This is a genomic window from Mycobacterium sp. NS-7484 (assembly GCF_001953975.1).
GTDB lineage: Bacteria > Actinomycetota > Actinomycetes > Mycobacteriales > Mycobacteriaceae > Mycobacterium.
Window position 1 is genome coordinate 57672 of the sequence record NZ_MBEJ01000069.1, and the last position, 57671, is coordinate 115342.

Genomic DNA, 57671 nt, shown 5'->3' on the forward strand with positions numbered 1-57671 from the left:
CTTGCAGCATGGCCACGAGTTCGGCCCGCTCAGCGCTGGGGTTCTTGAGGAACGACTTACGTTCCACACTCACCTCAGAATCGACCTGCTCATTGGCCGTGGTCACCGAGGTGTACTCACCGAGCGCCATCGAGAAGGCCCCGGCCAACAGGCCCGCCACACCGCTGAGCACGACCGTCTGGGCCGAGGCGCTGGCCCCGACACCGGCGATCAACGCGGTGTTGCTGACCAGACCATCCATCGCACCGAAGGTCGCCGCACGTAGCCAGCCGCCGGTGACGTCGGCGTGCCGGTGATAGCTCACATGCGGCAAACCCGTGGGAGACAGTGACTTACCGACAGACTCCGGCATGACGCCAATCTTGCGCTGCGGTGTCACCAGTGTCCAGGAAGGTAGACCTTGGTAACAACCGCCGCACAGGAACCGTCGCACACGTTACCGTCGGGTATGACCACCACTGCCGAGCATCTTCGAAACGCGTTGGACGGCCGTTGGCGCGACGTCAAGAACGCCATGCGGACCAGACTGTCGGACGAGGTCTTCCGGCCGCACTACACGCCCAACACCGTCATCGCCCGGGCCAAGGTGGCCGAGCAACTCAAGATCATGGCGGCGGCCGGGGCAGCCGAGGACGGCTTCCGCAAGGAGCACGGCGGCAACGGCGACGTCGGGGCGGCCATCACCCAGATCGAGATGCTGGCCATGAGTGATCTGTCCCTGATGGTCAAGGCCGGGGTGCAGTGGGGCCTGTTCGGCGGCGCCATCGAGAACCTGGGCACCGAACGCCACCACCAGGCCTACGTCCGCCCACTGATCGACCTGGAACTGCCGGGCTGTTTCGCGATGACCGAGACCGGTCACGGCAGCGATGTGCAGTCACTGGAGACCACCGCCACCTACGATCCGGCGACCCAGGAATTCGTCATCCACTCCCCCACCCCGTCGGCCCGCAAGGACTATATCGGGGGTGCGGCCGAGACCGCCCGCGTGGCAGCCGTTTTCGCGCAGCTGATCACCCCGGACGGCGAAGGGCATGGGGTGCACTGCTTCGTCGTGCCGATCCGCGACGACGCAGGCAACGACCTGCCGGGCATCACCACCTCGGATTGTCACTACAAGGGCGGGCTGCCCGGCGTCGACAACGGCCGCATCGTGTTCGACCAAGTGCGTATCCCGCGGGAGAACCTGCTCAACCGCTACGCCGACGTCGCCGAGGACGGCACGTACTCCTCGCCCATCGAGAACCCGGGGCGGCGGTTCTTCACCATGCTGGGCACCCTGATCCGCGGCCGTGTCACCGTGGGCGGAAGCGCGGCGGCGGCCGCCCGGGTGGCCCTCGACATTGCCGTCCGATATGCGTTGGAACGCAGACAATTCGACGCTCCCGACAACGAGGGCGAAGTTTTGATCATGGACTACCTGGTGCACCAGCGCCGGCTGTTGCCGCTGATCGCAAAGTCATACGCGCTGCAGTTCGCCCAGAACGAACTGGTGGCCAAATGCCATGAGCTGCAGACCTCCGACGACCCCGACGCCGAGGAGCAGCGCGAGCTCGAAGCGCGGGCCGCCGGCCTCAAGGCCGCAAACACCTGGCACGCCAGCCGCAGCATCCAGGAGGCCCGCGAAGCCTGCGGTGGCGCAGGTTATCTGGCCGAGAACCGGTTGATCGCGCTGCGCGCCGACACCGACGTGTTCACCACCTTCGAAGGGGACAACCATGTGCTGACCCAGTTGGTGGCCAAGGAACTGCTGACCGCCTACGCCGATGACATCAAGGGCATGAGCCCGGTCGAATGGGTGCGGTTCGCCGCGAACTATGCCGGGGAACGGGTGCTCAAACGCACGGCCGCCCAGACCATCATGCAGACCATCCTCGACACCCGCCAGGACAACGAGGAGGAAGGCAGCCTGTTCAACCGCGGGACCCAGGTCCAGATGTTCGAGGACCGCGAGGAGTACATGTTGGCCTCCGTGGCCAGGCGACTACAGGGCAAGGCCAAGGAGATGTCGGCCTTCGACGCGTTCAACGCCGTGCAGGACCACGTGCTGCACGCCGCGCAGGCTCATATCGACCGCGTGATCCTGGAGGCCTTCGTCGCCGGCATCGACGCCTGTGAGGACGAGACCGCCCGCGGCCTGCTCTCCGATGTCTGCGACCTGTACGCCTTGTCGGTGATCGAGGGCGACAAGGCCTGGTTCATCGAGCACCGCTTCCTGTCCACCGAACGGGCCAAGGCCGTCACCCGTGGCATCAACGAACGCTGCCGCTCACTGCGCCCGCACGTGGAAACCCTCGTCGACGGGTTCGGCGTCCCCGAGCAGCTGCGCTACGCGGCGATGCTCGATCCCGAGGAACTGGTCAACGGTTAGGGCTTCGGAATCGGGTCGACGGCAACCAGTTTGCCGTCGTCCCCGATCCGGAACCGCACCGTGGCGATGCCGGTCGGCGACTTCGGCGAATCCTGGCCCTGCTGCCACTGGTAGTTGACCACCACACTGTCGTCGGCATTGGTGACCACGTTGATGTAGGGCCGCGGCTCCGGGGTGGCGGGGCCCAGTGGGGTCTGCCGGTCGAAGAACAGCAGCTGCCCGACGCTGTTGGGCTCGGGATCGGACTGGCCCACCTGTACCCAGTACAGCCGGCAGTTGGTGGTGTGTCCGGTGTTGACCTGGGTCCACTGCTTACCCGCCTCGGGGGCGGGCAATTTGGCGATCTCGGCGGCGATCGTGTCGGCGCTGGGACCGTCGGACGGCGCGCAGGTATCGGGCTTCGGCGGCGGTGCCGAAGGCGGACTCCAGCCGCACCCGACCGCGAGGAGACCGACGAAGGCGACGATGGCGATCAGCCGTGGATACACATCCCCGAGCGTAGCGAATCCGGCCGGCTCGACGGGCGGGCTGACGGCGGCGCGCCGATAGGTGACACTGTGTGCGGTCTGATCACGGACCGTCCCTACCACCTACCCAAGGAGACACTGATGGCTTGGTTCCTCGCGATGGAAGGCCCCGCCAACAAGGCCGTCCTGTACGAACTGCAGGAATCAGTCAACGTCCACCAGATCGCCGAGGAGATGGCCAGTGCGGCCACCCTCGACCGCCCGGTGCCCGTGCCCGCGGTGCTGCAGAACAACAAGCAACAGGTGACGGTGTACGTGCGGCCGGCAGCCTGGGGGGTGTGGACGTTCTACCAACTGACCGAAGAGGAGCGGAAGGCCCTCGCCTCGGTGTCGAATCCACTGGTGGAAGCGCTTGCGCAGGCGGCCCGCCAGAAGCAGGCCCGGCCTCAGGGCTGAAGCCGGGTCGGGAGAACTGGCTCCCCCGGATGGACTCGAACCATCAACCGCCCGATTAACAGTCGGGAGCTCTGCCAATTGAGCTACAGGGGACTACCTTCCGCGGAAGCTCCGCGGCCGAGCGTTGACTCTAGCGTACGGACCGCCGCCGCCGCCAACTCGCTCCCGGACGGGCGCGCCGGGCCGGTGGTGAGGCAGGATGGAACCCGCACACATCTGTCGTCTGGGATGCCCGTCGCTGTGGGAGGAATGCTGTGATCCGCTATGCCGCCGTGATCGCCGTCGGCTACGTGCTGGGCGCCAAAGCCGGCCGACGCCGCTACGAGCAGATCGCCAGCACCTATCGCGCGGTGACGGCCAACCCGGCCACCAAGGCCGTCCTGGACGCCGGGCGACGCAAGATCGCCAAGCGCGTGTCACCGGATCCGCAGTTTCTCACCTTGACCCCCATCGACGCAGAAACGTCGGTGTTCTCCACGAAGGAGAGCACCGACGCTTCGTCGAAAACTCGCTGGTAGGGCGCCTAGCCTATTCCCTGGCTGATCGTGCTGCCGGGCAGCAGCGGGCCCGTCACCACACCGTTCTGCCCGACGCCGACCCACGGCGTGCCGACCTGGGCGGGCATGCCGTTGGAGTAGGACAGGCACTTGCCGTCCTCTTTGTTTCCGAACCAGGCCAGGCAGGCCGGCCCGGCCGTGACCTCGGCCGGGGTGGTCGCGACGAACGCCGGGGCGGCCGCTGCGGCGCCGGCCGCCAGGACGAATGCGCCGACTGCGACGAACCGCCGCGTCTGTGTGCTGAAAAGTGTCACCGGGATTGCCTCTTTCACATCTGGGTGCCCGACTGCGCTCACCCTATCGCGATGTCGTCGATCACGCAGTCAGGTCGTCCCCGCTGGCCTGTTCCAGCAGGCTGCGCCGGTAGGACTCCATCGCCACCAGGTCGCCGAACAAAGCGTGATATTCGTCTCCCTGCTCCACCGGCGACATCCGCTGCAGCTTGGACTTCACCTCGGCGATCTGCCGCCCCACCCACACTTCCTGCAGGCGGGCCAGCACGCTGCCGATGTAGCGCGGCAGATGCTCGTCGTCCTCGACGTTGATCGCCTCCACGCCCAGTTCGTTGACCAGGCCGGCCGCCGCCGGGGACGACGCCTGTTCCCGGACCGCCTCGATCCACTGCGCACCGGATATGCCCGCCGCGGTGCCGCCGGCGGCCTCGATGGCCGAGCGCACCGCGGCGTAACCGGGGTGGGTGAAGCTTTCGGTGGTCAACGAGTCGAAGACCGGTCCGGCGATCGCCGGGTACTGCAGGCCGGCTTTGAGCGCCTCGCGCTGCGGCCATAGCGTCGGGTCGGACGGATTCGGGCGTTGCACGGCCGGCGCCGCGGGACGGCCCGGCGCCCCTGAGGAACGTCGGCTGTCCTTGCGGCCGCCGGTGGCCTCCTCCCGCACCCGGCCGATCACCTGAGCCACGTTGTCCCAGCCGACCCAGCCGGCCAACTGGCGGGCGTACTCGTCACGCAGCGTGGGGTCTTTGATGCGCGCGGCCATCGGCACGCACCGCCGCAGCGCGGCCACCCGGCCCTCGGCGCTGTCCAAGTCGTACTCACCCAGTGCGCTGCGAATCACGAACTCGAACAACGGAGTTCGTCGCGCCACCAGATCCCGCAACGCGCCGTCACCGGAGCGTAGCCGCAGATCGCACGGATCCATCCCGTCGGGAGCAACCGCCACGAACGACTGTCCGGACAGGTTCTGCTCACCCTCGAACGCCTTGACCGCGGCGGCCTGGCCCGCGGCGTCACCGTCGAACACGTAGATCAATTCGCCGCGGAAGAAATTGTCGTCCATCATCAGCCGGCGCAACATCGACAGGTGTTGCTCGCCGAAGGCGGTGCCGCACGAGGCCACCGCGGTGGTCACCCCGGCCAGGTGCATCGCCATCACGTCGGTGTAGCCCTCGACGACGACCGCCTGGTGCCCCTTGGCGATGTCACGTTTGGCCCGATCCAGCCCGAACAGCACCTGAGACTTCTTGTACAGCACCGTTTCCGGGGTGTTGACGTACTTGGCCTGGTTCTGGTCGTCGTCGAACAACCGGCGCGCGCCGAAGCCGATGGTCTCGCCGGAGGACACCCGGATCGGCCACAGCAGGCGGCGGTGGAACCGGTCCATCGGCCCGCGTTTACCCTCCCGGCTCAGCCCGGCGGCTTCCAGCTCCTTGAACTCGAACCCTTTGCGCAACAGGTGTTTTGTCAGCGTGTCCCAGCCTGAGGGGGCGTACCCGCAGCCGAATTGGGCGGCCGCCGCAGCGTCGAAGTTTCGCTCGGTCAGGTACTTACGCGCCTCGGCCGCGTCCTCCGAGGCCAGCGCCTGGGCGTAGAACTCCTGTGCGGCGGCGTTGGCGGCCAGCAACCGGCTGCGGCTGCCCCGATCCCGCTGGACGTTGGTGGTGGATCCGCCGGTGTAGGTGACGGTGTAACCGACTTTGTCCGCCAGCAGCTCGACGGCTTCGACGAATGTGACGTGCTCGATCTTCTGGATGAAGGCGTAGACGTCCCCACCTTCGCCGCAGCCGAAGCAGTGGAAGTGACCGTGGTTTGGCCGCACGTGGAACGACGGCGACTTCTCGTCATGGAACGGGCACAGCCCCTTCATCGAGTCGGCCCCGGCCCGCCTCAACTGGACGTAGTCGCCGACGACGTCTTCGATGCGGATTTTTTCGCGAATGGCGGCGATGTCGCGATCAGGGATTCTGCCAGCCACCGGCCTAGTGTATGCGGGCGCCGAGGCCCGCAATTCGCGAACATCGATCGTCGGCTTGTGTTCGACGGCTCTCAGCCCAGGGGCCGGGGCGAGCGGGCCTCGTGCACTCGTTCCAACCGGCTCTCGGTGTAGGACGCGATCTGATCGACCACGACGCGCAACCGGGCGCCGTCGTCGTCGGCCCGGTCGAATTCCGGGGCGAACTGCGGGTCCAGACTGCCCGGGGCCTGCGCCCACAGCGCCAGCGCCACCTCGTGGATCAGGGTGCGCTGATCGGCCTGGATCTGCAGGTGCCGGTGGTCGGACATGATGAACTGCAGGGCCAGCATCTTGAGCAACACCACCTCGGCGCGCACCAGTGGCGGCACCGCCAGGTCGGCATCGAACCTCCGCAGCGGCCGGTCGTCGGCGACGGCCCGGGTCTGGGTGATCGCCGCATTGGCAAAGCGGCCGACGAGTTCACTGGTCATGGTCTTGAGCGCAACCGAGGCCGCCAGGGTGCCGTCGTAGCGCCCCACCGCGGCGACCACCGGGATCTGCGACAGCCGCTCGGCGGCGGCCAGCAGATCGTCGTGGCCGACGCTGGGAAACGACCTCGCCCCCAACTCGGCCAGCGAGGCAGCGGCGTCGCGATCGCCGAGTACCCGCAGGTCGATCCGCCCGGAGATCACCCCGTCCTCCACGTCGTGCACCGAGTACGCGACGTCGTCGGCCCAGTCCATCACCTGGGCTTCCAGGCACGGCCGATCGGCCGGGGCCCCGGCCCGCATCCAGGCGGCGGCCTCGGCATCGTCGTCGTAGAAGCCGTACTTCTTGCGGGTGCCGAGGCTGGCCCACGGGTACTTTGCGACGGCATCCAACGCCGCCCGGGTCAGGTTGAGCCCGGCCGAACGTCCCTCGCCATCAAGGACTTTGGGCTCCAGCCGGGTCAGGATGCGGAAGTTCTGCGCATTGCCCTCGAACCCGCCGAACGGTTTGGCGATCTCGTCGAGCGCCCGCTCACCGTTGTGTCCGTAGGGCGGGTGGCCGATGTCGTGGGCCAACCCGGCCAGATCCACCAGGTCGGGATCGCAGCCCAGCCCGATCGCCATCCCGCGCCCGATCTGGGCCACCTCCAGCGAATGGGTGAGCCGGGTGCGTGGGGTGTCCCCGTGCCGCGGACCGACCACTTGCGTCTTGTCGGCCAGTCGCCGCAGCGCCGCGCTGTGCAGTACCCGGGCGCGGTCGCGCGAGAAGTCGGTCCGGTGTTCGGCGTCTGTCCCGGGCAGGGCAGCACCCTTGGGCGCTTCGACCACCAGACGTTCCCGGTCGAAGTCGTCATACACCGACTGCCTATCCGCGTTCACCGACGCACAGTCTGCCAGGAACCGACGCGCCGCCTCTGCAGCGCACTAGATTGGCGGTCATGCGTATCGCTCGTGTGCTGTCCATGCTGCTCGCGATCCTGATGACCGGGCTGCTGGTCGCCCCGGCCGCCGCCGCCGAACCGCCGCTGCGCTTGGCCACCCAGCTCACCGACGACGCCAGGGTGCTGTCGGCCGCACAGACCGGCAACGTGCAGCGCGCCATCGACCGCCTTTACGACGACCGTCACATCAAGCTGTGGGTGGTCTTCGTCGAGACCTTCGACCGGCAGAACCCGATCGGCTGGGCGCAGAACACCATGCAGCTGAGCGATTTCGGCGACGACGACGTGCTGCTGGCGGTGGCGACGGTGGACCGGGCGTTCGCGTTTCAGGTGCCCGACACGGTGAGCACCTCGGCGCGCGCCGACGACCTCCGGCGCAACAGCGTCACCCCCGCCCTGCGTCGCGACGACTGGGCCGGGGCGGCGATCGCCGCAGCCAACGGGCTGAACTCCGAACCGGAATCCCCCGCCACAACCGATATCTCGTGGCCGGCGATGTTGATCGCCCTCGGCGTGGTGCTGGTGCTGGTCGGGTTGTTGTGGTGGTGGTCGCGCCGGCGTCGGGCCAAGCGCCGCCGCGCCGAGTTCGAGGCCGCCAAACGTGTCGACCCCACCGACGCCAATGCGCTGGCCGCGGTCCCGTTGGAGGCGCTCGATGAACTGTCCCGATCGATCGTGGTCGACGTCGACAACGCCGTGCGCACCAGTGCCGCCGAGCTGGAGCTGGCCGTCGAAGAGTTCGGCGACCACCGCACCGAACCGTTCAGCGCGGCCCTGCAGAATGCGAAAAAGGCCTTGGCCCAAGCGTTCAACGTGCGCCAGACCCTCGACGACGACGCACCCGAGACACCGCTGCAACAGCGTCAGCTGTTGACGCAGGTGGTGGTGTCGGCGGCCCGGGCCGACCGTGAGCTGGAGGCCCAGAGCCATGCCTTCGAGCAGTTGCGTGACCTGGTGATCAACGCGCCGGCGCGCCTGGACACCATGACCCAGCAGATGGTCGGCCTGACCGCGCGCATCGAACCGTCGGCGCAGACGTTGCAGAACCTGCACACCCAGTTCGACGCGAGCGCACTGAGTTCGGTGGCGACCAACGTGGACGCCGCCAAGGAGCGGCTCGCGTTCGCCGACCGCAGTATCACCACCGCCCGCGGCCTGGTATCGCGGCCCGCCACCGATCAGACCGCACTGGTCGATGCGGTGCGCTCGGCCGAATCCGCACTCGATCAGACCCGGACGCTGCTCGACGCCGTGGACAGTGCGGCATCCGACATCAACCGGGCCCTGGCCGGGCTGCCCGCAGCCATCACCGATATTCAGGCCGGCATCGACCAGGCGAATTCTCTACTGGCCCAACCTGATACACCACAGGCTGACAAGCTGAGCGTCACCCGGGACGCCGCGGCCAAGGCCGCCGAGGACGCGAAGTCCAACGGCAACGCCGACCCGCTGGGCACGTTCACCCGGCTCACCAAGGCCGACGCCGAACTCGATCAGCTGCTGGCCGGTGTGCACGAACAGCAGGAGGCGGCCGAGCGGCTGGCCCGGGCGCTGGAGCAGGCGGTGTTCACCGCCCAGTCACGGATCAAGGCGGTGTCGGACTTCATCGAGACCCGGCGCGGCAGCATCGGACCGGAAGCCCGCACTCGGTTGGCCGAGGCCCAACGGCAACTCGAGGCGGCGGTGGCCAAGCGGGCCGACAATCCGAACGAGGCCGTCGCGCACGCCAACGGCGCCTCGACACTGGCCGCACAGGCACAAGGTCTGGCCAACGACGACGTCCGCGCCGCACAGCGGTCTTACACCTCCCAGTACGGCGGAGGTGGCGGGTCCGACATGGGCGCGGTGCTCGGCGGGATCCTGATCGGCAATGTGCTGAGGGGCGGCTTTTCCGGTGGCGGCTTCGGAGGTGGATTCGGCGGTGGGTACGGCGGCAGCTGGGGCGGAGGTTTCGGCGGGGGCCGCAGCATGGGCCGGCCGACCTCCTACGGCGGCGCGTCGCACTCGTCGGGCCGCAGCTACAGCGGAGGCAGTGGTCGCTTCTGATCGCGAGAAATAGCTCCTATGTCAAGCCGCCGCTGATTGTGGCGGCTTGACTGTGTTTTGGTGGTCGTTGTGAAGTCCTGCGTCGTGGCGTAGGGCTTGGTAGACGCGGCGGGCGATGCGGCGTTTGACGCAGCGACGGGCCGCGGCTTTGGGTTTGCCGGCATCGCGCAGTTTCTGGAAGTAGATCTGCCCGGCGCTGCCGGTCATCCGGATCTGTGTCACCGCGATGCGATGGATGGCGGCGTTGAGTTGACGGTTACCAGCCCGGCTTAGCCGCATCTGCCCGGCGCTGGCGCCTGACCAGGCCGGGATGGGCGCGACTCCGGTGTGGCAGCCGAACGCGGCCTCGCTTTTGAACCGGCCGATGCCGGCGACCTCACCGAGGATCTTGGCCGCGGTCAGCTCCGCGCACCCGGGGATCTGCAGAAGAGTCGGAGCGTGCTGCTGGGCGCTGGCGGTCAACCGCTTGGCCAAGGCGTTGATCTCACCGGTGAGCCGGATGATGTCGCCCACCTCGGCACGGGCGATTTCAGCGACCACACCCACTCGGTCGGCCAACCAGGCCATCAACGCCTTCTGATGCTTGAGCGCGGTCAGCGAACCCAACGCCGCGGCCCACTCGGGATCCAGGTCATGAACATGCCACAGCACCCGGTTGATCGCTGAGGTGCGCTGGGCGACAAGGACATCGCGGCGATCGGTCAACAACTTCAATTCCCGCGAGGTCTGGTCATGAGAGGCGATCGGCAGGTCAGGTTCGCGCAGTGCTGCTCGGGCCACCGCGGTGGCATCGATCGGATCGGACTTGCCTCGAGTGCGGGCGGACTTGCGGGTGGCGGCCATCAGTTTGGTGGGCACCCGCACCACGTTCTGCCCTGCGCCGAGCAGATCACGTTCCAACCGCGCGGACATGTTGCGGCAGTCCTCGATAGCCCAGAGCAGCTCGGTACCGAACTGCTCGCGGGCCCACTTGATGGCCTTGAGATGCCCGTCGGTGGTGGCCTTGACGGTCTTCTGCCCGAGCGTGCGCCCGACCTCATCGACGGCGACAAAGGTGTGAGTGGACTTGTGCACATCGGCTCCAACAACAACCATGATGGTTGCCTCCTTCAGTCATGAAGAGGGGTGTGTTGAGGTTGGGCCGGTCGGCGGACACTTCTCAGTCGGGGGCGATGCCACGCTCCTATCAAGTCACGCCGGCCGGTCCTTCACATCTGATGCCGGCACTACTGCTCAACGCCAACCCCCACACGAGGACGGCAGACACAAACTGAGCCAGACACCAGATGATCCAGACCCAACCACTGCAACGCGGCAAAATCCAGACTGACACTGAGACACAAACCCGTACCTTTTCGGCCGAAAAAGTACGGGTTTGTGTCTTCTCGGCGAGGAAAGTCAGCAGCCCTTGAGCCGCACCGCCAGGTAGTCCGACACCTTGTCCAGCGCGATGCGCTCCTGGGTCATGGCGTCGCGCTCGCGGATGGTGACCGCGTTGTCCTCCAGGGTGTCGAAATCGACTGTCACGCAATACGGTGTGCCGATCTCGTCCTGACGGCGGTAGCGCCGGCCGATCGCACCGGCGTCGTCGAACTCGACGTTCCAGTTCTTGCGCAGCTCGGCGGCCAGGTCGCGGGCCTTGGGTGACAGGTCGGCATTGCGCGACAACGGCAGCACCGCGGCCTTGACCGGGGCCAGCCGCGGGTCGAGCTTGAGCACCGTGCGTTTGTCCACCCCGCCCTTGGCGTTGGGCGCCTCGTCCTCGGTGTAGGAGTCGACCAGAAACGCCATCAGCGAGCGGGTCAGGCCGGCCGCCGGCTCGATCACGTACGGCACGTACCGGGTGTCGGTGCCCTGATCGTAGAACGACAGCTCCGCGCCGGAATGCTTTGCGTGCGTGGACAAGTCGAAGTTGGTGCGGTTGGCGATACCTTCGAGCTCACCCCACGGGTTGCCGGCGAAGCCGAACTTGTACTCGATGTCGACGGTGCCGTCGGAGTAGTGCGACAGCTTTTCCTTGGGGTGGTCGTACAGCCGCAGGTTGTCGCGGTCGATGCCGAGGTCGACGTACCACTGCAGCCGCGTCTCGATCCAGTACTTGTGCCATTCCGGGGCGGTCGAGGGCTCGACGAAGAACTCCATCTCCATCTGCTCGAACTCGCGGGTGCGGAAGATGAAGTTGCCCGGGGTGATCTCGTTGCGGAAGCTCTTGCCGATCTGGCCGATGCCGAACGGCGGCTTCTTGCGTGCCGTGGTGACCACGTTGGCGAAGTTGACGAAGATGCCCTGCGCGGTCTCCGGGCGCAGATAGTGCAGACCTTCCTCGGACTCGATCGGGCCGAGGTAGGTCTTGAGCATCATGTTGAAGTCACGCGGCTCGGTCCACTGCCCCTTGGTGCCGCAATCCGGGCAGACGATCTCGTCCATCGACACCGAGTCAGGGTCATCGAGCCCCTTCTTCGCCGCGTAGGCCTCCTGCATGTGGTCCTGACGATGACGCTTGTGGCAGTTCAGGCATTCCACCAGCGGGTCGTTGAAGACATCGACGTGACCGGAGGCCACCCAGACCTGCCGCGGCAGGATGATCGCGCTGTCCAGGCCGACGACATCGTCGCGGCCGGTGACCATGGACTTCCACCATTGCCGCTTGATGTTCTCTTTGAGTTCCACACCGAGCGGCCCGTAGTCCCACGCGGACTTGGTGCCGCCGTAGATCTCTCCGGACTGGTAGACCAGGCCACGGCGTTTCGCCAGGTTCGCAACGGTGTCGATGATCGAAGACGGAGCCACGGTGCAACAGCGTAGCCACCGGCACGCTGGCAGCGATAATCCGCCGCGAGGGCCGGACCGGTTGACATGCAATATCGCGCATGTATTGTGAGCGGTAATGAAAACGGTTTCCAATTTGGCGGACATTCAGCACGATGACGCCCGCGAGCACACCACTGCCCCGGCACCGGCGATGCCGCCGCGTGAGGTCCTCGACACCGCAGGCGAACTGCTGCGTGCGCTGGCCGCCCCGTTGCGGATCGCCATCGTGCTGCAGTTGCAACAGTCGGCACGGTGCGTGCACGAACTGGTCGATGCGCTCGACGTGCCACAGCCGCTGGTCAGCCAGCATCTGCGGATTCTCAAACAAGCCGGAGTCGTCTCGAGCGAGCGCGCCGGACGTGAGGTGCTCTACCAACTGGTCGACCACCACTTGGCCCACATCGTCGCCGATGCCGTGGCCCATGCCGGGGAGGAGCACCCGTGACGGGCGCGGTCCGCTCCACCCGGCAGCGGGCGGCCATCGCCGACCTGCTCAACGAGACCGACGGCTTCCGCTCAGCCCAGGAACTGCACGACGAGTTGCGCCGCCGCGGCCAAGGTATCGGCCTGACCACGGTGTACCGCACCCTGCAATCCATGGCCACCACCGGCAGCGTCGACACCCTGCGCACCGACACCGGTGAATCGGTCTACCGACGCTGCTCGGAAGACCATCACCACCACCTGGTGTGCCGGGCCTGCGGCGCGACCGTCGAGATCACCGGAGGCCAGGTCGAGACCTGGGCCGCCGACGTGGCCCGCGAGCACGGCTTCTCCGACGTCAGCCACACCATCGAGATCTTCGGCATGTGCCGCGGTTGCAGCGACGGGGACAGCTGACGCGACTTTCCGCGTATGAAGCGTGGTGGCGGTTTCACGGCCGTTTTTCCGCCCTGGCGCTTCACACGCGGGGACGCTAAGCGCGCTCGCGTACCAGCGTCAGCACCGTGTGCTCGGTGAGCGGCGCCAGCCGAACGCCGCCCGGCTCAAGCGGGTCCACCCACAACATTTCCTCGATCTCGGCCTGCACCTGCGGCGTGCCGCCCAAGCTCACCAGGTAGAGCCACGCGTCGACGAAGTGGCCGGGTTCATTGGCCGCCGGCGCCTGGAAGTGGCCGAGCTCCTCGGCGGTCGCCGGGTCGAATCCGACGCCGAGTTCTTCGCGTACCTCGCGAAGAAGCGCCTCGATCGGCTGCTCCCCCCGCTCGATCTTGCCGCCGGGTTGCATGAAGGCCGTCGTCCCGCGTTTGCGCACCACCAACAGCCGGCCGCTCGCGTCGAGCACGACCGCCGCCACGATCCGAATGACCGGGGCGCTCACGTCATCAGGTCGCGGCGCACGTCGGCACCGGTGGCCAGCACCATCAGGATCAACGTGCGCAGCGCGTCGTCGGTCAGTCCGGCGGCCGGGAAGTTGTAGCGCAACATCACATCGGCGACCTTCTTGGCCGGCCGCTTGCGGGTAGCGCCCTTGGGCGTCGCACCGTTGGCGGGGGTCTCGACCAACTTCTCCACCAACACCACCGTGCCCAGCATGGTCTTGCTGGCGTGCTCGGACACCCGCTCGCGAATCTTGTTGTTCAGCGGCAGATCCCAGGCCAACGGCTGGGTCAGCGAGACCATCTCGAGGTCCTCGGCGATGGCCACCACTCGCACCGAGGCCACCGATCCGTCGACCGTCACCGTCAGCGCACCGTCGGGCTCCTCGACGACCGAGGACACCTCGCCGAGCACCGTGGACAACCGCTGAAGAAGGTCGGTCATGTCAGGCCCGTCCGAAGCGCCGGTTGCGGTTCACGTACTCCTCGCAGGCCGCCCACAGATCGCGCCGGTCGTAGTCCGGCCACAGCTTGTCCTGGAACACGAACTCGGCGTATGCCGACTGCCACAGCAGGAAGTTGCTGGCCCGCTGCTCCCCCGAGGTCCGGATGAACAGGTCGACGTCGGGGATGTCGGGACGGTGCAGATGCTTGGCGAAGGTCGCCTCACTGATCCGGTTGGGGTTGATCTTGCCTTCGACGGCCTCGGCGGCCAGCGCCTGTGCTGCCTCGACGAGCTCGGTGCGCCCGCCGTAGTTGACGCAGTAATTGACGGTGATGACGTCGTTGCCGACCGTCATCTGCTCGGCGATGTCGAACTCTTTGATGACGCTGCGCCACATCTTGGGCCGCGACCCCACCCAGCGCATGTTCACGCCCATGGCGTTGAGATTTTCCCGACGGCGGCGCACCACCTCCCGGTTGAAGCCCATCAGGAACCGGACCTCTTCGGTGCTGCGCTTCCAGTTCTCGGTGGAGAACGCATAGACGCTCAGGTGTTTGATGCCCAGCTCGATGGCGCCGCAGGTGATGTCGATCAACACCGCCTCACCCATCTTGTGTCCCTCGGTTCGGCCCAGCCCGCGCTGAGTGGCCCAGCGGCCGTTGCCGTCCATCACCACCGCGACGTGGTTGGGCACCTGGTCGGCCGGGATCCGCGGCGCGACGGCCTTGGAGGTGTGCTGGGGCGGGCGGGCGAAGCGCCCGTTGGTGCCGGGCGGGATCTCCGGGAAGACGACGGGCCACGTCGAGGTATCCGGGAAGACCGGATAGTCCTCAGGCGCCGGGGGCAGCTGTGGGTAGGTGGTCTTGTCCTGCTGCTTGTCCCGCTTCAAAACCATGGGCCATATCCTGCCTGACCAGCGTGGCCCGCTGCTCGGCGACTGTCCGATCGATCCGGTACACGCGCTCGACCAGAGGCAATGTCCGCAGCTGTCTTTCCAGATGCCACTGCAGATGCGCCGCGATCAATCCACTGGCCTGGCTGCGATGGCTCGATGAGGAGGCCTCGGCATATTCCCAGTCACCCTCGTGCAGCGCCGACATCAGCTCCAGCACGGGCTGCGGTGGGGTGGACGATCCGCTGGGCCGACAGTGCACGCACACGCTGCCGCCGGCGGCGACGTGAAACGCCCGGTGCGGGCCGGGTGCGGCACAGCGGGCGCATTCGGTCAGCGCCGGTGCCCATCCGGCGATCGTCATCGCCCGTAGCAGGTAGGAGTCCAGCACCAGCTCCCGGGCCCGGCGGCCGTCGGCGATGGCCCGCAGCGCGGCCACCGTGAGCCGGTGCAGGTCGGGCATCGGCGCCCGCTCCTCGCCGGCCAGCCGCTCGGCGGTCTCCAACATCGCGCAGGCACTGGTGTAGCGGCCATAGTCACTGACGATGTCGGCGGCGAACGCGTCGATGGCCTGCACCTGGGTGACGATGTCGAGGTTGCGGCCCGGGTGCAGCTGCACGTCGATGTGGGCGAACGGTTCCAGCCGGGCGCCGAACTTGCTGCGGGTACGCCGAACCCCCTTGGCCACCGCGCGCACCAAGCCATGGTCGCGGGTGAGCAAGGTGACAATCCGGTCGGCTTCGCCGAGCTTGTGCTGGCGCAGCACCACCGCCCGGTCCCGATACAGCCGCATCGTGACAGTGTCGCATCATGGCCGGACAGGTTCCGTGACGCAGCGCCGATATCCTCGAAAGTGATGGCCAAATCCACCGACTCCACTGCTCCACTCTTTCCGACCCTGACCAATCAGCTCTATGAATTAGCCAGCGGCGCCCTTACCTGCCAGGAGCTGGTAAGCCGTTCCCTGCAAGCGATTTCGGCCAGCCAGCCCACCCTCAACGCCTTTCGGGTGGTGCTCACCGATCAGGCCATGGCCGACGCCGCCCGCGCCGATCGCGAGCGGGCCGCAGGTCGGTATCGCCTGTTGTCGGGGATCCCCATCGCGGTCAAGGACGACGTCGACATCGCCGGGGTGCCGACCCGGTTCGGCACCGTCGGCGACGGGTACGTGCCCACCGCCGACGCCGAGGTGGTACGCCGACTGCGCGCGGCCGGCGCGGTCATCGTCGGCAAGACCAACACCTGCGAGCTGGGCCAGTGGCCGTTCTCCGGCGGGCCTGGCTCCGGGCATACCCGCAATCCCTGGTCGCGCAAGCACAGCCCGGGCGGCTCCTCCGGCGGCAGTGCCGCGGCGGTGGCCGCTGGTCTGGTCACCGCGGCGATCGGATCCGACGGCGCGGGCAGCATCCGCATCCCGGCGGCGTGGACACACCTGGTCGGCATCAAACCGCAGCGAGGCCGTATCTCCACCTGGCCGCTGCCCGAGGCGTTCAACGGCATCACCGTCAACGGCGTGCTGGCCCGGACCGTCACCGATGCCGCCCTGGTGCTCGATGCCGCCTCCGGCAACGCCGACGGCGATCTGCACAAGCCGGCGCCGATCCAGGCCGCGGAATATGTCAGCCGCGCACCCGGACCACTGCGAGTGGCCCTGTCCACCAAATTTCCTTTCACCGGCTTCCCAGCCGAGTTGCACCCCGAGATCCGCCGCACGCTGAAGTCCGTCGGAAAGCAGCTCGAGCAACTGGGGCACAGCGTGGTGGAAAAGGACCCCAACTACTCCCTGCAGATGTCATGGGACTTCCTGGCCCGCTCCACGGCCGGCCTGTTGGACTGGGCCGAGCGGCTCGGCGATGTGGAATACGACGAGCGCACCGTGGCCAACATGCGGATCGGCCGGCTGCTTTCGGAGAATGCGCTGCGCAAGGCCCGTGTGCACGAAGCCGCCGCACAGCGTCGGATGTCCTGGATCTTCAACCTTGTCGACGTCATCGTCGCGCCCACCACGGCCCAACCACCGCCGCTCACACACGAATTCGATCGTCGCGGGTGGTCGGCCACCGAACGCGCCTCGATTGCGGCCTGTCCACTTACCTGGCCGTGGAACCTGCTCGGCTGGCCTTCGATCAACGTGCCCGCCGGATTCACCTCCGACGGTCTGCCGATCGGTGTCCAGCTGATGGGGCCGGCCGACAGTGAGCCCCTGCTGATTTCACTGGCCGCCGAGTTGGAGGCGATCACCGGCTGGGCCGCCAAACAACCCGACATCTGGTGGAACACCCCGTCCCAGACCGACGCCTCCCAGGCGGCCGCTGCGATCAACGCGTTCGAGAGGCGGGCTGGTTAGCCGAAATTTGGTGCGTTGGATGCATCCTGCGTGGGTCGGCGAGGAGCAGTCAGGCGCTGCGGCTCAGAACCCCAGCCGGCCCAACTGCTTGGGATCGCGCTGCCAGTTCTTGGCGATCTTGACCCGCAGGTCGAGGTAAACCTTTGTGCCGAGCAGCTTTTCGATCTGAGTGCGGGCGGCCGTGCCGACCTCACGCAGCCGGGCGCCGCCCTTGCCGATCACGATGCCTTTCTGGCTGTCGCGCTCGACGTAAAGGATGGCGTGCACATCAATCAGGTCGTCGCGCCCCTCACGCTCTTCCACCTCCTCGATGACCACCGCCAGCGAATGCGGCAGCTCATCGCGCACGCCTTCGAGCGCGGCCTCGCGGATGAGCTCGGCCATCAATACTTCCTCGGGCTCGTCGGTGAGCTCGCCGTCGGGGTAATACGCCGGCCCCGGCGGCAGCTTCGACACCAGGACGTCGGTGAGGACGTCGAGTTGTTCGCCGGCAGTGGCTGACACCGGCACGATGTCGGTGTCCGGGCCGACCAGCTCGCTGACCGCCAGAAGTTGTTCGGCCACACGGTCCTTGGCGACCTTGTCGGTCTTGGTGACCACAGCGATCAAGGTGGTCTTGGGCGCCACTGCGCGGATCTGCTGATAGATCCAGCGGTCGCCGGGACCGATGCGCTCGTCGGCGGGAATGCACAACCCGATCACGTCCACCTCGGAATAGGTGTCCTTGACCAGGTCATTGAGCCGCTGCCCGAGCAGGGTGCGTGGCCGATGCAGCCCGGGGGTGTCGACGAGGATGATCTGGAAGTCCTCGCGGTGCACGATGCCGCGGATGGTGTGGCGCGTGGTCTGCGGGCGGTTCGAGGTGATCGCGACCTTCTGGCCCACCAGCGCGTTGGTCAACGTCGACTTGCCGGTGTTGGGCCTGCCGACGAAACAGACGAATCCGGAACGGAATTCCGTCATCCGAGCTCCTCGAGTGTGCATACAGATCGCGAAATCAGCTGAATCGACGATCTCACCGCACGCTCGGCGGTCATGAAACGTTCCCCGCCCGATCGGTGACGATCACCGCGGCGTCGGCGGACAGTTCCCGCACAGCAGCCACGCCCGCGTCGTCAGCGGCACCGCCGACCAGCACGGCGGCCTCAATGCCGGTGGCACCACTGGACACCGCCGCGGCCACCGCCGACTGAAGCGCCGTCAACTGCAACGCCGCCAAGGACACCGGCGCGCCGGCGTAGGTCCGTCCGTCCTGGTCTCGCACCGCCGCGCCATTGGACGCCTCGGCGCGGCCCATCGCCCCGCGTGCCAGCACCACGAGTTTGGTGTCTTCAGCGTCGAGCTCAGTCATCTATATCTCGCGTCTCCTGTTCCGCAGTTTCAGCCGGGCTGACCAGCACCGTGCCGATCCGCACCCGTCCGCGATGGTCGGAACCGCCCTCGGCGCGCAACCGCAGACCGTTCCACGTCACTTCGGCGCCCGGCAGGGGCACCCGGCCCAGTTCGAAAGCGACCAACCCGCCGACGGTATCCACGTCGAGATCCTCGTCCGGAGCCAGATCGTAGAGCTCACACACGTCTTCGATCGGCAGTCGTGCCGATACCCGGTACTCCCGCTCGCCGAGGTCTTCGATCGGCACCACCTCGCCGGCGTCGTACTCGTCGACGATCTCGCCGACAATCTCTTCCAGCACGTCCTCGATGGTGACCAGACCGGCGATTGCGCCGTATTCATCGACCAGCAGTGCCATGTGGTTGCGGTCGCGCTGCATCTCGCTGAGCAGTTCGTCCAGTGGCTTGGAATCGGGGACGAACACCGCTGAGCGCATCACCTGCGCCACATTGGTGTCGCGGCCGCCGTTGGTCGAGTAGTACGTCTGCTGGACAAGGTCTTTCAGGTAGACCACGCCGACGATGTCGTCGACGTTCTCACCGATCACCGGGATGCGGGAATGGCCGCTACGCACCGCCAACGATGTCGCTTGGCCGGCTGTTTTATCGCTTTCGATCCACACCATCTCGGTGCGCGGCACCATCACCTCGCGGGCGGCGGTGTCGCCGAGTTCGAAGACGGACTGGATCATCCGGCGTTCCTCGTCGGCCACCACGCCGCGCTGCTGAGCCAGGTCCACGACTTCGCGCAGCTCGATCTCGGAGGCGAACGGCCCGTTGCGGAAGCCCCGGCCCGGGGTCAACGCATTGCCCATCAACACCAGCAACCGGCTGATCGGGGTGAGCAGCACCGATATCGCCTGCAGCGGCAGCGCCGACATCAACGCGATGGAGTAGGCGTTCTGCCGGCCCACCGTGCGCGGGCCGACGCCGATGGCCACAAAGCTCGTCACCACCATGATCGCGGCCGAGGCCACCAAGCCCCAGCCGACACCGAGCAGCCCGTCCAGGAAGGACACCAGCAGCACGGTGGCGCTGATCTCGCAGGTGATCCGCAGCAGCACAACGAGATTGGTGTACCGGGGCCGCTCGGCGACAACTCGACCGAGCCGCGCGGCGCCGGGGCGCTCCTCGCGGACCAGTTCCTCGATGCGCGCGATCGAGACGGTGGACAACGCAGCGTCGATGGCGGCGAACAACCCGCCGAAACCGACCAGCACCACGGCGCCGAGCAGCGGAAGGATGCCGGTCACGGTTCGTCGAAATATCGTGACTTGTCCAGCAACCGCTGGTCCTTCTCGCTCTGCCGGTCGGCGTGGTACGCCTCGACCTGCTCGGCCACCCACTCCTCCAGCAGCTGACGTTGCAGCGCGAACATCTCTTTTTCCTCGTCCGGCTCGGCATGGTCGTAGCCGAGCAGGTGCAGCACCCCGTGCACGGTCAACAGCGCCAGCTCCTGACCGAGCGAGTGCCCGGCCTTGGCCGCCTGCTGTTCGGCGAACTCCGGACACAACACGATGTCACCCAACATGGCCGGACCCGGCTCGGGCGCATCGGGGCGACCGCCGGGCTCCAACTCGTCCATGGGGAAGCTCATCACATCGGTGGGACCGGGCAGGTCCATCCACCGCATGTGCAGGTCGGCCATCGCCGCGCTGTCCAGCAACACCATCGACAACTCGGCCGCCGGGTGCACGTCCATCTTGGCGATGACGAAGCGGGCGACGCTGATCAGCTCGTCCTCGGAGACGTCGATGCCCGACTCGTTGGATACCTCGATGCTCATGATCGGCGGGGCCGTCCGTTCGACGAACGGCGTTGGGCACGGTTGAGCAAAGCCGGCTCCTCATGTCGGGCGTAGGCGTCGACGATCTCGGACACCAGGCGGTGGCGGACGACGTCGGCGCTGGTGAGTTCCGCGAAATGGATGTCCTCGATGCCGTCGAGGATGTTCATCGCGGCCCGTAGGCCCGATCGCGCCCCGCCGGGCAGGTCGACCTGCGTAACGTCGCCGGTGACAACGATTTTCGAGCCGAACCCCAGTCGCGTCAAGAACATCTTCATCTGCTCGGCGGTGGTGTTCTGCGCCTCGTCGAGGATGATGAACGCGTCATTGAGGCTTCTGCCACGCATGAATGCCAGTGGTGCCACCTCGATCACCCCAGCGGCCAACAGGTTCGGGATCGCCGCCGGATCCATCATGTCGTGCAGCGCGTCATAGAGCGGGCGAAGGTACGGGTCGATCTTCTCGGTCAACGTCCCCGGCAGAAAGCCGAGGCGCTCACCGGCTTCCACCGCGGGTCGGGTCAGGATGATCCGGTTGACCTGCTTGGCCTGCAGCGCGCTGACTGCCTTGGCCATCGCCAGGTATGTCTTTCCGGTACCGGCCGGTCCGATGCCGAACACGATCGTGTGCGCGTCGATGGCGTCGACGTAGCGCTTCTGGTTGAGCGTCTTGGGGCGGATGGTCTTGCCGCGACGGCTCAGGATGTCGAGGGTGAGCACCTCGGCCGGCGATGCATCTTCGGCACCGGTGAGGATGGCGACGCTGTGGCGCACCGCCTCGGGTGTCACCGCCTGCCCGCTGGAGGCGACGGCGATCAGCTCGGCCACCACCCGCTCGGCCAAGGCCACGTCGGCCGGCTCGCCGGTGAAGGTGATCTCGTTGCCGCGCGCGTGGATGTCGGCGGTCAGAAGCCTTTCGAGGGCCCGCAGATTCTCATCGGCCGAGCCGAGCAGGCCCACGATGATGTCGGGCGGAACAGTGATGCTGGAGCGGACCGATTCCGATGCGGTGGTCGACGAGTCAGCGGTCGTGTCGCGGGGCGTCACGTGGAGTTTGTGCCTGCTTTCCGGGTTCTCATAACGGCCGGCTGCCGTTGTACTGTTGCCAGTTTACCGCTGGCCGGCGACACGCCCCAATGATTGAGCAGGCGGGCGGTGATGTGCCGGGCCAGACCCTGTGACGAGTGTGTCGGTTGTCGTGGCATTTCGGCCCGTCTGGCACGACGACGTGCACATTCGTCACAGTGCGCGGCAACGTCTGTATGCCGGGTCTGCGTGCCCGACATACATGCGCTACAGCTCCCAGCGCGCGGTCAGCGCCCCGATCGCCCCCAGCGCGACGGCCGCTGCCGTCGACGTCCGAAGCACGGTCGGCCCCAACCGCACCGCCCTGGCACCGGCGCGGGTCAGCGACGCGATCTCGTCGTCGGCGATGCCGCCCTCGGGCCCGACGATGATCATCACCGAATCTGCTTGGGCCACAGGCAATTCGATAAAAGGCGCGGTGGCCGATTCATGCAGCGCCAGCACCACTGCCCCACCGGCCACGGCGTCGGCGACCCGCTGGGTCAACGCTGCCGTGGAGACCACGCCCTCGATCGCCGGGATGTGGGCGCGGCGGGACTGCCGAGCCGCCGAACGGGCCACCGCCTCCCACCGTCGCAGGCCTTTGTCCACCTTGGGGCCCTCCCAACGGGCCACGCACCGCGACGCCTGCCAGGCGACAAAGGCGTCCGCACCGGCCTCGGTGGCCAGCTCGACGGCCAGCTCGGATCGATCCGATTTGGGCAGTGCCTGCACCACGGTGACGGCCGGGCGCGACGGCGCGATCTCGAGCCGCTCGGTCACCCGCGCCGACAGCCGGCCCTTGGCGGTCTCCTCGACCACGCAGTGCGCCAAGCCTCCGGCACCGTCGCTGAGGTCGATCTGTTCGCCGACCCGGATGCGACGCACGTTGGACGCATGGAATCCCTCGTCACCGTCGACGACGGCGAGCTGCCCCGTGCCCGGCAGCACATCGACGTAGAAAAGCGCCGCACTCACCGGGTCAGCGGCCGGAGAACGTCTCGCGCAGCCGGCTGAACAGGCCGCCAGAACTCGTCGAGGCCTGCGTCGAGCGCACCTCGGCGGCGTCGCGGGTGCGGTTCTCCTTCAGCTTGCGCAGCAGCTCGGTGTCGGTGCTGTCCAGCCGGGACGGCACCACGACGTCGATGTGGGCGTGCAGGTCGCCGCGGACGCCCGAGCGCAGATGCGGCATACCGTGCCCACGCAGCGTGGTCACCGCACCGGGCTGGGTGCCCGCCTCGATGGTGAGTTCGGTGGCGCCGTCGAGGATCGCGTCGACGGTGACCGTGGTGCCCAGCGCCGCATCGACCATCGGCACCGAGATCGTGCAGTGCAAATCGTCGCCGTCCCGGACGAACGTTTCGTGTTGCTTCTCGTGCACCTCGACGTAGAGGTCTCCGGCCGGACCGCCGCCCGGCCCGACCTCACCCTGGGCGGCCAGCCGCACCCGCATGCCATCGCCGACACCGGCCGGGATCTTCACACTGATCTCGCGGCGGGCCCGCACCCGGCCGTCACCACCGCAGCGGTTGCACGGATCGGGAATGACCTCGCCGATGCCGCCGCACACCGGGCAGGGACGGGTGGTCATCACCTGGCCCAGCAGCGAGCGTTGCACGGTCTGGATCTCGCCACGTCCATCGCAGGTGTCGCACGCCACCGGCGTGGAGTTTCCGTTGGTGCCCTTGCCGTGGCACAGATCGCACAGCACGGCGGTGTCGACGGTCACCTGCTTGGTGACGCCGGTGGCGCATTCGGCCAGATCCAGCCGCATCCGCAACAGCGAATCGGCTCCGGGCCGCACCCGGCCGATCGGCCCGCGCGAGGACGTCCCGCCGCCGAAGAATGCCTCGAATACGTCGCCGAGACCGCCGAAGCCGCTGAACCCGCCGGGGGCGCCGCCGACGGATTCCATCGGGTCGCCGCCCATGTCCACGATTCGGCGCTTCTCCGGATCCGAGAGCACCTCATAGGCGACCTGGATCTCGGTGAAGCGGCTCTGTGCCTCTTCGTCGGGGTTGACGTCGGGATGCAGCTCACGTGCCAACCGCCGATAGGCACGTTTGATCTCCGAATCACTCGCGCCCTTGCTCACTCCGAGCAAGCCGTAATAATCGCGTGCCACGCTGACCTTGCCTGACCTTTCCGTGCCGGATGACCGGCTGTCTTACCGGGTACCTAAGACTTCGCCGATGTAGAGAGCAACCGCCGCGACGTTGGCGATAGTTCCCGGATAGTCCATTCGGGTGGGACCCACCACACCCATACCGCCGTATACCTTGCCCGAACTGCCGTACGCCGTGCTGACCACCGATGTCCCCAGCATCTGTTCGGCCTCGGTCTCATGACCGATACGCACGGTCACCTTGCCCGCTTCCTGCTGGGCTGCCAGCAGTCGCAGTACCACCACCTGCTCCTCGAGCGCCTCCAACACCGAACGCAGCGATCCGCCGAAATCGGCGGTGTTGCGGGTCAGGTTGGCCGTGCCGCCGAGCAGCAGCCGTTCCTCGGTGTGCTCGACGAGCGTCTCGACCAGGACCGTCGCCGCGCGGCCCACCGCATCGGCCAGCGCGTCGCGTCCGGTGAGGTGGCTGGCCAGATCGCTCACGGCGATCGACGCGGCGCTGATCGGTTTGCCTTCCAGCGCTTGCCCCAGCATCTCGCGCAGCTTGGACAGTTGGTGCTCGTCGATCGAGTCGCCGAGTTCCACGATGCGCTGGTCCACTCGGCCCGAGTCGGTGATGACCACGAGCAGCAGGCGGGCCGGGGTCAACGCCACCACTTCCAGGTGTCGCACCGTCGAGGTGGACAGCGTGGGGTACTGCACGATGGCGACCTGCCGGGTCAGCTGGGCCAGCAGCCGTACCGCGCGCCGCAGCACGTCGTCCAGATCGACCCCCGACTCCAGAAACGACAAGATGGCGCGACGCTCCGACGACGACAACGGCTTGACGTTGTCGATCCGGTCGACGAACTCGCGGTAACCCTTCTCGGTGGGCACTCGCCCCGAACTGGTGTGCGGCTGGGTGATGTAGCCCTCGGCTTCCAGCACCGCCATGTCATTGCGTACCGTGGCGCTCGATACGCCGAGGTTGTGCCGCTCCACCAGGGTCTTGGAACCGATCGGCTCCTTGGTGGCCACAAAGTCGGCGACGATGGCCCGCAGCACCTCCAAACGACGTTCGTCGGCACTCCCCACCAGTTCACCTACCCTTCGCAGCCGCGACATGTCCATGTTGCCCGGTTCATTTTACTGACCAGCCGCAGGTTGACCGATCGAGCGTATTAGCCTGGGCAACCATGCCGATGTCGACACCGCGCGACGCTGCGACCGAGGTGGGCCGGCGATGATCTTCAAAGGCGTCCAAGAAGGCAAACCGTACCCCGAGCACGGGCTGTCCCACCGGGATTGGTCCCGCATCCCGCCGCGCCAGCTGCGTCTCGACGAACTGGTCACCACCACCACGGTGCTCGCGCTGGATCGGCTGCTGTCGGAGGACTCCACGTTCTACGGCGATCTGTTCCCGCACGCCGTGAAGTGGCGCGGTGACATCTACCTAGAGGACGGCCTGCACCGCGCGGTGCGCGCGGCCTTGCGTAACCGGACCATCCTGCACGCCCGGTTGTTCGACATGGACGCGCTGGCGCCCAGCCCGGCCTGACCGCCGGGTCGGGCGAGGTCGTCAGTTGCTCATCGCCTCGCGCAGGCTGCGCGGGCGCAAGTCGGCCCAATGCTCTTCGACGTAGCTGAGGCACTCCGTGCGGCTGGCCTCCCGGAACACCACCCGCCACCCGGCCGGCACATCGGCGAACGCCGGCCACAGGCTGTGCTGGTCCTCGTCGTTGACCAGCACGTAGAACGTGCCGTCCTCATCATCGAACGGATTGGAACTCATCAAGACTCCTCGTCGAGGGGTGGGCCAGGTTCGCCCCCAGTACCCGGTCGGACAACAGGCCGAGGCAACTGAGGTTCGGGAAGCCCGGCCCCTGGGTCAGCCCGGCCAGCCCGGGCAGGAACAACTTGGGGTAGACGTCGGTCAGGGCCAGGTCGTGGCCGATGTGCTCTTGCAGCGTGTCACCGGTCAGCGGTCCGCCGAGCCCCAACTCGAGCAGGTCCAGGGCGTCCTGGCTGAACAACGGGGCGAACCACAAGGCGTCGGCGCCGGACCCGTCGATCACCAGGTCGAAGCCGTGCACGGTCTCGACCGCTTCACCACCGGTGTTGGTCGACAGCGTCAACCGGATCCGCTCGTCGCGAGCCACTGCATGGGCAACGCGGCCGCGCAGGTGACGGATTCGGTCATCGGCCAGCAAGGCGTCCTGCACCCGCGCCGAGAACACGCCACGATCGGTGCGGGCCAGGGCATCCCGGCGCTCGGCCAGCGTCAGCCCGGTCCATCCGGTCGGATCGGAGAACAACGTGTTCTCGAAGAATCCCTCGCCGCGGGTGAACAGGGTGACCGTCGGGGAGATCACCGTGATCGTCGAAACCCGGTGGCGAAACAGCTCGTTGAGCATCGAGGCGGCGGTCTCACCACCACCGATCACCGCCACCCGCTCGGCGGTGATCAGCTCGTGCTTGCCGGCCTGATGCCAGAACTGGGCGATCGACATGACCCGTGGGTTGCCGGGCAACACCGAGCGTTCAGCCTGACCGGGCCCGGTGATCATCAACCCGTCGGCGTCGACGGTGTCCTCGGCGGTGTGCAGCACCCAGCGCTGGGCGTCACCACCGACCGAAATACGTTCCACTTCACCGGAAATGACGCGCATCCCGATGTCTTCGGCCACCCAGCGCAGGTACTGGCTCCAGCGCCGGTGGGTGGGTGCGGGCCGGCCGCGGTCCACCCATTCGGCGAATCCGCCGGTGGCGATCAGGTAGGCCTGCCAGCTGTGCCGAGTCATCCGCTCGTCGAGTTCGGCGTTGCGCCGCGGCACCAGCGACGACCGGTACGGGAAACCGACGTCCTTCTCGGGGCCGGTACCGAGCCGGTGATTACCGTCGGTCCAGCCGCCGACGGCCTGCCAGTTGGCGGCCACCCCGGCCCGTTCGACGACGACGACCTCCGGCGCGGGCACCCCCATCGCCCGTAGTTCGGCAGCCTTGGCGGCCACCGCGATCGCCTTGGGTCCGGCACCGATGACGGCCAGCCTCGGGGCCGACGGGGCACTCATGAACTCACCTCTTGCAACACCTCTCGCAACGCGTCCAGCCACATCGCCTGCATGGTGGCGACGTCGTCGGCGGACAAAATGTCGGGCAGGGTCCGCCACTGGGTGCCCAGCACCGCCGAACCGTCGCGATCGATCACCGCTGCCATGATCGTGAGTTCATGGCGCACAGCGACATTCGGTTCCGGCACCGGCGTCACCCCGCGTTGCAGGGACCGGTCCTGCACCAGGGCGTGGTCGGCGGCGTCGAGTTCGATACGGCCCAGATAGTTGAGCAGCACCTGTGGATCACGATGGGCGCCGAGCCGCTCGGCGGTGTCCTCGCGCAGGTACCGCAACAGTCCGTAATCGACGGGGTCGCCGGGGATGGCGGCCACCTGGGCGGCCACCCCGCGGGCGTCGTCGGCAGTCAGACGCAATGGGTAGATCATGCTGAGCAACCCGGCGGTGTCACCGGTATCCACCTCATCGCCCTCGGAGACCACCGCATCCACCCTGCCGTGCGTCTCCAGCGCCAACAGCGGCGCCGGGGTCGGCCGGCCGCAGTGCCGACGCCAATCTGTCACGGCGCGGGCGGTTGCCGCGGCCAGCACCTCGGTGACCGGCACGTCACCGGTCAACAACCGGCCGGTCACGTCGGGATCGGCGACGGCCATCGTGATCGTCACATCGGCCATCCGGTCGACGGTCGGGTCGACCCGTCGGGCACCGATGTCCGGATCGGCCCCGTCGAACTGGCGCTCCCAGAAGTCGCACGTATCGAGTTCGGCCGCGCGGGCCGTCAGCAGTTGGGACCACTGCCGCAGCGAGGTGTGTTCACGCACCGGGACCGGAGACCGTCCGGCCGCCAGTGCATGCCAGGCGTTCTCCAGCTCACCGACCACGATCCGCCACGACGCCGGATCGAGGGCCAGCACGTGCGCGGTCAGGATCAGCAGACCACCGTCGGTTTCCGGGTGGTGCAGCCAGGCCGCGTCGAGCATCGTCCCGGCCTCGGGGTTCATGCGTTGCACGGAGAGCTCGGCCTGCTCGGCCACCGCGGCGTCGAGATCACCGGAGCCGCTCGCCTCGGACAACACCTCGCCGGGGCTGTGTGCGACGAGCGTCAGAGTGTCACGGTCCAACCGCGAGCGCAGGACCTCATGTCCGTCGATCACGTTCTGTAGCAAGGCTTCCAGGTGTGCCCGGGTGATGCCGGCGGGCAGCCGGAACACCTCGGTCTGCGCGATCCGCCGCGGGTCGCCGTACTGGTAGAGCCAGCGGCCGTTGGGCAGCAACGGAATCGGGCCGGTTCCGGATGCGGCGGCGTCGGCTCGGTCGACGACGGCCGCATCGGCATCCATCGCGGCCGCGAGTTCGCGCACGGAAGCACAGTCCAGCATCAGCCGGGCCCGCAATGGCAGGCCACGCCGGCGCACCGCCTGGACCACCGACAGCGCCACGATGCTGTCCAACCCCAGGTCGAGGAAGTCCGCGGTGACGTCCAGGTCGGATTCCTGCGACGTGCCCAGCATCTCGGCCAGCACCTCGGCGAGCACTCGTTCGGTTTCGGTGGCCGGGCGCTCGGCACCCTCTGTCGCGCCGCCGACGCTGATTGCCGCCAGGGTTGCGTCGTCGACCTTCCCGTTGGTGGTCAGCGGGATCTCGTCCACCATGACGATGTGATGCGGTACCAGATGCCTTGGCAGCGTGGCGCTGAGCATTCGGCGCAATTCGGCCACCGGCGTATCCGACACCACGTAGGCGATGAGTCGCGGGCCGCTGCGATGCTGCCGCACGGCGACGTGGGCGTGCCGCACCCCGGGATGGGTGTGCAGTGTGGCGGCCACTTCCCCGGGTTCCACCCGGAAACCACGGATCTTGACCTGATCGTCGCTGCGGCCCAGAAATTCGATGGCGCCCGATTCTGGATTGCGGCGGACCACGTCACCGGTGCGGTACATGCGCGCTCCCGGCGTGAACGGGTCGGCGACGAACCGCCGCGCGGTCTCCCCCGCCCGGCCCAGGTAGCCGCGGGTCAATTGGCCTCCGGCCAAATACAATTCGCCGTACACACCGTCGGGAACCGGGCGCAGCCATCCGTCGAGCACGTAGGCCGAGGTGGAGTCCGTGGGGCGCCCGATACACGGCTGGCCGTACTCGGCGATCGCCGCCACCAGCGCTTCGACCGTGGTCTCGGTCGGGCCGTAGCAGTTGTGTGCCGACATCCAGGTGCGCTCGCACTCGTCCTGAATCCCCTGCCAGGTGGCGGTGTCGATGGCCTCACCACCCAGGGCCAGCACGGCCAGCGGCACCCGGGTGAGCAGTCCGGCTGCCCGCAGCGAGGCGAACATCGACGGCGTGGTGTCGATCATGTCGATCGCGAAACGTCCGATGGTGTCCACCAGGGCCTCGGCATCGCGCTGCACCGCATCCCCGATGATGTGCACGGTGTGCCCGTCGAGCAGGGCCGCCAACGGTTGCCACGCCGCATCGAACGTGAACGACCAGGCGTGCGCCACCCGCAGCGGCCGGCCGAGCCGTTTGGCCGCCGGCTGTAGTACCTGACGGGCGTGGTCGGCGGCGTAGGCCAGCAGTGCCTGATGGGTTCCGATGACGCCCTTGGGCTTTCCGGTCGTACCTGAGGTGAACACGATGTAGGCGCCTTGGCCGGGATACACCGGTGCGGGCCGGTAGTCGGTCTCGGATTCGGAGTCCGAGTCGGCGTTGACGGCCGCCAACAGCGCGTCATCGATGAGCACCGGCGACGATTGGTCCGCACTGATCTGACGGACGATCTCGGCCACCCGCTCCTCGGGCATGGCCGGATCCAGCGGAACGATCAGCCCGCCGGACTTGAGCACCGCGAGCATCGCCACCACATAGTCGGGCCCGCGACGCAACCGGATCGGCACCGGGGTCTCGTCCGTGACACCACGGCGGCTCAGCTCTGCGGCCAGCTGATCCGAGGCATCATCGAGTTCGCGGTAGCTGAGTTCCCCGGTCTCCCAGCTCAATGCCACCGAACCGAGCCGGGTTGCCGCGACCCGACTGAACGCAGTGTGAAAACCACCGTCCGACCGGGCCTGCGTGGGTGGCCCGACCGGTTGCGGCTCGTCATCGAGCAACGACGAGACCTCGCGCAGCGGGCGGTGCCAGTTGTCCAACAGTCGCCGCACAACCGTCAGCACCCGCAGGCCCAGACTGTGCGGGTCGAGCATTCCCAGTGCCCCGTCGAGGATTTCGACCAACACCGTGAGCCGGCCATGGGTGGGATGCGCGGCGATGGTGACCGGGAAATGCGACAGGCTCTCCAGGGCCGAGGGCCGCAGCACCGCCCCGCCGAGCTCGAACTCGTCACTGCCGACCAGCCCGCCGGGCGGGAAGTTCTCGTACACCAGCAGCGTGTCGTAGAGCTCGCCGATACCGCCGAGCGAACGCAGCTCGGTGTGGCTGAGGTAACTGTGGTCACGCAACTCGGCGGCCTCGCGTTGCAGGGCCAAACACTGGCTCGCGACGGAGGCGGCCGGGTCGAGCCGGACCCGCAATGGCACGGTGTTGATGAACAGGCCGACCATCGACTCCACCCCGGCCAGCTCGTCCGGGCGTCCCGACACCGTGACCCCGTACACCACGTCGGTGCGATCGGTGAAGACCGAAAGGATTGCCGCCCAGGCCATCTGGAACAGCGTGTTGACGGTGACACCCTGGCTCCGGGCCGTCTCGAAGATCGCGGCGGACTGCTGCTCGTCGAGGGTCACCTCGGTGCGGGCGGGCAGGCCCGGTTGCGTTTCCCGGCCGGACAGCACCGGCGAGAGCAACGTGGGTGCGGTCAGGCCGGACAGATGCGCCTGCCAGCGGGCCCGGCTGGCCTGCTGGTCACGGCCGGCCAGCCAGCCGATGTAGTCGCGATATGGACGCACCGCGACAGGCAGTGCCGCCACGTCACCTTGGGCCCCGTAGAGCGCGAGCAACTCACCGACGAATACCGGCAACGACCATCCGTCGATCGCGATGTGATGAGCCACGATCACCAGACGCCAACGCAGATCCGGCTTCTCGATCAGCAGGAACCGGATCAACGGTCCACGGCCCAGGTCGAAACGCCGGGCGCGTTCCTCGGCTTCCAGCCGTAGCGCCTGCTCGTCGTCGGCCTGGACGTGGTGCCACGGCAGGTCGACAACCGAGGGCACCACGGCCACCGGACGGCTCAGATTGCCCTGGAAGAAGCTGGCTCGCAGGTTCGGATGGCGCACCAGCATCGCCTCGGCACAGGACCGCAACAACTCGACGTCCACTGCACCCTCGACGTCGGCGGCCATCGCGATGACATACGGGTCGGCACCGTCATCACCTTCGGTCAGCCCGGCCAATGAGTACAGCCCCTGTTGCAGCGGGCTCAGCGCCAGGACGTCCTCGACGCCCGGCGGCGCTCCGGTCGTGGTCATGTCGAGATCCCTTGGTCCTGGCCCCATCCCGCGGTCAGCGCGGCCAGTTCGTCCGGGGACAGGCCGGATGCGGACATCGGGGCATGGTGCACGTCATCACCAGCGCTGTCCTCGGTCGGCTTCGCGTCGATTGCGGCCGCGAGCTCGGCCAGCACGGGGTGTTCGAACACCATCCGCGCCGTCATCGCGACACCGGCGTCGCGAGCCCGCGCCGCGAGTTGGACCGCCAGGATGCTATCGCCGCCGAGGGTGAAGAAGTCGTCATACCGGCCCACGTCGGTGACCCCGAGCAGATCCACCAACATGTGTGCCAGGGTCTGCTCGGTCGCAGTGGCCGGCGGCTCCGCCGGTCCCGATGCGGTGGCCCGCGGACGGGTCAGCGACGCGGTGTGCAGGTCGGCGACGACAGTGAGCACAGCGCCGGCGAACTCCTCGGGCAGTGCGGCGCGCGCACCCTCGAGGACACTCTCGGCGTCGGCCACCGTCGGCTCCAGCACGAGGTAGCCGGCCAGCGTCGCGGCGCCCCGGGTCTCCCAGTAGCGGGTCGTGGCGGCCACCACCCCGTCAAGGGCTTCCAGCGCGGCCTGCAGGCGCGGCTCCCCCGCAGTGACCGGCTCGAGCCGACCGTCGGCCGTCCAGCGGGCCCGGTCACCGGTGCGGTAGAGCACCCCGTCCCCGAACGGATTGGGCACGAATCGTTCCGCGGCGATCCCGTCGGCTGTGCGGGCAGCCTCGTCGACGGCACCGCCGGCGTAACAGACCTCCCCGGTGACGCCGATGGCCACCGGACCGCACCACTCGTCGAGCACGTAGACGCGGTCGGCATCGCGGGTCTGCGGCAGACCGGCCGGTGGCACCGCCTTGCGGCTCCAATCCTGCAGCAGCAGTTCACGTTCGGCTGCGTCGATGATCGCGATGTCGCGCAGCGACTGATCGGCGTCGGTGGCGAACGCCGCGACGATGCGCTGCAACCAACCGACAAACCGCTGCGCGGTGGCAGGTTCGTAGAGCTCGGTGCGGTAGATGACGGTGCCCTTGTACCCGGAGTCGGATCCGGTTTCGGCGAAGAAGTTCAGCGATAGGTCGGCGTGCGCCACCTCGAAGGTGGGAACCAGTGCGGTGAACCGGGTTTCACCTTCTGCGCTGGAGTCGATGAGCTGGTCGGCCGGCACGTCCTCACGCACGTGCACCACCACGCCGAACAACGGGTTGCGTGCCAGGGACCGCACCGGGCTGACCGCATCGACCACCCGGTCGAACGGCAGGTCCTGATGCTGATAGGCCGACAGTGCCATGTCCCTGGACCGGCGCAGCACCTCGCGCAGCGTCGGGTTGCCGGACAGATCGTTGCGCAACACCACGATGTTGATGAAGAACCCGATCAACGCGTCGAGTTCCGGTGCGGTGCGCCCGGCGACCGGGGTGCCCAGCGCGATGTCGGTGCCCTGTCCGGCTTTGTGCAGGGCGAGCGCCACAGCGGCCTGCAGCAACATGAACTCGGTGACCCCGAGCTCGCGGGTCAGTTCGATGAGTTTGGCGCGGGTTACGCCGTCGATGGTGAAGTCGAACGCCGCGCCTTCGCCGGTGGGGGCCGGCGGCCTCGGGAAGTCGGGCTGCAGCCCGTTTTCGGCGTCGCTGTCGCCTGACAGACCGGCCAGTTGTTCGCTCCAATACGCCCGTTGGCCCTCGATGGTCTCGTCGGCACTCGCGAACAGCTCGGCCTGCCACGAGGCGAAGTCGGCGTACTGCACCGGCAGCGGCGCCCACTCCGGAGCGTGGCCGGCCCGGCGGGCGTGGTAGGCGGTCAACAGATCGGTGAACAGCACCGTGCCCGACCAATGGTCGGCAGCGATGTGGTGCACGATCAACGAGAGCACATGCGACTCGCGGGTGGACAGCATGGCCGCCCGCACCGGCCACTCGTGCTCCAGGTCGAAGCAGTGCCGTCGTTCGGCCTCGAGTTCGCGCTGCACCCATTCCTCGCCCTCACCGTCGGCACGACGCACGGCCACCGGAGCGGCCGGGTGGACGATTTGGTAAGGCACACCGTCGATTTCGCGGTAGGTGGTACGCAGGATCTCGTGTCGGGCCACCACATCGCTGACCGCGGCCGCCAGCGCGTCGACGTCACACGGTCCGGTCAGCCGTGCCGCGAAGGGCACGTTGTTGACGGGGTTGGGGCCGTCGATGCGGAACTGGAACCACTGCCGGTGCTGGGCGGCCGACATCTGCGACGGACCTTCGTGCGCGGTGGCGACGATGGCAGGCCAGCCCCCGGCGACTCCCGAGGCGCGCAGCTCGTCGACCCGGGCGGCCAGGCCCGCCACGGTGGCGTGCTCGAAGACATCGGCCACCCCGAGTTCGACACCACAGCGGGCCCGCACTGCGGCAACCAGTTTGGTGGCCAGCAGTGAATGGCCGCCGAGGTCGAAGAACGAATCGTCGGCGCCGACGCCGTCGCGCTCGAGCAGTTCGCCGAACAGCGCCACGATCTCGTGCTCGGTTTCGGTCTCCGGAGCGCGGAACTCGGTGGCCGACTGTATCTGCGGCTCCGGAAGGGCCCGGCGGTCGATCTTGCCGTGTGCGGTGATCGGGATCTCGGGCAGCTCGACGAACGCGGCCGGGATCATGTACTCGGGCAGTGCGGCGGTGACCCGGGCCCGGATGCGCTCGATCTCGACCCGCTCGGCATCAGCGGCCGGCGTGATGTAGGCGACCAGGCTCTTGCCCAGCGACGGCAGATCGCTGACGACCACGACGGCCTGGCCGACCGACGGATCGACGGAGATGGCCGCAGACACCTCACCGAGCTCGATGCGGAAGCCGCGGATCTTGACCTGTTCGTCGGCCCGGCCGACGAACTCGATGTCCCCGTCGGCGTTGCGCCGGGCCAGGTCACCCGAGCGGTACATCCGTCCACCAGGATTGAACGGGTCGGCGACGAACCGTTCGGCGGTCAACCTCGGGCGGTCGTGGTACCCGTGTGCGACATGGGTTCCGCCGATGTAGATCTCGCCGATCACGCCGACCGGGACGGGTTGCAACGCGTCGTCGAGCAGGTGGATCGTGGTGTTGATCTTCGGCTTGCCGATCGGCACGATCCGAGCACCCTGCTTGCTCTCCACCTTGTATCGCGTGCAGTTCAGCACGGTTTCGGTGGGGCCGTAGAAGTTGTGCAGCAGCGAGTCGAAGGTGGCGCGGAACTTGTCGGCGATCTCGCCCGGCAGCGCCTCGCCACCGATCGGAACCCGCTGCAGGGTGCGCCATTCGTTGACGCCCGGCAGCGACAGGAACAGGCCGAGCAGCGACGGAACGAAGTGCATCGAGGTGATGCCCTCGTTGCGCAGTAGGTCGGTGAGGTATCCGATGTCGGCCAGACCACCGGGCTTCGGGATCACCAGGCGCGCACCGGCGGACAGCATGCCGAAGATCTCACCGATCGACACGTCGAAGCTCTGCGAAGCCACCTGCAGCAACCGTTCATCCTCGGTCACCTGGTAATCCCCGCCGAACCAGACGAAGTACTCGGCGATCGGACGGTGCGGTACCGGCACGCCCTTGGGCAGGCCGGTCGAGCCTGACGTGTAGATCAGGTAGGCGGTGCTGTCCGGGTACAGCGGCCGCACCCGATCGGCGTCGGTGGGGTCGGTGGCCGGGTAGCTTTCCAGCCCGGTAACCGGCTCGCGCAGAACGATTTTCGGGTCCGAGTCGGAGAGGATGTAGGTGAGCCGATCTTCGGGGTAGGTCGGATCGACCGGCAGGTACACCGCGCCCGCCTTGACGATGCCCAGTGCGGTGATGACCAGCTCCGGGGACTTTTCCAGCAGTACCGCCACCCGGTCCTCGGTGCCGATGCCCTGCTCGATCAGCCAATGCGCCACACGGTTCGCCGACTCGTTGATCTCGCGGTAGGTGTAGTGGCGCCCCTCGTAGACCACCGCAATGGAATCCGGTGTGCGCGCGGCCTGCTCGGAGAACAGCGCGGTCAGTGTCGTCGCCGGGGTGTCGAACTGCTCGCCGGTGGACATCGCGTGCAGCCACTCGGCGTCCTCGGCGGTGAACAACTCCAGCCGCGACAGCGGCCGCTCGGGCTCGGCGAGGGCACTGTCCAGCAGCACCACGAAGTGGCGCAACATCTGTGCGGCCAGGTCGGCATCGACCACCTCGGTGAGGTGCTCGGCCTCGACCACCGCACCGTCGCCGTCGAGTTCGACCATGAAACCCAACGGCAGCTGGGTGTGGTTGCCGCGCAGGTCCGCCCGCTCGGACACCACGCCGTCTGGGGCGAATCCGCCGCCGTCGGATTCGCGGAATCCGAAGCTCACCCGGGTCATCCGCTCGGCGCCGTGACGCCGGTCCGGGTTGAGCTCGGCCACCACCCGATCGAGGTTGACGCGCTGATGCGCGAAGGCACCGATTGCGGTGTCCCGGGTGGCACTCACCAGATCGCGGAAACCTTCGGCGCCCCGGGGACGAAGCCGCATCGCGACGGTGTTGCCGTAATAGCCGATGGTCTCGTCGGTGTCGCGGTTGAGCACCGGCGTGGCGATCAGGAAATCGCCGGTGTGGGTGTAGCGGTAGACCAGGGCACCGAAGGCAGCCAGCAGCACCATGTAGGGCGTGGACCCGGTGTCGCGAGCCAACGCCGACACGCGCTGAACGGTGTCGGCGGACAACCGCACGGTGCTGCGCTGGGATCGGAAGCCGGTGGGTACCACCGAGCCCGCGGGGCCGGGCAACTCCAGCGGCTCGGGCGGATCGGCCAGTACCTCGCGCCAGTACGCCAGATCGTCATCGGTGTTGGCCGCGGCGGTGGCCGTCACGCGCGGCGTCTCGGGCAACTCGGCTCCGGAGTAGGCCCGGGTGAGGTCGGTGAAGAACACCCGCCAGGAGCCGTCGTCCCAGGCGATGTGGTGGGCGACCAGCAACATCGCGTGCTCTGACGGCCCGGTCTTGATCAGCGTGATCCGCAGCGGGGAATCACTGCCCAGATCGAAGGCCGTACCGAATTCCCGCTGCGCCAGCACCTCGAGGCGCAGCTTGCGGGCCCGCTCGGATTTGTCGGAGAGATCGTGGATCGCCCAACCCGGGGTCAGGTCGTCGTTCACGGTCGCCGTCGGTTCGCCGTTCTCGTCGGCGTGGTAGGTGGTGCGCAGGATCGGGTGCCTGGCCGCGACCGCGTTCAGTGCGCTGTGCAGGCGCTCGGCGTCGATCACCCCGTTGAGCCGGTAGGACAGGCAGATGTTGAGCAGCACCCCGCTCGGGTCGAGCCCCTGCACGAACCACATCCGCCGCTGCCCGTCGGAGAGCACGGTGGGATCGACCGGTGTACCGCCGTTGTCGGCTTCGGGCCCGGATCCGGACGCCGAGGCCAGACCCCGCTCGGCAAGCCGCCGCCGCATCAGCTCCAGACGCGCGTCGGAGGTGCGGGCGGCGATCCTGTCCGCGCTGGTATCGGCACTAACCATGTCAGTCACGCGAAAATGCTTCCTTTTCAGGTCTTTCCATCTGCTCGATCAGTTCGGTGGCGGTGGCGCCACCGAGGATGGTGGCCAGCGGCACTGATCGGCCGGTGGCCTTTTTGAGCTTCTTACGTAGGTCGATTGCCAACAGCGAGTCGACACCGAGATCCAGCAACGACGCCTCCAGGTCGAGGCCGGTGGTGTCGGTGAGCTTGAGCACCGCTGCCAGCGCGTTCCGCATGGCACCGGTGGCGTCGGCGGTCTCGGCGGTGTCATCTGCCGCCGCCTCCTCGACGGTCACCGAAACCGTTGGCTCGGCAGTTCTCCCGAGGAAGGTGCGCAACCGGTCGGCGTCGGCGCTGAACACCAGCGGATCGGCCGGGTAATCCCGCAACCCGGCCTCCACCGCCAGGTCCGGCGCCATGGCCCGCAGCCCGGACCGCTCGACCCGGCTGACCTCACCGGAATCGATGATTCCGTCCCCCGGCCACAGCCCCCAACGCACTGCGGTGCACCGACTTCCGGCGGCGCGAAGTTGCCCGGCGAGCGCGTCCAGCAGCCGATTGGCCGCCGAGTACGCGGCGTGGCCGTATCCGCCCCACAGGCCGGACACCGAGGAGCACAACACGATACGGGCATCGGGGCGCATCGGCCAGACCTCGGTGAGGTTGGCCAGTCCGTTGACCTTGGCCGCGAACGTATCCCGCACGCTCGCCCCGGTCAGCTCACTGCCGGGGGCAATCGTCGCAGTTGCGGCTGTGTGGATCACCAGCGACGCCGGGCCGATCGCCGACTGCGCGACCGTCGCGGCGATCTGTTCCGGATCGGTGAGATCGCAGTGCGGCGCGACGATCTCGGCTCCGAGTCCGGCCAGTGCGGCTATCTGATCGTCGTCGAGCCCACTGCGGCTGAGCAGCACGATCCGCCGGGCGCCGTGGGCGGCCAGGTGGCGGGCGTAGTGCAATCCCACCGCCCCGGCTCCGCCGGTGATGACCACCTCGTCGAAGATTCCCGACTCGGCGTCCCACGACCGCGCCTCGGTGGTGTCGTCACGCATCCCCCGTCGCCACATCGTGTATCCGGAACCGTTGTCCCGCAACGCGATGTCGTCTTCGTCGGTCAGCATCGCGGTGACTGCCAATGCGCCGGCGGCCGGGTCGAGTGGCATCGCGGGCAGGTCGAGGCGCCGGAAGGTCTGGTCCGGATGTTCGTAGCCGAGGCTGCGGTGCATCGCGGCCAGTGCGGCAGCCTCGGGACGCGACTGCTCCGCAGCACTCCCCTGCTCAGCACCGACGGTGACCAGCCACACGTCGCGGGTTCCGGCACTCACCGCGCCGGTGTAGCCGAGCAACCCGTCCTCGACCCGCCGGCTCAAGGCTTCCGCTGCGCGGGACGCGTCGACGTGATCCGACACCGGCGCCACCACGATCAGCAGATCGGCCTCGGCCGGCGAGACGATCGTGGTCTGGGTGTTTTCGTCGAGCGCACGGCTCAACGCCGTCGCCGGCCCCTGATCGCCGGCCAGGTCGAGCACCGCGACACGGCGATGTCCCGGCACGGTACGCATCGGCCACTGCTCCCAGTGCTCCACCGCCACCGTCAGCCCGGCTACGGCCGGCAGTGGTTGCGGTGTGGCCCAGAGGTGTTCGGCACGCATCGGGGCGAACGGAAAGTCGCGCAGAGATCGGTCACCGTGATTCGGGAGGTCGTCCCAGCGGTAGCCGGGATCGGCCATCGCCACGGTGACGATGTTGGTGCTCAGGCGGTCGGTGATGGGCTCGTCCCGCCGCCCCGATCCCACCATCAGGACCGGACCACCGGTGATTTCGGCCTCGTCGAGCAGGTCGCCCATCGCGAACAACAGCGCCGGGTGCGCCGAGAGTTCCACGAATATCCGGGCTCCGCGGCGCGCCGCCGTCTCGACGGCCCGGTCGAAGCGCACGGTGCTGCGCAGGTTGGTGTACCAGTAGTCGGCGAAACCGGTACCCGCCTCGACCACGTCGGCGGTGGCCGAGCCGATGAATTGCACCGCAGACTCGTCGAACTGCCCTGCGGGCAGCATCGATTCGAGCTCGTCGCGGGCGGTGTCCAGCGCGGTGGTGTGCGCCGGGAACCACATCTCGATTTCCTTGGCAAAGGATCCGCGACCGGTGACGGTCGCCACCGCCGCGGCGACCGCGTCGGTCTCCCCCGACACGGCGACCGACGAGCGGGAGTTCACCACCGAGAGCTCGAGCCAACCGGGTGTCTCGGCAACCACTTTCGACGCCTCGTCAACTGTGATGCCGAGTACCGCGACCCGGTAGGGGCCGGTCAATCGATCGAGCACGGTGGCGCGGGCGATCACCACGGCGACCGCCTCGGGCAGCGTGATCATGCCCGCCACATAGGCGGCCCCGATCTCACCCAGACTGTGTCCGACCGTGATATCCGGTAGCACCCCGCAGGAACGCCAGACCGCGGCCAGCGCCACACCGTGGACGAACTGGGCGCCCTGGATCTGCACCTGGGAGAAATCGTTGGTGACCAAATCCGAATTCTGGTCGGCCAGAAGGTAATCCAGCGGAGAGGCGGCGCCGGCGGCATCGAACTCGGCGGCGCACTTGTCCACCTCGGCCCGGTAGATGGGCAGCCGGTCATAGGCCTGCACCCCCATCGAGGGCCACTGGCTGCCCTGGCCCGGGAACACGAAGGCAATGCGCGCACTCGCGCCCGGTGCCGTCGGACCGCCCGGCGCCCGGGTCACGAGCGGATGCTCGGCGCCCTCGGCCAGCGCCCCGAGACCCGATGCCAGCTCGTCGCGGTCGGCAGCCCGGATCATGGCCCGGTGCCGGCGCAGGCGCCGCGTCGACAGCGTCGTGGCGGCAACGTCGACTGGGCTCACGTCCGGACGGGTGTCCAGATAACGCAGGATCGCCGCGGCGTCGGTACCGAGAAGATCCTCGGTGTGCGCACTGAGCAGAACAGGAGTGCGGGTGTCGGGAAAGGCGATTCGCTCGCGGGCTTCACTCATGCGGCGGCCTCGGGGACATCGGCGGTGTCGGGAACCGAGACGATCGCGTGGGCATTCGTCCCGCTCATACCGAAGGCCGAGACTGCAGCGATGCGCCGGCCGTCGACCGCGGGCCAGTGGGTCAGCTTGGTGGCCAGCCGCAAACCTTGAGCATCCCAGTCGATCTCGCGACTGACCTCATCGACGTGCAGGGTGGCCGGGATGGCAGCGCGCTCAGCGGCCAGGATCACCTTGGCCAGGCCGAGCCCGCCGGCGGCGGCCTGTGCGTGCCCCACGTTCGATTTCACCGAGCCCAACAGCGCACCCGTGCCGGGTGCCGTGGCTCCGTAAGTCTGTGCCAGCGAACGCAATTCGGTACGGTCTCCGAGCCTGGTGCCGGTGCCGTGGCCCTCGATCATCCCGACGTCCTCCGGGCGTACCCCGGCCTGCTCGATCGCCTTGGCGAACAACCGCTGCTGAGCGCTGCCGCTGGGGGCGGTGAGCCCGGTGGTCCGTCCGTCCTGGTTCACCGCGGTGGCGCGGATCTCGGCCCGGATACGTCGGCCGTCCCGCAGCGCTGCGGATCTGCGTTGCAGCACGAACATCGCCGCACCCTCGGCCCACACCGTCCCGCTGGCATGGGCGCTGTAGGGACGGCAGTGCCCGTCGTCGGAGAGTGCGTGTTGCTTGGAGAACTCGACGAAGTAGCCGGGGCTGCCCATCACGCACACGCCGCCGGTCAGCGCCATGTCGCAGTCCCCCGCCCGCACCGCGCCGACCGCGGTGTGGAATGCGGTCAACGCCGACGAGCAGGAGGTGTCGACGGTCAGCGCCGGACCGCACAAATCCAGGGTGTAGGCGATACGGCCGGAGATCACCCCGAGGGAGGTGCCGGTGATGAGATGACCGCTGTGGTGCGAGAACTCCGACAGCGGCGGGCCGTACTCCAAACCCGATGCCCCGACGTAGCAGCCGACGTCGTGTCCGGCCAGATCGTCGGGGTTGATGCCGCTGTTCTCCAGGGCACGCCAGGCCAGGCGTAGACCGATGCGTTGCTGCGGATCCATCGCGACGGCTTCGCGCGGCGAGATGCCGAAGAATGCCGGGTCGAATGTCGCTGCGCTGGAAAGGAACCCACCGAGATCATGGATGCGTTTGAACCCGTCGCGACGTGATCCCTGGAGCAGCTCGCGCACCGGCCAGCCGCGATCGGTGGGGAACCGGCTCAACGCCTCACGCTGTTCGGCCAACAACGCCCAGTAGCCGTCGGCCGTGTCGATCCCGCCGGGAGCCTCCAGCGACATCCCCACGATCACCACCGGATCGGCGATGTCGACGGGTCTCTGCCCGCTAGAGCTCATTGACCAGCTCCGCCACGTCCTCGAGCTGGGAGTTGAGATAGAAATGGCCGCCGTCGAACATCGAGCAGGTGTAGGCGCCCGTGGTGTGGGTTTCCCAGCGTCGCAACATGTCCTCGCTGATGCGGTGGTCGCGGTCCCCGCCCAGGGCGTAGATATCCGCGGCGATGGTCACATCCTCGGCGCAGGCGTAGCGGTTGAACGCCGCGTAGTCGGCCCGCACCGCCATCAGCAGCAACTCGACGAAATCCTCGTCGGCGAGCAGTGCCTCGTCGGTACCGCCGAGATCGACCATCTCGGCAAGAATCTCGGATTCGGCCATCGGGAGTGCGGGCGCGGCCGCCACCGCCGACGGCGCCTCGCTGGCCGAGACCCACACGGCGTCGATCGCCACACCGCGGCGTTCGGCGATGCGGGCGAACTCGAAGGCCACCACTGCACCCATGCAGTGCCCGAACAGCCGCAGTGACCCGATACCGGCCCAGTCACCGGCGTCGAAGAGGTCCTTGGCGAGTTCGGGGACCGTCGGCGGCGCCGGATGGGTCAACCGGTCGCCGCGTTGCGGGTACTGCATGACGTAGGCGTCGGACCCAGCGGCGGCCAGCGCCATCCCGAATCCGCGGTAGGCCAGTGCCGCTCCCCCGGCGTGCGGGAATACCAGTGTGGCTGTTGAACTTTCGGCCCCCGGGTAGCGCTTCACCCAGGGCTTGACGGTGATCTGGGTATCCGGCCCGGTCACGATGGCACGGCGGTGTCGAGCGCGGCCACCGCATCCCGACGCCGCGCCGCGCGCACGAAGCCGTTGCTCCGCGGCTCGAGATCGCGGCGCGGCACGTCTCCGGCGACGACGATGCCCGCCCCGGCGGTCAGCGCCACCATCACCATCAGGAGCGGATCCGCGACCTCGGACGGCGAAAAGGCTCCGATGCGGTCATCGCCGGTGACACCGAGCGTGCCGATGAGTTCGGCGACGGCCGCGCGAGCGGCGGCATGGGTCATCGGAGCGTCGGCCGCCGTGTCGACGGACGTCAGGAAGGCGGCATCGTCCGGGGACGAACTCAACGGGGAGACGTCGCACCCATACGCACCGATCCGCAACGCTTCCGAGACGGTGAGCGCGGGCAGCCAGTTCGGCGGCCCGTCACCGGTGAACAGCGCCATCCGGACACCGGCGCGCTCCAACACCCGCTCGGCCGGCTCGAGAACGTCGACCGGTACGCATACCCCACCGGCGGCCAGGATTCCGAGCGTCGCGATCACCGTGTCGATGTCGGCGCAGAAGCCGGCAGAGCCGATCACGGCCACCCGGTCACCGGGACGCACCCCGGCCACCGCGAGGGCGCCTGACACCGCGAGCGCCTGCTCACGCAGTTGTCCGTAGCTCAGACGCGTCGTCGGCCCGTACACCGCCACGTCGTCGGGAGCGGCCTGCGCGTGGGCGAAAAACCCCTGGTGCAGCGGTTCGACCGGTCCCACGTGCGTGATCTCTGTAGTCGTTCGACTTACTGCGTCCACAACGACCTCCTGACGATAAGCAAGCCTGCCCTAACTGAAGTAACTCTAACCTTAGTTGCCGAACGCCGGTTCTGGGGATGTGCGTCCCAACTCGGACGCAACTTCGGCGCTGTCCATGCCGCTGACCTCCAGGTACAGCTCGGACACCAGCTGAAGACGGTCTGACCCGGCTTCCCTTGCGGTCAACAGCGCGGCCATGGCCGCGACGGTGCGAGCCGCGAAGATGTCGGCGACCATCACCGTCGAGGTGTCCAACCAGTCGCGGATTCGGGCCACGAGCTGGGTGCCCAGCACCGAGTCCCCACCGAGGGCGAAGAAATCGTCGTCGACACCCACGCCGGTCTGCCCCAGGACGTCTCCGACGATCCCGCACAGGGCCGTTTCCAGTGGGTCCGACGGCTCCCGGTATGCCCTCGTCTCGGGTGCCCCGAGCGCAGCCAGCATCCGGATCGCCGCCTTGCGGTCGGTCTTGCCCCGGGCGTATGGGAGCTGATCGGCGATCAGCAGGACCTGAGGAATCATGTGGGCGGGGACCAGCTCGGCCATCGCCGCGACCACCGCCTCCTGATCCAGGCCCCCGTCCGCACCGGCCCGATCGGCCCGGACCACCGCTCCCAGCAGATCGTGGCCTCCGTCGACGGGTACCAGCACCGCCACCGCCGCATCGACGCCCGGGACGCGGCACAGCGCGGCCTCGACCTCGCCGAGTTCGATGCGGAAGCCGCTGACCTTGATCCGGTGATCGGCCCGGCCGACGAACTCCAGCGTCCCGTCGGGCCAGGACCGCACCAGGTCCCCGGTGCGGTACCAGCGCCGCCCGTCGTGTTCGACGAAGCGTTCGGCAGTCAGGTCGGGCCGCCCGCGGTACCCGCGGGCGATACCCCGCCCACCGACCCACAGCTCGCCCGGAACCCAGTCGGGGCAGTCCTCACCCCGCGCGTCGACCACCCGGCAGCAGTTGTTGGGCAGCGGTACCCCGAACGGCACCGCGGTCCAATGCGCGGGCAGGGCGTCGTCGTCGAACCCGACTTCGAAGATGGTGTTGTGCGTCGCGGTCTCGGTGGCCCCGCCGAGCCCGGCGAACCGCACCCGCGGTGACGCGGCCCGCAATGCGCGCACCAGGTCCGGACGCACCCAGTCACCGCCGGTGGGCACCACGCGCAACGAGGACAAGGGACCGGCGCCTGTGTCGGATGCGCCGGCTCCGCCGGCGGTGCCAGATGCGCCGGCTCCGCCGGCGGCGACCAGCATCTCCAGCCAGCCCGTCAGGAAGTGCAGAACCGTGACTTGGTGCTCGTCGATCAGCCTGACCCAGACGTCCGGATCCCGGCGGTCCCCCTCGTCGACGACCACCATCGAACCACCCGAGCGCAGGGTCCCGTAGACGTCGATCACCGACAGGTCGCATTCCAGGTGCGACAACGCCAGACAGCGATCGGCCGGGCCGATGCCGAAATGATCGTTGATGAACTCGATGGTGTTCATCGCCGCGTCGTGGGTGATCTCGACGCCCTTGGGCTCGCCGGTGGAACCCGAGGTGAACAATACGTAGGCCAGATCCGACGGCTCGACCTCAACGGGAACGAAATGCGTTGGGTCACCGATGATCTCGGCGTCGGCCACGGTCAGGTGCGGCAGGTGGGGATGGTCGTCCCCCGCCCCGCAGATCAGCGCGAAGTCCACGCCACCGGTATGCAGGATGCGCTCGGCACGATCCGCGGGCTGATCCACCCCGACCGGCAGATACGCGGCGCCGACCATCGAGATGGCCAGCAGCGCGATGACCTGTTCGACGCTCTTGGGGCCCAGCACCGCGACCACCTCACCGCGGCACACACCGCGGGACTGCAGCGCAGCCGCGACGGCCAGCACCTTGTCCTGCAGCTCGCCGTAGCTGAGGTTGCCGGCACTGCAGAACACCGCGGGCGCGTCGGGCGTGGCTGCGGCGTTGGTGCGGAATCCGGTGTGCAGCACGTCGCCGCTGGGAGTCGAGACCGATCCGTTGAGCTCGGCCCGCACCTGGCGTTGCTGCTCGGAGATCGCCGGCGGGTCGGCGGTATCCCAGGCCGCGTCATCGGCGGCCAGGCGACGCAGTTCGGCGAGGTGGTAGGCGAACATGGCCTCGGCAACACCGGGCCGGAAGGCCTCGGTCCGTACGTCCCAGTTGATCATCAGGCCCTCGGCCAGCGGGGTCGCCTGGGCATCGATGAGCACCTGGGGGCCCTGCGAGATGGTCCACACCGGGGCCCCGAACTGATCGGTGACATCACCGGCGAACAGGTCACCCAGGCCGAGGGCACTGGTGTAGACGATGGTGGCCAACGTCTGGCTGCCGCGGTGGCGGCTCATGTCACGCAGCACGTCGAGCCCGGACACCGACGAATGCGCGGCCGTGGCGTGCAGGGTCTCCTGCACCACCCGAGCCCGTTCGGTGGCCGTTGCGGCCCCGGTCAAGTCGATGTCGAGCAACAGTGACGAGGTGAAGTCACCGACAAGCTTGTCCACGTCGGGGTGATAGGGCTCGCGGCCGAACATCGGCAGGTTGAGCAAGAACCGCGACTGCGTCGACCAGTGCGCCAGCGCGTTCGCATACGACGCACCGACCGCCATGGCCGGGGTGATGCCACGTCGATGCGCCGCGGCGAACAGTGCGTCGCGCGTCGGCACGTCGAGGATCTCCCACAGCCGGATACTGCGGTGCGGGTTGCGCTGATCGGACAACGGAACCAGCGGCAGTGCAGGCGGATCCGGCAGATCCGGCACCCGCTCGCCCCACCACTGCACGTCCTGTTGCGACGGTGGGGGCGCCGTGGCGGTCAGCCGGGCCCGGTACTCGCGGTAGGTGTAGCCCAACTCGGGCAGGTCGGCACCGCGGTAGAGCGCGGCCAGGTCGGCCATGAAATTGCGGTAACTCACCGCATCCGCGCACTGCATGTCCATATCGACATGGAGGCGTGTGCGTCCGCCGGGCAGCAGCGACAGGCTCAGCTGTAGCACCTCGTCGTGCAGCATCTGGTGGGATTTGGACTCCCTGGTGAGCTCCAACTGTTCTTCTGCGGCAGCCGGATCCAGGTCGCGCAGGTCATAGATAGTGACCGGCAGCGGGCGGTCACCGATCCGCTGCGTGCCGTCGGGCAGGATCTCGACCCGCAACATCGGATGACGCGCGGCCAGCTTCTCCGCCGCGGCGCTCAGCCGCTGCGGATCGACGTCGACGCCGTCGAATTCGACGTAGAGGTGGGCGCCGACGCCGCCGAGTTGCTGGTCGTTGTTGCGCCCCACCCAGAACGCATGCTGGATGGGTGCCAGCGGGAACGGCTCATCGTCGGCACCGCCACCGACACCGCCACCGGCGGTGTCGGTGACCGTGTCTTCGGCTTCCGCGTTCGGGACGTGTTCGGCGACCAGATCGATCCACGCGGAGATGGTGGGATTTGCTGCCAGAGCGGCAAACCCGACATTGATGCCCTGCTTGCGCCACCGGCCCGACAGCGACATCATGCGGATCGAGTCGAGCCCGGAGGCGATCAGGTCGGCGTCAGGGTCGACCTCGTCAGGGCTTACCCCCAGGAGCGCGGCGACCTCGTCACGAACCGTTTGGGAACTTGTCGCAACCACACTCACCACGCCTCCGAATCATTCGCACCGAACTCTTAGTGCAGGCTGTCCTAACTTTGTGGAGGTTACCCTATATTCGATCTGTCAACAGACCCACCCGACGGGAGTCACAACACCGATGACCACCGGTTTTGACCGTGAACAGGACGAACTGGCAAACGGATTCACGCCGTTCCCCTCCGACCGCGCCGAGGTGTACCGCCAGGCCGGGTACTGGCAGGGCAAAACCCTGGACAGCATCTTGCGCGATGCCGCCGCCCGTTGGCCGGACAAGGCGGCCGTGGTGGACGTCACCGGGAGCGCCACCTTCGGCGAGCTCGACGCCCTGGCCGACCGCATCGGCGCGGCGCTTTCCGCCCGTGGCATCGCGCCCGGCGACCGGATCCTGGTGCAACTGCCCAACACCCGCGAATTCGCCGTCGCCGCTTTCGGTTTGCTTCGCGCCGGGGCGGTTCCGGTGTTCTGCCTACCCGGTCACCGTTCGGCCGAGCTCGGGCATTTCGCCGAGGTGAGCGGGGCTGTCGGGTTGGTGATCCCCGACGTCGCCGCCGGTTTCGACTACCGTGACCTGGCCGCACAACTGGTGGCCACACACCCGCGGGTGCACCATGTGCTCGTCGACGGTGACCCGGGCGCCTTCGAATCATGGTCTGCCCTCAAGGATTTCGCCGAGCCGGGGCCACCGAACGTCACCGTCGACACCACGTCGCCCGCAGTGCTGCTGGTCTCCGGCGGCACCACCGGACTGCCCAAGCTCATCCCCCGCACCCATGAGGACTACCTCTACAACGCCACGGCCTGTGCCCAGGCCTGCGAGATGGTGCACGACGATGTCTATCTGGCGGCACTACCGGCCGGCCACAACTTCCCGTTGGCCTGCCCAGGCCTGCTCGGCTCGATGACGGTCGGGGCAACCACCGTCTACACCGACGACCCGAGCCCCGAATCGGCCTTCGCCCTGATCAACACCCACCGTGTCACGGTGACCGGTCTGGTCAACGCCCTGGCCAAGCTGTGGGCCCAGGCCTGCGACTGGGAACCGGTACTGCCGACCTCGCTGCGCGTGGTCCAGGTGGGTGGATCGCGCATGTCCCCGGAGGAGGCCCGGTTCGTCCGCGAGGGCCTGAGCCCCGGCCTGCAGCAGATCTTCGGAATGGCCGAAGGGATGCTGAATTTCACCCGGCCCGGTGACCCGGTAGACGTGGTGGAGAACACCCAGGGCCGGCCGATGTCTCCGCACGACGAGATGCGGGTGGTCGACGAGGACGGCCACGAGGTCGCGTCCGGCCGCGAAGGTGAGCTGCTGGTCCGCGGCCCGTACACGTTCAACGGCTACTACCGCGCCGAGGAGGCCAACGCACGCTCGTTCAGTCCCGACGGGTTCTTCCGCACCGGCGACCGGGTCCGGATCTTCACCGACGGGCCACGGGCCGGCTATGTGGAGGTGACCGGGCGCATCAAGGACGTCATCCACCGCGGCGGTGAGACGGTGTCAGCCACGGACCTCGAAGACCACCTGCTGGCCCACCCCGCGGTGTACGCGGCTGCCGCGGTGGCGTTGCCCGACGAGTATCTCGGCGAGAAGATCTGCGCTGCAGTGGTTTTCAAGGGCGCACCGGTCAGCCTGGTTCAGCTCAACGAATTCCTGGACCAACGTGGCGCATCCGCCCACGCCAGGCCCGACGTTCTGGTCCCGATGCCGACCTTGCCCACCGCCGTGGTGGGCAAGGTCGACAAGAAGAAGCTCGTCGCCACGATCACCGGGTGAGGCCGCCTAACCGCCCGCCGAAACCTCGCACTCCACCGCGGGGGTCAGCATCTCGATGATCCGGGCCGTCACGGCCGCCGCGGTGGGGTGCTCCCACAACAGTGTCGGCGGCAGCGACAGCCCGGTCTGCTTTTCCAGCTGACGGCGCAGGCGCACGGTCATGATCGAGTCGACACCGAGCTCGACCAGCGGCAGGTCGATGTTGACGTCGGCTTCGGGCAGCCCCAATTGGCTTGCCACCGCAGTCAAAACGTGGGCAGCGACGTGCTCGGTGTCGAACTCCCCCGCCGCCGTCACCGGCTCGGCGTCACGGTCAGGCTCCTCCTCAGGCGCCACATCCGCCAGGATGGGCACCGCGGCAGCAGCCGGAAGGACCGGCAGCACCACGACATTGGCGGTGTTTTCCCGCATGGCGAGATCCAGCGCGCGCATCGCGTCGTCGGCGGCCACCGTCCCCATGCCGAGCGCATCGAGCTGGGCGGCAACGAATTCCGATGTCGATCCCATCCCCAGCCCGCGCCACGCGGTCCACGCCACGGCCGTGGTGCGGTCACCCAGGCTGCGCCGGTGACGCGCCATCACATCGAGGAATGAGTTGGCGCAGCCGTAGGCGCCCTGGCCCGGGAAGCCGGCCAGATAGCCACACGAGGAGAACAGCACCATCCAGTCGAGTTGCCCGGGCGGGAACACCTCGTTCAGCACGAACGTGCCGTGCACCTTCGGATGCATCGCCGCGGCGAACTCGTCGGACGTGGTATTCATCAGTAGCGCACCGGCTTCCACGCCGGCGGCATGGATCACCCCGCGCACCGGTGGCAGTGGCCGCAGCACCTCACGCAGGGCATCGGCCGATCCGGGCGCTCCGAGGTCGACCGAGGCCACGGTGACCGATACGCCACGCTCTTCCAATGCGGTGACCGCGCGGACCGCCGCCGACTGGTTGCCGTGTGTCCAGGCCGACCGATCCCCCAGACCGGAGCGCGACAGCAGCACCAGACGCCGCGCCCCGAGATCGGCCAGGCGCTGGGCCATCCGCAGGCCGAGGACGCCGGTTCCCCCGGTGATCAGATAGGTGCCGCCGGGTACGCAGTGCATCTGAGCATCCTGCGCGGCGGCGGCACCCGATTCCGAGGCGGCGAGGCGGGCCGCGAAATTCACGCCGTCGCGGACCACCACTACGCCGTGGCCGGGCAGCGAGCCCAGCGCAGTCAGCGGCAAACACCCGTCGGCCACGTCCACGACACCGCCCCACAGCTGGGGATGCTCGGCGGCGGCCACGCGGCCCAGTCCCCACAGCGGTGCGTGGATGAGGTCGCCGCCCTCGTGGACGCCGATGGTGAGCGCCCACAACCGCGCGGACACGCCCAGCCGCTGTTGCACGGCCAGTGTCCTGGTCACGAGGTCCACCGCCGTTTCGGGCGAGTCATCGTCACGCGGCAGCACCAGGACCACCGGGGAATCTCCGAGTGTGACCGGAAGGGAACCGGACTCGATGAGCGTTTCCAGCTCTTCGGGTTCTTCCACCGCCCGATACGGCACCGCCGCCGCGGTGAGATCGTCGACCGCGGATTCCAACCGGTCCACGTCTCCACCGACGAGCACGACGCCGCTCGGCGACTGCTCGTCGCGCGCCGACACCGGATGCCAGGCCACCCGATGCACGATCCGGCGGGTGTCGGCGGCCGACCATTCCCGTCCGGGGTTCTCCAATTCCTCGAAGGTCATCCCGCCGATCGCCAGCAGCACCGCCCCGGTTTCGTCGGTGATCACCACATCGGTCGTGGTGGTGCCGGGCCGTCGCCGCACCGACAGCATCGCGGTGGCCTGCGGGGCCCCATACACGTGCACCCGCTCGATACGGGCGGGCATCCGCAGCCGCGGCGGCCCGTCGAAGATGGTCGAGGCGGCCGAGGTCGCCGCGTCCACCAACGACGCCCACGTGCAGGGTTGTGAGCCATCAGCCTCCGAGCTCACCGATGCCAGCAGTTCACCCTCGCCGCGGCGAAGATCTTTGATGACCCACTCGAATCCCATTGCTGCCACCCCGAGTTCGGCAAGGGTGTCGATCACATGCCGCGGCGCCAACTGCTCGGTGCAGCGCGCCCGCGCGGCGACCAGATCGATTGCGGCGAGAGCACTCTCGACCGGGACGTCGTCGGCCGGCACCACTGCGCTGCTGTGCGTCAGCCACCCCCCGTCCTGCCCCTCGGCGAGGCGCGAGGCCAGTGTCAGCTCACGGTCCTGCAAAACCACCTGCAGATCGCGGGCGCGCGCCGGCGCCACCGGGGTACGCAAGCGCACGTCCGTTATCGCGGCGCCGACTGGTGTTGCGGCGCCCGCGCCGGTGCCGTTGCCGGCCGCCGTCAGGAATGTGTTCAACAGCACTGCGGCAGGCACGATCTCGGTCCCCTGCACCGGATGGTCGCCGGGGTAGGGCCGGGTGTCGAAGTCGAGCCGGGTCTGCCACATCCGGGTGGCGACGGTGCCGGCCACCTCGGTGCGCCCGCCCAGCAACGTGTGGCCGGCGGTGTCGTGTACGGCGCGCCCGCCGGGCGGCGGGCTGGGCGTCCGCCAGAACCGCCGGTGCTGCCATTGGGTGACGGGCAACTCGGCATCCCACGAATCAACCGCTGCCACACCGCGCTCGACGTCGGCACCGTGGCAGTACAACGACGCGACCGCCGCCGTGACCGCAGCCGACTCAGACGTGTTGCGTCGCAGCAACGGGACGACAGCGTGGTCGTCCATGCCCAGGTGCAGCAAGGTCTCCACGACCGAATGTGACACCACCGGATGCGCGGACACCTCCAGGAACAGCCGGTGCCCGTCCTCGGCGGCTGCCGTGACGGCCTCGGCGAACCGCACCTGGCCGCGCAGGTTCTGCACCCAGTAGTCGGCGTTGCGCGGTGCGGCCGACCGCGGATCGGCCAAAGCCGTGGTGTACAGCGGGATCTCGGCTTCGCTGGGTGGCTGAAGACGCGCGACGTTCTCGGCCAGGGCAGCGGTCAGATCGTCCATCGCGGGACTGTGGAAGGCCACGTCGGTGTTGACTCGGCGCACCACGATGCCCTGCTCGGCCCACATGCAGCAGACCTCGTCGACGGCGGCGGTGCGGCCCGAGATGACACAGGATTCGGCCGACGCACTGATCGCCGCCACCACATCGGTGCGGCCGGTCAGCCGGGTTTCGGCCTCCGCGAACGGCAGCCGCACCAATGCCATGGCGCCATGGCCCATCACCGCACGGAAGCCACGCGCGCGATAGCAGGCGACGGCTGCACCCTGGTGCAGCTCGAACACCCCGGAAACCACGCAGGCCGCGACCTCACCGACCGAGTGCCCGATCACCGCGGCCGGCCGTACCCCGCGCTCACGCAGGACCGCGGCCAATCCGACCTGCATGGCGAAGGTCAGCGCCTGAACCCGGTCGGTGCCACCGAGTTCACCGGTGCTCAGCGCCTCGCGGGCGGAGAAGCCGAGCTCCGGACCGAACACCTCGTCGACCTCGTCGATGAGGCGGGCGAAAGTTGGCTCGTGCGTGAGGAGTTCACGCCCCATACCGGCCCAGTGGGAACCGTGTCCGGAGAACACCCACACCGCATCGCGGGCCTGCCCGCCCGGGAGCGTACCGGTGACCAGGGTGCTGCTGGATTCACCGCGGGCCAGGGCGTCGAGACCGGCGATCAACTCATGTCGCTGCTCGGCGACGATCGCGGCTCGGACAGGCTCGTGGGTACGGCGAGTCCACAGCGTGGCGGCCACCGGCGCCACTGCCTGATGCCCCGTTCTGAGGTGGTCGGCCAGTGCCGCGGCCTGATGTGCCAGGCGTTGTTGGGACCGCGCGGACAGCGGGACGATGACCGGACCGGGCGCGATGCGGTTCGTCGTCGGCCGTGGCGTCGGTGCCTCTTCGAGCAGGACGTGCGCGATCGTGCCGCCGTAGCCGTAGCTGCAGACCGCCGCCCGACGCGGGGTGTCGGTGCGCGCCCACGGCTCGACTTCGGTGGGAACCCGAAGCCCGCTGTTGGCCCAGTCGACGGCATCCGTCAGTTGCCGCAGCCCGGCGGTGGGTGGGATCGCCTCATGGTGCAGTGCCAGGACCGTCTTGATCAGGCCCATCACCCCGGCGCCGCCCTCCAGGTGGCCGATGTTGGGTTTGACCGATCCGATCCGGCATCGATCCTGCTCGTCACGTCCGGCGCCGTACACCTCGGCGAGCGCCCCGACCTCGGTGGGATCGCCTGTGGGAGTGCCGGTTCCATGGGCTTCGACGTATCCCACACTCGCCGGATCGACCCCGGAGGCCCGGCAGGCCAGCCGGAACATGTCAACCTGGGCGGCGCCGTTGGGTGACATGATGCCGACCGTGCGCCCGTCCTGAGCGGTGGCACCGCCGCGGACCACCGCCAGGATGCGGTCACCGTCGCGTTCGGCGTCGGCGAGCCGTTTGAGCACCACCACACCGGCGCCCTCGCCGCGTCCGTATCCGTCGGCGGCGGCATCGAAGGTCTTGCAGCGACCGTCGGGCGCGGTGGCGCCGGCCTCGTCCAGGACACGGGTCAGGCCCGGCCCGATCAGTGCGCTGACCCCGCCGGCCAGAGCCAGCGACGTCTCCCCGGCGCGCAGCATCTGACACGCTTGGTGCACCGCGACCAGCGAGGCTGCGCATGCCGCATCCAGCGCCACGCTCGGACCGCGGAGATCCAACAGGTGTGACACCCGATTGGCGATACCGCACAGCGATGTGCCGATGCCGGTCCAGGCGTCGATGCCGGACAGGTCTTCCATGATCAATTTGCCGTAGTCGTCGGAGTTGACGCCCATCAGCACGGCGGTGTCACTGCCGGCCAGCGTTTTGGGCGATACCCCGGCGTGTTCGAGTGCCTCCCAGCTGACCTCGAGCGCCAACCGCTGCTGTGGGTCCATCACCTCGGCCTCGCGAGGCGAGACGCCGAAGAACTCGGCGTCGAATCCGGCGAGATCGTCGAGGAAGGTGCCCAGTCGGGTGACCTCACGCAGCACCGCGGCATTGCGCGGGTCCCGCTGCAGATACGGCTCCCACCGATCCTCGGGCACCTCCGTGACGTGGCTGCGCCCGTCGAGCAGGAAGTTCCAGAAGTCCGACGGAGTGGCGATGCTGCCGGCGACACGGCAGGCCAGGCCGATCACAGCGACAGGCTCGGAGACGAAAGGTTCCGGCGCCATGTCAGCAGGATCCCGAGCGAAGGAAAGTCTGGATAGGCTTGCCTAAATACGCTGCGGACATGCGGACCATAGTGGCACACGGCCGACAGGTTCGGGAGGACTACCCCGCCCGAACCTGTGAATCTACTGGGAGGCCCCCGACCGGCTGTGACGTGCAGTTATACCGTCGACGTGGACGGTAAGACCTGCAGTTTCGTCGGCTTTGGCCCGTGTTAGCTCACTCACATACCGGCCCCGCTTCCGGCACGCCGACCAAATACGGCGACAACGTGCTCAGCTTCTCGCAGGTCTCCTCGAACTCGCGAGCGGGTGTGGATTCGGCGATGATTCCGGCACCGGCCCGCAGCCAGGTGCGCCCGTCGGCTTCGTAGACCGCCCGCAGTGCGAGCGCGGCGTCGAGCGAACCGTCGGCCGAGAACATCGCCACCGCCCCGGAGTACAGGCCACGAGGGAGTTCGTCGTGGCGCAGGATCGCGTCGACCCCTTCGGCCTTGGGAATACCCGATGCCGTCACCGCCGGGAACAGCGCCTCCAGCGCGTCCATCCGATCCATCGACGGGTCGAGACGCGCACCCACCGTGGAACCCAGGTGCTGCACGCTTCCGCGCTCGCGAACCGTCATGAAATCGGTGACCGTCGCTGTGCCGGGTTCGGCAACCTCGGCGATTTCCTGCAGCGAACTGCGCACCGAGATCGCGTGTTCGACGATCTCCTTCGAGTTGGACTCCAGATCGTCGCGTGCCGCGCGGTCATTGGCGGCGCCGCGACCGAATGCCCGGGTGCCGGCCAACGGCTCCGTCATCACCGAACCGTCCCCACGCACGGCGGCGACGAGTTCGGGGCTGTAGCCCAGGGCACGAAGTGAGCCGAGCCGCAAGAGAAATGACCGCGCCGGGTTGTTGTGCCGGCGGCCCAACCGGTACGTCGACGGGAAGTCGAGCCGGAACGGGACGTCGAATCGCCGCGACAGGATGACCTTCTGATAGCGGCCCGCCACGATCTCCTCGATCGCCGAGGCCACCCGCTCGCGGTAAGCGCTGCCGTCCTGGCGAATATCGACCGCCCGCGGAGCGGACGTCACCGGGAGCCCTTCGGCGATCAGCCGCCGCACGACATCGTGGTGACTCGGGTGGGCACCGCGCAGTACGACCCGCTCGGCGGTCACCTCGATCTGAGTGAGCGGACTGAATACGCGGGCCAACGGCGTCTTCGGCGGAAGCCGGTCGGCCAGGCCGAACTTGTACGCCCCGAATTCGAATGCGACCCAACCGAACGCGGTGTCGGACTTGGTTTCCGGGTCGGCGAGCATCTGGTCCACTGCTTGCCCCAGCACGCTGCCCGGCCTGCCCGTCCACGACCGACTGGCCACCACCGCGCCGTCGTGGGTGAGCCGTATCTCATCGCTGTCCAGTTCGACGCCGCGCTGCGATCCGGACGCCAACAGCCATCGGTTTCCCCGCTCGTAGACCACATAGTCGTTCCCGTCGGCGTCACCCGCGCGGGCAATCTCGGCGGCCAGGTCGGCGGGACAGATCGCGCCGTCACCTGTCGGCAGCTCGATCGAGACGAGGGCGGCCGAAGCATTGCAGTCAGCTTGGGCATTCCTGGTGAGCATTCGGCAAAGCATAGCCTCGCCTAACTCATTGCACAGACCTACGTACCGAACACGTTTTCCCTACGAGAGCACATACTTTCGCACAGATACCTCACAGATTTCGCACAGGAACCGCCGCGCTCCGCGCCTTACCCCAGCAGGTCGCGCACCACCGCGTCGGCAAGCAGACGTCCACGGTCGGTCAACACCAGCGAGGACTGGTGCGCGGCCAAAAGACCTTCACTACACAGGGTTTCGGCTCGAGACCGTTCGCCGGAATCGAGCAGCGCCACCGGGAGCCCGTCACGAATCCTGACCCGCAGCATCACGTCCTCGACATGCCGATCGCGCGCACCGAGCTCCTCGAAATCGGCGATCGGCAACCTGCCGTCGGCCAACGCTTGGGCATAAGCGTTGGGGTGCTTGACATTCCACCAACGCGTCGACCCGAGGAAGCCGTGCGCTCCCGGACCGGCGCCCCACCACTCACCGCCGTTCCAATAGCCGAGGTTGTGCCGGCATTCCCCGCCGGCGCGGCTCCAGTTCGACACCTCATACCAATTCAGCCCGGCCGCTGACAGCCGGGCATCGAGCAGTTCGTAACGCTGGGCCAGCACATCGTCGTCGGGCCGGGCGATCTCGCCGCGACGTACCCGCCGGGCCAGTGCCGTGCCGTCCTCGACGATGAGCGAGTACGCGGACACATGGTCGACGCCGGCGGCCACCGCAACGTCGATCGAGCGCCGCAGATCGTCATCGCTCTCCCCCGGCGTGCCGTAGATCAGGTCGATGTTGACGTGCTCGAATCCCTCGGCACGGGCCTCCCTCGCCGCCGCCGAGGCCCGCCCCGGCGAGTGCGTGCGATCCAGCACGGCCAAAACTTGCGGTGCCGCCGACTGCATGCCCAGCGATATCCGGGTGTAACCGGCCTCGCGCAGCGTCGCGAACATCCGCGGTGACGTCGACTCCGGGTTGGCCTCGGTGGTGACCTCGGCGTCGGCGGCCAGCGCGAAGTTGTCCCGAACGGCGCCCAGGACCGCGGCCAGACCGGCCCCGCCCAGCAACGAGGGGGTACCGCCGCCGACGAACACCGTCTGCACCGGCACCGAACCGACCTTGGCCGCGGCCAGCCGCAGTTCGACCCGCAATGCAGCCAGCCAGCCGTCCGGGTTGGCGCCCCCGAGTTCGGCCGGCGTATAGGTGTTGAAGTCGCAGTACCCGCACCGGGTGGCACAGAACGGTACGTGGATGTAGATCCCGAACGGACGGCCGGGCCGGGGCGCCAACTCGGGTTGGCCGGCGGTCGCGGTGCGGGTACTCATGAGATTGATTTTCCCAGACTGTCCAGCGCCGACTTTTGCTCACCGTGCGCGCAAATATGGCCCGGTTAGGGCAGGTGACGACAATCGTGGCACAATGGCGGACGTGACTGCCGCCCGCAACAGCACCACCCGCATTCAGCTGGTGGCCCGTCGGCATGTCGATTTCAAGCGCGTTTGTAGCTGTTGCTGTCTGCCTTGATCCTGCGTTGATTTCGGACCCCCGCCCGCCCCATAGTTTCAGCTGGCACCGGATCTGCGCCGCCGGACAGCCACCGGTGATCTGCGCGGTCTGAATGTCAGCTCCTTTGCGAAGGAGCACAACAGTGACAACCCCCGAGGCCCCCGTGAAGGCCGACCGCCCCGCGAAGAAGCCCCGTGACGAGGGTCAGTGGGCGCTGGGCAACCGTGAGCCGCTCAACCACCCTGAGACGTTCAAGCAGGAGGACGACGCCCTCAACGTCCGCCAGCGGATCCTCGACGTCTACTCCAAGCAGGGTTTCGACAGCATCGCCAAGGACGATCTGCGCGGCCGCTTCCGCTGGATGGGCCTCTACACCCAGCGCACCGAGGGCTACGACGGCACCTTCACCGGCGACGACAACGCCGACCTGCTGGAAGCCAAGTACTTCATGATGCGGGTGCGCACCGACGGCAAGGCCCTCTCGGCACAGGCCGTGCGCACCCTGGGGCAGATCTCGGTGGACTTCGCCCGCGACAGCGCCGACATCACCGACCGGGAGAACCTGCAGTACCACTGGCTACGCATCGAGGACATTCCGGAGATCTGGCGGCGCCTCGACGAGGTCGGGCTGCAGACCATGGAGGCCTGCGGCGACTGCCCGCGCGGCATGCTCGGCTCCCCGGTGGCCGGGGATTCTCTGGACGAGGTGCTCGATCCCACCCCGGCACTGCGGGCGATCGAAGAGCGCTACATCGGCAACCCGGAGTTCTCCAACCTGCCGCGTAAGTACAAGACCGCGATCTCGGGTCTTCAGGACGTCGCCCACGAGATCAACGACGTCTCGTTCATCGGCGTCAACCATCCCGAGCACGGTCCGGGCCTGGACGTCTGGGTCGGCGGCGGCCTGTCCACCAACCCGATGCTGGCCCAGCGCCTCGGCGTGTGGGTGCCGTTGGAGGAGGTCGCCGATGTCTGGGAAGGCATCACCTCGATCTTCCGGGACTACGGCTACCGCCGGCTGCGGTCCAAGGCCCGGCTGAAGTTCCTGGTCAAGGACTGGGGCCCGCAGAAGTTCCGCGAGGTGCTCGAAACCGAATACCTCAAGCGTCCCCTCATCGACGGTCCGGCCCCCGCGCAGGTGCCGCACACCGTCGATCACGTCGGCGTGCAGAAGATCCGCAACGGGCTCAATGCGGTGGGCGCCTCGGCCATCGCCGGCCGGGTTTCGGGCACGATCCTGACCAAGGTGGCCGACCTGATGGAGGCCGCCGGCTCGGACCGCGCGCGGTTGACCGCCTACCAGAAGCTGATCATTCTCGACGTCCCCGATGAGAAGCTCGACGCGCTGCGCGACGGTCTGGAGGCGCTCGGCCTGGACACCCGGCCGTCGCACTGGCGCCGCAACCTGATGGCCTGCACCGGCATCGAGTACTGCAAGCTGAGCTTCGCCGACACCCGTGGTCGCGCCCAGCATCTGGTTCCCGA

The 57671-nt window shown here is 68.1% G+C and carries 42 protein-coding genes and 1 tRNA gene (2 of these 43 cut by a window edge); 11 read left to right on the forward strand and 32 right to left on the reverse strand.

What is annotated here, in order from left to right; translation table 11 throughout:
- Positions 1-352, reverse strand: the 5' end (the start) of a protein-coding gene (locus tag A5733_RS12565) for a VIT1/CCC1 transporter family protein (protein WP_067773856.1). Its footprint begins 383 nt before the window's first position; the window shows 352 of its 735 coding nt (coding positions 1-352); its start codon is at positions 350-352; its stop codon lies beyond the left edge, outside the window.
- A 96-nt stretch (positions 353-448) separates the two neighbouring features.
- On the opposite strand from A5733_RS12565, the gene A5733_RS12570 reads away from it, so the two are divergent.
- On the forward strand, positions 449-2371 hold the full coding sequence (locus A5733_RS12570; protein ID WP_076240343.1) for an acyl-CoA dehydrogenase: 1923 nt from the start codon (positions 449-451) through the stop codon (positions 2369-2371).
- On the opposite strand, the gene A5733_RS12575 is transcribed toward A5733_RS12570, so the two are convergent.
- Positions 2368-2859 carry an LppP/LprE family lipoprotein gene (locus A5733_RS12575; protein ID WP_067773916.1) on the reverse strand — a complete coding sequence of 164 codons (492 nt, stop codon included), beginning with the start codon at positions 2857-2859 and terminating at the stop codon, positions 2368-2370. The genes A5733_RS12570 and A5733_RS12575 overlap by 4 nt on opposite strands.
- A gap of 120 nt (positions 2860-2979) precedes the next feature.
- On the opposite strand from A5733_RS12575, the gene A5733_RS12580 reads away from it, so the two are divergent.
- Positions 2980-3294 (forward strand): hypothetical protein, encoded by a 315-nt coding sequence (locus A5733_RS12580; protein WP_067773914.1) that lies wholly within the window; start codon positions 2980-2982, stop codon positions 3292-3294.
- 17 nt (positions 3295-3311) lie between these two features.
- Here A5733_RS12580 and A5733_RS12585 read toward each other — a convergent pair.
- Positions 3312-3387 (reverse strand) — tRNA-Asn (locus tag A5733_RS12585).
- 161 nt (positions 3388-3548) lie between these two features.
- Here A5733_RS12585 and A5733_RS12590 point away from each other — a divergent pair.
- Positions 3549-3812 (forward strand): hypothetical protein, encoded by a 264-nt coding sequence (locus tag A5733_RS12590; RefSeq protein WP_067773850.1) that lies wholly within the window; start codon positions 3549-3551, stop codon positions 3810-3812.
- Positions 3813-3817: 5 nt separating this feature from the next.
- On the opposite strand, the gene A5733_RS12595 is transcribed toward A5733_RS12590, so the two are convergent.
- From A5733_RS12595 to A5733_RS12605, 3 genes are all read right to left on the reverse strand, one after another.
- A complete protein-coding gene (locus tag A5733_RS12595; protein ID WP_197508361.1) occupies positions 3818-4105 on the reverse strand; it encodes a hypothetical protein in 288 nt (95 codons plus the stop codon).
- Positions 4106-4166: 61 nt separating this feature from the next.
- Positions 4167-6062, reverse strand: coding sequence for a DNA primase (gene dnaG, locus A5733_RS12600; RefSeq protein WP_076240344.1), 1896 nt, complete (start codon positions 6060-6062; stop codon positions 4167-4169).
- Positions 6063-6133: 71 nt separating this feature from the next.
- Positions 6134-7408 (reverse strand): deoxyguanosinetriphosphate triphosphohydrolase, encoded by a 1275-nt coding sequence (locus A5733_RS12605; protein WP_076240345.1) that lies wholly within the window; start codon positions 7406-7408, stop codon positions 6134-6136.
- Between the two features lie 59 nt (positions 7409-7467).
- Between A5733_RS12605 and A5733_RS12610 the strand changes: the two genes are divergently transcribed.
- Entirely contained in the window at positions 7468-9516 is a 2049-nt protein-coding gene (locus tag A5733_RS12610) for a TPM domain-containing protein (RefSeq protein WP_076240346.1), read from the forward strand.
- A gap of 21 nt (positions 9517-9537) precedes the next feature.
- Here A5733_RS12610 and A5733_RS12615 read toward each other — a convergent pair whose 3' ends face one another.
- Positions 9538-10629, reverse strand: coding sequence for an IS110 family transposase (locus tag A5733_RS12615; protein ID WP_076240347.1), 1092 nt, complete (start codon positions 10627-10629; stop codon positions 9538-9540).
- Between the two features lie 285 nt (positions 10630-10914).
- Positions 10915-12306, reverse strand: a complete 1392-nt coding sequence (locus A5733_RS12620; RefSeq protein ID WP_076240348.1) for a glycine--tRNA ligase — start codon at positions 12304-12306, stop codon at positions 10915-10917.
- A gap of 172 nt (positions 12307-12478) precedes the next feature.
- Between A5733_RS12620 and A5733_RS12625 the strand changes: the two genes are divergently transcribed.
- Together A5733_RS12625 and A5733_RS12630 are read left to right on the forward strand one after the other, a co-directional pair.
- Complete coding sequence (locus A5733_RS12625) at positions 12479-12772, forward strand: helix-turn-helix transcriptional regulator (RefSeq protein WP_231965799.1); 294 nt, start codon at positions 12479-12481, stop codon at positions 12770-12772.
- Complete coding sequence (locus tag A5733_RS12630; protein ID WP_067773832.1) at positions 12769-13167, forward strand: Fur family transcriptional regulator; 399 nt, start codon at positions 12769-12771, stop codon at positions 13165-13167. The genes A5733_RS12625 and A5733_RS12630 overlap by 4 nt, the downstream gene beginning before the upstream one ends.
- A 76-nt stretch (positions 13168-13243) precedes the next feature.
- Here the strand turns inward: A5733_RS12630 and A5733_RS12635 are convergent, their stop codons facing one another.
- From A5733_RS12635 to recO, 4 genes are read right to left on the reverse strand one after another with little or no spacing between them, the layout of a single operon-like run.
- Entirely contained in the window at positions 13244-13648 is a 405-nt protein-coding gene (locus tag A5733_RS12635) for an NUDIX domain-containing protein (protein ID WP_076240349.1), read from the reverse strand.
- On the reverse strand, positions 13645-14091 hold the full coding sequence (locus A5733_RS12640) for a hypothetical protein (protein WP_076240350.1): 447 nt from the start codon (positions 14089-14091) through the stop codon (positions 13645-13647). Before A5733_RS12640 ends, A5733_RS12635 begins: the two co-directional genes overlap by 4 nt.
- Position 14092: 1 nt before the next feature.
- The gene (locus A5733_RS12645; RefSeq protein ID WP_067773823.1) at positions 14093-14986 is read right to left on the reverse strand and encodes a decaprenyl diphosphate synthase; all 894 of its coding nucleotides are present in this window, start codon (positions 14984-14986) and stop codon (positions 14093-14095) included.
- Positions 14922-15776, reverse strand: a complete 855-nt coding sequence (gene recO / locus A5733_RS12650) for a DNA repair protein RecO (RefSeq protein ID WP_067773908.1) — start codon at positions 15774-15776, stop codon at positions 14922-14924. Before recO ends, A5733_RS12645 begins: the two co-directional genes overlap by 65 nt.
- 63 nt (positions 15777-15839) lie before the next feature.
- On the opposite strand from recO, the gene A5733_RS12655 reads away from it, so the two are divergent.
- Entirely contained in the window at positions 15840-17330 is a 1491-nt protein-coding gene (locus A5733_RS12655) for an amidase (RefSeq protein ID WP_076240351.1), read from the forward strand.
- 63 nt (positions 17331-17393) lie between these two features.
- On the opposite strand, the gene era is transcribed toward A5733_RS12655, so the two are convergent.
- The 8 genes from era to hrcA form a co-directional block, all read right to left on the reverse strand.
- Positions 17394-18293: a GTPase Era gene (gene era, locus A5733_RS12660; protein ID WP_067773820.1), complete on the reverse strand. Its 900-nt coding sequence runs from the start codon at positions 18291-18293 to the stop codon at positions 17394-17396.
- Positions 18294-18363: 70 nt separating this feature from the next.
- A complete protein-coding gene (locus A5733_RS12665) occupies positions 18364-18681 on the reverse strand; it encodes a cytidine deaminase (RefSeq protein WP_076240352.1) in 318 nt (105 codons plus the stop codon).
- Complete coding sequence (locus tag A5733_RS12670; protein ID WP_076240353.1) at positions 18674-19975, reverse strand: hemolysin family protein; 1302 nt, start codon at positions 19973-19975, stop codon at positions 18674-18676. Before A5733_RS12670 ends, A5733_RS12665 begins: the two co-directional genes overlap by 8 nt.
- Entirely contained in the window at positions 19972-20508 is a 537-nt protein-coding gene (gene ybeY, locus A5733_RS12675) for an rRNA maturation RNase YbeY (protein ID WP_067773811.1), read from the reverse strand. Before ybeY ends, A5733_RS12670 begins: the two co-directional genes overlap by 4 nt.
- Positions 20505-21554: a PhoH family protein gene (locus A5733_RS12680; RefSeq protein ID WP_076240354.1), complete on the reverse strand. Its 1050-nt coding sequence runs from the start codon at positions 21552-21554 to the stop codon at positions 20505-20507. The genes ybeY and A5733_RS12680 overlap by 4 nt, the downstream gene beginning before the upstream one ends.
- 246 nt (positions 21555-21800) lie before the next feature.
- A complete protein-coding gene (locus tag A5733_RS12685) occupies positions 21801-22550 on the reverse strand; it encodes a 16S rRNA (uracil(1498)-N(3))-methyltransferase (protein ID WP_076240355.1) in 750 nt (249 codons plus the stop codon).
- Positions 22551-22554: 4 nt separating this feature from the next.
- Complete coding sequence (gene dnaJ, locus A5733_RS12690; protein ID WP_067773802.1) at positions 22555-23697, reverse strand: molecular chaperone DnaJ; 1143 nt, start codon at positions 23695-23697, stop codon at positions 22555-22557.
- Between the two features lie 42 nt (positions 23698-23739).
- Entirely contained in the window at positions 23740-24771 is a 1032-nt protein-coding gene (hrcA, locus tag A5733_RS12695) for a heat-inducible transcriptional repressor HrcA (protein ID WP_067773902.1), read from the reverse strand.
- A gap of 148 nt (positions 24772-24919) precedes the next feature.
- On the opposite strand from hrcA, the gene A5733_RS12700 reads away from it, so the two are divergent.
- Positions 24920-25234 carry a type II toxin-antitoxin system VapB family antitoxin gene (locus A5733_RS12700; protein WP_076240356.1) on the forward strand — a complete coding sequence of 105 codons (315 nt, stop codon included), beginning with the start codon at positions 24920-24922 and terminating at the stop codon, positions 25232-25234.
- Between the two features lie 21 nt (positions 25235-25255).
- Here the strand turns inward: A5733_RS12700 and A5733_RS12705 are convergent, their stop codons facing one another.
- From A5733_RS12705 to A5733_RS12745, 9 genes are all read right to left on the reverse strand, one after another.
- A complete protein-coding gene (locus A5733_RS12705) occupies positions 25256-25468 on the reverse strand; it encodes an MbtH family protein (RefSeq protein ID WP_067773799.1) in 213 nt (70 codons plus the stop codon).
- A complete protein-coding gene (gene mbtG, locus A5733_RS12710; RefSeq protein WP_076240357.1) occupies positions 25446-26747 on the reverse strand; it encodes an NADPH-dependent L-lysine N(6)-monooxygenase MbtG in 1302 nt (433 codons plus the stop codon). The genes A5733_RS12705 and mbtG overlap by 23 nt, the downstream gene beginning before the upstream one ends.
- Entirely contained in the window at positions 26744-31171 is a 4428-nt protein-coding gene (locus A5733_RS12715) for a non-ribosomal peptide synthetase (RefSeq protein ID WP_076240358.1), read from the reverse strand. Before A5733_RS12715 ends, mbtG begins: the two co-directional genes overlap by 4 nt.
- On the reverse strand, positions 31168-36639 hold the full coding sequence (locus A5733_RS12720; protein WP_142253973.1) for a non-ribosomal peptide synthetase: 5472 nt from the start codon (positions 36637-36639) through the stop codon (positions 31168-31170). The genes A5733_RS12715 and A5733_RS12720 overlap by 4 nt, the downstream gene beginning before the upstream one ends.
- A gap of 1 nt (position 36640) precedes the next feature.
- Positions 36641-39646, reverse strand: coding sequence for a mycobactin polyketide synthase MbtD (mbtD, locus tag A5733_RS12725; RefSeq protein WP_076240360.1), 3006 nt, complete (start codon positions 39644-39646; stop codon positions 36641-36643).
- The gene (locus A5733_RS12730; RefSeq protein ID WP_076240361.1) at positions 39643-40986 is read right to left on the reverse strand and encodes a polyketide synthase; all 1344 of its coding nucleotides are present in this window, start codon (positions 40984-40986) and stop codon (positions 39643-39645) included. The genes mbtD and A5733_RS12730 overlap by 4 nt, the downstream gene beginning before the upstream one ends.
- The gene (locus A5733_RS12735; RefSeq protein ID WP_076240362.1) at positions 40976-41722 is read right to left on the reverse strand and encodes a thioesterase II family protein; all 747 of its coding nucleotides are present in this window, start codon (positions 41720-41722) and stop codon (positions 40976-40978) included. Before A5733_RS12735 ends, A5733_RS12730 begins: the two co-directional genes overlap by 11 nt.
- Positions 41719-42459, reverse strand: coding sequence for an AMP-binding protein (locus tag A5733_RS12740; protein ID WP_076240363.1), 741 nt, complete (start codon positions 42457-42459; stop codon positions 41719-41721). The genes A5733_RS12735 and A5733_RS12740 overlap by 4 nt, the downstream gene beginning before the upstream one ends.
- A 90-nt stretch (positions 42460-42549) precedes the next feature.
- Entirely contained in the window at positions 42550-46122 is a 3573-nt protein-coding gene (locus tag A5733_RS12745) for a non-ribosomal peptide synthetase (protein WP_076240401.1), read from the reverse strand.
- Positions 46123-46234: 112 nt separating this feature from the next.
- Here A5733_RS12745 and A5733_RS12750 point away from each other — a divergent pair, with 112 nt between their 5' ends.
- Positions 46235-47884, forward strand: coding sequence for a (2,3-dihydroxybenzoyl)adenylate synthase (locus A5733_RS12750; RefSeq protein WP_076240364.1), 1650 nt, complete (start codon positions 46235-46237; stop codon positions 47882-47884).
- Between the two features lie 6 nt (positions 47885-47890).
- On the opposite strand, the gene A5733_RS12755 is transcribed toward A5733_RS12750, so the two are convergent.
- From A5733_RS12755 to hemW, 3 genes are all read right to left on the reverse strand, one after another.
- Positions 47891-53089, reverse strand: coding sequence for a type I polyketide synthase (locus tag A5733_RS12755; RefSeq protein WP_076240365.1), 5199 nt, complete (start codon positions 53087-53089; stop codon positions 47891-47893).
- A gap of 217 nt (positions 53090-53306) precedes the next feature.
- On the reverse strand, positions 53307-54704 hold the full coding sequence (locus tag A5733_RS12760; RefSeq protein ID WP_076240366.1) for a salicylate synthase: 1398 nt from the start codon (positions 54702-54704) through the stop codon (positions 53307-53309).
- A 128-nt stretch (positions 54705-54832) separates the two neighbouring features.
- The gene (gene hemW / locus A5733_RS12765) at positions 54833-56005 is read right to left on the reverse strand and encodes a radical SAM family heme chaperone HemW (RefSeq protein WP_076240367.1); all 1173 of its coding nucleotides are present in this window, start codon (positions 56003-56005) and stop codon (positions 54833-54835) included.
- A gap of 94 nt (positions 56006-56099) precedes the next feature.
- Between hemW and A5733_RS28220 the strand changes: the two genes are divergently transcribed.
- Positions 56100-56204 carry an Ms4527A family Cys-rich leader peptide gene (locus A5733_RS28220; protein ID WP_369830932.1) on the forward strand — a complete coding sequence of 35 codons (105 nt, stop codon included), beginning with the start codon at positions 56100-56102 and terminating at the stop codon, positions 56202-56204.
- 94 nt (positions 56205-56298) lie between these two features.
- Positions 56299-57671, forward strand: partial view of a nitrite/sulfite reductase gene (locus A5733_RS12770; RefSeq protein ID WP_304528745.1) — the 5' portion only. 346 nt of this gene lie beyond the right edge of the window; only the first 1373 of its 1719 coding nucleotides appear in the window; its start codon is at positions 56299-56301; its stop codon lies beyond the right edge, outside the window.

Excerpts from the sequence above, each read along its gene's own strand:
- ybeY (WP_067773811.1), bottom strand. The coding sequence starts at position 20,508 with ATGAGCATCGAGGTATCCAACGAGTCGGGCATCGACGTCTCCGAGGAC.
- A5733_RS12665 (WP_076240352.1), bottom strand. The coding sequence starts at position 18,681 with ATGACTGAGCTCGACGCTGAAGACACCAAACTCGTGGTGCTGGCACGC.
- mbtG (WP_076240357.1), bottom strand. The coding sequence starts at position 26,747 with ATGAGTGCCCCGTCGGCCCCGAGGCTGGCCGTCATCGGTGCCGGACCC.
- A5733_RS12715 (WP_076240358.1), bottom strand. The coding sequence starts at position 31,171 with ATGACCACGACCGGAGCGCCGCCGGGCGTCGAGGACGTCCTGGCGCTG.
- A5733_RS12580 (WP_067773914.1), top strand. The coding sequence starts at position 2,980 with ATGGCTTGGTTCCTCGCGATGGAAGGCCCCGCCAACAAGGCCGTCCTG.
- A5733_RS12760 (WP_076240366.1), bottom strand. The coding sequence starts at position 54,704 with ATGCTCACCAGGAATGCCCAAGCTGACTGCAATGCTTCGGCCGCCCTC.
- A5733_RS12640 (WP_076240350.1), bottom strand. The coding sequence starts at position 14,091 with ATGACCGACCTTCTTCAGCGGTTGTCCACGGTGCTCGGCGAGGTGTCC.
- A5733_RS12645 (WP_067773823.1), bottom strand. The coding sequence starts at position 14,986 with ATGGTTTTGAAGCGGGACAAGCAGCAGGACAAGACCACCTACCCACAG.
- hemW (WP_076240367.1), bottom strand. The coding sequence starts at position 56,005 with ATGAGTACCCGCACCGCGACCGCCGGCCAACCCGAGTTGGCGCCCCGG.
- A5733_RS12755 (WP_076240365.1), bottom strand. The coding sequence starts at position 53,089 with ATGGCGCCGGAACCTTTCGTCTCCGAGCCTGTCGCTGTGATCGGCCTG.
- A5733_RS12700 (WP_076240356.1), top strand. The coding sequence starts at position 24,920 with ATGATCTTCAAAGGCGTCCAAGAAGGCAAACCGTACCCCGAGCACGGG.
- A5733_RS12610 (WP_076240346.1), top strand. The coding sequence starts at position 7,468 with ATGCGTATCGCTCGTGTGCTGTCCATGCTGCTCGCGATCCTGATGACC.
- A5733_RS12750 (WP_076240364.1), top strand. The coding sequence starts at position 46,235 with ATGACCACCGGTTTTGACCGTGAACAGGACGAACTGGCAAACGGATTC.
- A5733_RS12705 (WP_067773799.1), bottom strand. The coding sequence starts at position 25,468 with ATGAGTTCCAATCCGTTCGATGATGAGGACGGCACGTTCTACGTGCTG.
- A5733_RS12655 (WP_076240351.1), top strand. The coding sequence starts at position 15,840 with ATGGCCAAATCCACCGACTCCACTGCTCCACTCTTTCCGACCCTGACC.
- A5733_RS12625 (WP_231965799.1), top strand. The coding sequence starts at position 12,479 with ATGCCGCCGCGTGAGGTCCTCGACACCGCAGGCGAACTGCTGCGTGCG.
- mbtD (WP_076240360.1), bottom strand. The coding sequence starts at position 39,646 with ATGAGTGAAGCCCGCGAGCGAATCGCCTTTCCCGACACCCGCACTCCT.
- A5733_RS12730 (WP_076240361.1), bottom strand. The coding sequence starts at position 40,986 with ATGAGCTCTAGCGGGCAGAGACCCGTCGACATCGCCGATCCGGTGGTG.
- A5733_RS12720 (WP_142253973.1), bottom strand. The coding sequence starts at position 36,639 with ATGGTTAGTGCCGATACCAGCGCGGACAGGATCGCCGCCCGCACCTCC.
- A5733_RS12570 (WP_076240343.1), top strand. The coding sequence starts at position 449 with ATGACCACCACTGCCGAGCATCTTCGAAACGCGTTGGACGGCCGTTGG.
- era (WP_067773820.1), bottom strand. The coding sequence starts at position 18,293 with ATGACGGAATTCCGTTCCGGATTCGTCTGTTTCGTCGGCAGGCCCAAC.
- recO (WP_067773908.1), bottom strand. The coding sequence starts at position 15,776 with ATGCGGCTGTATCGGGACCGGGCGGTGGTGCTGCGCCAGCACAAGCTC.
- A5733_RS28220 (WP_369830932.1), top strand. The coding sequence starts at position 56,100 with ATGGCGGACGTGACTGCCGCCCGCAACAGCACCACCCGCATTCAGCTG.